Below are 57671 nucleotides of genomic sequence, written 5' to 3'. Positions count from 1 at the left end.
CTGGTCATCGATGACTCCTTGGCTGTTTTCACGTTGCCCAGGAGTCAGAGTGAAGAAACCCGCCTCCAGGGCGGGTTCGGTGCACGTACGCGCTAGCCCGCCAAGCTGATAATGGCGGTAATAATAATGGCGTTCATGTGCGGGAATGTATTCATGGGGTAGGAACTTAGCCTGCCACGCGGCCGCAAGTCAACACTTGGCCTGCTGCGCCGAAAGCGGCACATCGAACACCTTGTCGAAGCCCCACTGGAAGACGAAGGCGTAAACGAAGAAGAACACGAACAATGCCAGGTTGGTCAGCAGGGCAGCCCACAGGCTCACGTCCAGCCAGTACGCCACCAGCGGCAGCAGGATCACCACCAACCCGCCCTCGAAGCCCAGCGCATGCAGCAGGCGCCGCAGGAAGGTGCGCTCACGCTTGTGCTGGCGCGCTTCCCAACGCTCGAAAACCCAGTTGTAGCCCATGTTCCAGCTCATCGCGATGCCCGACATCAGCACCGACAGCACGGTCGACTGGGCCATCCCGGCACCGAACGCCAGCTCCAGCGCGGGCGCCACGCAGGCGACGGCAATGGCTTCATAAAGAATGGCCTGGACGATCTTGCGGGCCTTGCCTTGCATGTTCAACTCCCTGATTAAGCGACCTGTAAAGCTACAAGAAGTAGCCCGTAAGAAAAAGCCCGAAATTTGGACAACATCGCGTTCGGCTGCTTGTATCTATCCCGTACAAACAGTGACATCTCGTACAACTTCGTCGAAGGAACCGAGCGAGGATAATGACGATGGCCCCCTCTACCCTGCCGGTGCATGCCACATGAGCCTGGCATTCATCGATTTTCTAACCTATGTGTTGTTTGGCCTGAAGATTCTGGCGATCACCCTGGCCTCGTTGATGTTTCTGCTGGGTCTGGACGACCTGTTCATCGACCTGTGCTATTGGGGGCGCAAGCTGATACGGCGCTTTCGCATTTACGACAAGTTCGAAAAGGCCGATGAGAAGCGCTTGTACGAAGTCCCGGAAAAACCCCTGGCCATCATGGTCCCGGCCTGGAACGAAGTGGGCGTGGTCGGCGAAATGGCGCGCCTGGCGGCCTCGACCATCGACTACGAAAACTACCAGATCTTCGTCGGCACCTACCCCAACGACCCGCAAACCCAGGCCGACGTCGACGCGGTGTGCCTGCACTACCCCAACGTGCACAAGGTGGTCTGCGCCCGACCCGGCCCCACCAGCAAGGCCGATTGCCTGAACAACATCATCGACGCGCTGCTGCGCTTCCAGCAGGACGCGGGCATCGAGTTCGCCGGCTTCATCCTGCACGACGCCGAAGACGTGATCTCGCCCATGGAGTTGCGCCTGTTCAACTACCTGCTGCCGAGCAAGGACATGATCCAGATCCCGGTGTACCCCTACGCACCGGAGTGGAAAGGCTTTACCGCCGGCCACTATGTCGACGAGTTCGCCGAAAACCATGGCAAGGACGTAATCGTGCGCGAAGCACTGACCGGCCAGGTGCCCAGTGCCGGTGTCGGCACTTGCTTCAGCCGCCGAGCCATCAGCGCGCTGCTCGAAGACGGTGACGGCATCGCCTTCGACGTACAGAGCCTGACCGAAGACTACGACATCGGATTTCGCCTGAAACAAAAAGGCATGAAGTGCATTTTCGCCCGCTACTCCATCACCGACCCGGCGCTGACCCTGAAGCAACAATGGCGCCTGGGCATGAGCCGCGAATTCTCCCAGGTGATTTGCGTACGCGAGCACTTCCCGCGTGACTGGCAGCATGCCATTCGGCAGAAGTCGCGCTGGATCGTCGGCATCGTGTTCCAGGGCACCAGCAACCTCGGCTGGAGCCGCAAGGGCGCGCTCAACTACTTCCTCTGGCGTGACCGGCGCGGGCTGTTCGCCTACCTGCTGAGCTTCCTGGTCAACCTGTTGCTGCTGGTGTTGCTGGCCATGTGGCTGGTCACGGTGGTAGCGCCGAATTCGTGGCGCTTCATGTCGATCCTCAGCGACAGCTGGCTGCTATCGACCCTGCTGTGGCTGAACGGCCTGATGCTGTTCAATCGGTTGTTCCAGCGCGCCTGGTTCGTCACCCGCTTCTATGGCATTGGCGAGGGCCTGCTGTCGGCGCCGCGAATGATGTGGAGCAACTTCGTCAACTTCTTCGCCAACCTGCGCGCGCTGCGCCAGGTCATGGAAATGGGCGATTCGCGGCGTGTGGCCTGGGACAAGACCACCCACGAGTTCCCCGCCATCGCCGCACCTGCCCGAACGCCACTGGGCCAGCGCCTGGTGGCCAAGGGCCTGATCAGCGACGAACAGCTGCAACAAGCAATCACCAGCCCGGTTCGCCGGCGCCTGGGTCGCGAGCTGCTACTGCGCGGCTGGCTGAACAGCGAGCAACTGGTGGCCACCCTGGCCGAGCAACTGGACCTGCCTTGGTCACCCTTGAACCCGTTCAAGCTCGACCCGCAACTGATCGCCAAACTGCCTCGCAAACTGGCCACGCACTATGGCGTGCTACCGGTAGAGGAAGACGGCGACACGCTGATCCTGGCCAGTGAAAGCCCGGTCAGCCAAGTGTCGCTGGGGGTGATCAGCCGCCAACTGAAACGCCCGGTCAAGGCACGCCTGGCGCCACAGGGCCGGGTGACCCTGGGCCTGCGCTACCACTATCCGAGCCCCTGGCAGAAGCCAGAAACCCGCGACATGCTGGCCGTGCTCGAACGCCACCAGAACGACGAAGCGTTGCTGGAACGGGTCAGCCATCACCAGGTCATGCTTGGCGCACTGCTGCAGGTGCGCGGCATGGTCCCGGTCACCCTGTTCAACCAGGCGCTGATCGACTTCGACCCCGAACACCAGAGCCTGGGCGAACACCTGATCGCCCGCGGCATCATCACCGAGCAGGTGCTGGAACAGGCCCTGATCGAACAGGCCAGCGAACAGCAGGCCGCCTTTGACTTGACCCGGGAGGTGGCATGAAGCCGCGCTTTTCCCTCACTTTCACTGGACTGTTGCTGTTTTCCGCTGCCCTGCCCGCCGCTGCTTCGGCACCGATGACCGACTTTCAACGGTTCACCAGCTTTCCGTTCATGGACCGGGGCTACCGAGAGGCCAAGAAGGACAATTGGGCTGAAGTCGAGCGCCTGACCCGCCACGTACTGGGCCGGGTGCCCAATAACGACGAGGCTCGCGCCCTGCTGGTCGAAGCCCTGGCCCACCAACGCCGTTACAAGGAGGCCCAAGCACTCGCCGAGCAACTGGGCGATAGCCCGGAATATGCCGACGCCCTGCTGGAGCTGCGCCTGACCTGGATCGAGCAGGACCCACCGGCGGCCAGCCAGGTGGAACAATGGTTGGCCGCCAGCGACGGCAACCACCGCGTGCGCCTGTGGCAGGCCTACAGCCTGAGCCTGGCCAAGTTTGGCGGCGCGGCCAAGGCATTGGACTGGCTCAACCATCTACCCCCCGGGGACGACGGCCAGGTATTGCGCCTGGCCCGGGCCAACTTTGCCGAGCAACTGCGCAACTGGAAGGAAACCATCGAGCAACTGCAGCCGCTGGCCGACAAAGGCCAGTTGCCGGCCCAGGACTGGCAACGCCTGGCCAACGCCTATATCCAGAAAGTCGACGAAAAGGGCCTGAATGCGCTGTTACCCAGCGCGCCATCCGCCGCAGCGGCCAACCAGGCACGCCTGGCCATGGCCAACCGCGCCATTGCCGTCGGCCATCACCAGCAAGCCCAACGATGGCTGCAGTCGCTACCGCCCGATCAACTGCAACAACCCGAACAGCGCCAGCAACTTTGGCAATTGGCCCGTGAAGGCGACGACGCTGCATTGGTGCTGCGCCTGAGCAACGACTTGCAACGCCCCTGCCTGGAGACGGTCGATTGGCTGTCGCACAAGGACCCGGACCTGGCCCGCGAACAATTCAAAGGCTGCACTGCCAGCACCGACCCGCGAGCCTTTGCCGTGCTCAAGCAACGCCTGTACGGCGACCCGCCCCAACCCCCGCAACCGCGTACCGCCGCAGAATGGGAGAAGCGCTACCGGCAGACCGGCGACCTCGCCGCGCTGGAGCAAGCCACCTTCCTGCTGACCGAACAGGGCCACGCAGACCACGCCCGGCACCTGCTGGAGCAGGCCTACGACCGCCGCCAGGGCCGCCTCAGCCCATCGCTGCTGCAGCGCCTGGGCAACCTGTATGCCCGCAACGACGGCCCGCTGGACAACCGCCGCATGCTTGGCCTGATCCCCCGGGTCGACGCCAATACCCGCGCCCAGTTGCTTGGCCGGCTGGCCGAGGCTGGCCAGTGCGATGCCGTGCGCCAGGCAGTGCCAGCCACCCCGAGCGAGCCCGGCCAGTACCGCGCCCTGGGCCGCTGCGCCATGCCCGACCAAGCGGGCGAGGCGGTGGTCTACTACCAGGCCGCCGAGCGCCTGGGCGGCCCTGGCAACCGCCTGCCGCTGGCCTACGCACTCGAAGCAGCCGGCGACTCCGAAGCCGCCCTGCCCATCTGGCGCAGCCTGCCGGACAGCGCCTGGACCGACAACGCCCGCCTCACTGCCTCCCGTGGCGCGCTGAATGCAGGCGACGCTGATGCAGCGCGCCGCTACTGGGACGCCGCCGCTCACCGCAGCGCCGATGACTGGGCGCTCGGTGCCGCCATCGCCCAGCGCCAAGGCGACCCACAGACCGCGCTGGGCTTCCAGCGCCAGGCCCTGGCGCACAACCCGCGCGCCGATCACTACTACGCCGCGTCCGGCACCGCGCAACTGGCTGGCGACAGCGCGCAAAGTACCGCCTGGCTGGCCGAAGCCGTGCGCCTGGCCCCCGACCAGCCACGCTACCGTGCCGACTACGGCATGCGCCTGGCTGGCTCGGCAGACAAGGCCCAGCGCACTCAGTCGATCCCCTACCTTGAGCGCGCCACCCACGACTTCCCGGAAGACTACCGTCTGGGCGAAACACTCGCCTTACGCTACGACGAGCATGAGGACAGCGCTGCAGCACGTCGCGAGCTGCGGCGCATTCTCGACGTAGAGCAGAACCTGGTCGATGGCGATGACGAATACGGCAGCCTCGAAGCCCGTAAATACCGCCAACGCCGCGCCCATGAAAGCCTGTCTCGTCGCGACACCATTACCCTGGCCAGCACCTGGTCGCCCGCCGGCACCTCGACCAACGACAAGTTCCTCGACAATGGCCAGCGCAGCGGCAGCTCACGCCGGGCGCAATCGCAGAACGTGCAACTGGCCATGTGGGACCACGCCCTGGGCGAAGAGCCCAGCCGCAACGGCAGCACCCTGTCGGTGTATGGCCGAGTGCTGTTCGGCGGCCAGAGCCGCACCGACTACGCACAAAGCATGGGCACCGGCGTCGGCCTGCGCTACAAGCCGCTCGGTCAGGCCAACCTCAACCTGTATGCCGAGCTGTACCACCAGCGCCAGATCGACGAGGAGCATTACCGCGGCCTCAGCCTTGGCCAACTGCTGAGCCCGGCCAAAGTCGGCGGCAACTGGGGTGATTTGCGCCACCACGCCGAATCGAGCAACGACTTGCTGCTGCGCGCCACTGCCTCGTTCCTCGACCAGGGTGACTGGCGCAACGACTGGCGGGTCGATGAAGACGACTGGAACGAGCGTTTCCTCTACCTCGACGCCGCCTGGTGGACCCGGGCCGGCGACCACGCCTGGTTATCACGCTACCAACAGGGCCACGCCTGGAAACTGCCAGGCAGCTCGCCGCAAACCCTCATGCCCTACGGTTTTGTCGAATTTTCCAGCCAGGACCCGAGCAACGACTGGCGCCAGGATGCCCGTGCCGGGGTCGGCGTACGCTGGCAATGGTGGTTCGACGACGACCGCTACAACGCCTACCGCGGCTCGCTGAAAGTGCGTGCCGAATACCAGCAATCGCTGGGCGGCAACCTCTACGAGCGCGCCAACGGAGTGCTGGTCGGTGCGGAGATGACCTTCTGATGCGTACGATCATCACCTACTGCCTGCTGGTCCTTTGCCTACCGGCCACAGCCGACCAGCGCCTGTTCTACCAACCCCTGAACCGTGATGCCAGCGTCACCGCCGCCCAGTGGCAGCAACTGTGGCACGCCACCGCTGCCCAGGGTGGCAAGACCCTGATCGTGCAGTGGAGCGCCTATGGCGACAGCGATTTCGGCGGTGCCCAGGGCTGGCTGGCCAACAGCCTGCGCGCGGCCCGGGCCGAGGGCCTGCAACTGGTTCTGGGGCTGTACATGGACCCGGCCTACTACCAGCGCCTCGACCAGCTGGATGGCGAGGGCCTGAACAGCTACTGGAAGGCACAGCTGGGCCGCTCGCTCAGCCAGTACCAGCAATTGCGCCAGACCTGGCAGTTGCCGGTGGACGGCTGGTACCTGCCCATGGAACTGGACGACCAGCATTTTCGCGACGCCGAACGGCGCGATGCACTCTACAACCAACTGCAGGCCTTCAACCGCCAACTGGACAAGCCATTGCACATCAGCGCCTTCAGCGCCGGCAAGCTGTCGCCGCGAGTCCATGGCGCCTGGCTGGATCAACTGGCCGGGTTGGGCTTGACTGTGTGGTGGCAGGATGGCGCCGGCACCGGGCGTTTGCCGTCGTTGGTGCGCCAGGGCTACGAGCAGGCCTTGCCGTGCCGGGTCGGCGTGGTGCGCGAAGCGTTCCGCCAGGTGAGCGCGCCTGGGCAGGCGTTTCGAGCTGAGCCTGCCGAGCCGAAGCTGGGCAGCGGGTGCCATGCCGAGGCGGTGTTTGCCTTGCGCTACCGGCCTTGGGCCCGGGGTGTTTTGCCACAGCATTGAGTCGCCAGGGCTGGCCCCTTCGCAGCGCAAGGCTGCTCCTACAAGATACGTGCGGTCCCTGTAGGAGCAGCCTTGCGCTGCGAAGAGTCCGGCCCTGGCAAAGCAGTACTCCCAGGAGCCCACCGATGTTCAAGACCATCGAAGAACACGTACGCAAGCAGGTCGCCCCCGCCGCCTTGCGCGCCGAGTTCCGCCAGCACGAATTCGAGTCCATGCGCCCGTTCTGCCTGCTGGTGTTCTGTATCAGCATCCTGATCTGGCTGGTCTTCGACCTGATCGTCAGCTTTCTTGGCGGCCAAGGTTTCACCTGGCTGTCCTACCTGTTCATCGCCTCGCTCGGCAGCCTTTGCGTAGTGCTGCACTTCACCCGTCGCAGCCATCACTTCGATGTACTCAACCTGCTGTTCATCACCATCATCACATTGGGCATGCGCCTGCTGATCGAAGGTATCCCGGTGGCCCTGCGCCCGGTGTGGCTGGTGCTTGGGGTTTCCACCGTGCTGTACGCGGTGTCGGTGTTGCCAGTGCGGCGCTGGTCGTTCTTCTGCGCCATGGTCGTCACTTGGGTAATGCTCAACCCGTTCTACCACACCCGCATCGAGCCCGACGCGCTCGAAGGCGCCATGCTGGTCAGCTACGCGGTGTTTCTCAGCGGCCTGATCACTTACAGCTACCTGCAGACGCGCAAGGCCAAGCTGCACAATTTCTATTTGTCCAAGGTGCTGCTGGAGCAAGCCTACGTCGACGCCCTGACCGAAATTCCCAACCGCCGCTCGTTCATGGCAAAAACGGAGCAACAACTGAAACTGGCAACGCCTGGGCAATACCTGGCGATGGTGGACATAGACAACTTCAAGAAAGTCAATGACCGCTACGGCCACGACATTGGTGACGAAGTGCTCAAACGTGTGGCTTTGCATATCAAGGCCGCCATGGCCAAGTCTGAATTTGCGCGTTTGGGCGGCGAGGAGTTTGCCATTTTTCTTGAAGGGCTGGACCAGCACGGTGCTGAACAGCAGGTGGAGGCACTGGTACGCAGAGTGCGTGAAGACGCAAACCCACACCCGGTGACCATCAGTATCGGGCTGGCGCAAGTGAACGCGGGCGATACCTTGACCATGGCGTTGATCAAGGCCGACCAGGCGCTGTATGAAGCCAAGCACACCGGCAAGGACCGGTTCGTGCTGTGGACTACCCGGCTGGCAAGCGAATCCTGAACTGCGCCCCACCCAACGCCGACTGCGCCACGGTCAGGGTGCCCCCCTGCCCCTCGATCGCTCGGCGGCTGATCGCCAGCCCCAGGCCAAACCCACCCGTGTTGCGATCGCGACTACGGTCCAGGCGGTAGAACGGCTGGAATATGCGCTCGCGCTCCTCCACCGGAATGCCAATCCCGTCATCCTCCACCGTCAGCAGGCAGGCGCCATCCTCTTCCAGGCGCAAGCGCAGCAACAGGCTTTCATCGCAATAGCGCATGGCATTGCGCACCAGGTTCTGCACCGCGCGCGCGGTCAGCCGCGGGTCCAGCACAAAGCGCGGCAGCTCGCCCTCGGCCCGCACCTCCCAGTGGATACCACGGCCATCCAGTTCCTCGGCAAAACCGCCAAGCACACTGTCGACCAGCTCCAGCAACGACACTTCCACCCGCTCGCGGGCCTGGTCGGCGTTGTACAACCGGCTATAGGACAGCAGCTCCAGCACCAGCTCGTCCAGCTCGCGCACATGCCCGACCAGTTCCAGCAGGCGCTTGCGGCTGGCCGGCGGTACTTCGTCGAACAGCAGCACCAAACCGAAGTCCAGCCGGGTCAGTGGCGTACGCAACTCGTGCGACACCGCATTGAGCAGCTCGCGCTGCTGGTTGACGTGGCGCTCCAGGTCACTGGCCATGGTGTCGAACACCCCAGCCAGCTCACCGATGTTGGAATGTGGCGAAATGTGCGTACGCTCGGCCATCTGCCCCTGGCCCAAGCGCCGCGCCGTCTCCTTGAGGCGTTCCAGGTCACGCCAGTGCGGCCATACCCATAGCAGCAGGCAGCCGAGCATGGCCGCACCGATCAGTACGGTCACACCCCACGACAGCACATTGATGTCCAGCGGGTCTGGCGGTGAATGCAGGCGTACCAGCCATTGCTTGTCCAATGGCGCCAGCACCGTCTCGTAGTAGCCCCACTCGGCGATGCGCACCGCGTACAGGCCATGCTCCAGGCGCGCCTGTTCTTCATCGCTCAAGTCGGCCTGGTCCATACGCAACAGCTGCAGCTCCAGCGGTGCGAAGTCACTGGCCAGTTCCTGCTCCACCGCTGGCCACTGCTCGCGCGGAGCCTGGCGGAACTGGCGCACGATCAACGCCTGTACGCCCTTGGCCTGGTCCAGGTTGTAGGCCATGAAGCGGTCGCGGAACAGGCCGACGATGGTGTCGGGGATGAACAGCAACGCACCGGCGTAGGCGACGATAATCACCAGGTACAGCCGCACCAGGATCTTGAGCATGGCCGATCAGCACTCCCACTCGACGCGGCTGAACAGGTAGCCCTTGCCCCACACGGTCTTGATCTTGCGCGCCTCGCCGGCGTTGTCGTCGAACTTGCGCCGCAGCTTGGAGATGGCCACGTCCACCGAGCGGTCGGTACCATTGAACTCGATGCCACGCAGTTGCTGCAGGATACGGTCGCGGTTCATCACCTCCCCAGCATTGCGCGCCAGCACCACCAGCAGGTTGTACTCGCCGCTGGACAGCTCCACCTCTTCGCCGCGCCAGCTGACCGTGCGCTCGGCCAGGTCGATGCGCAGGCCGCCGATCAGGATCAGGTCGTTATCCAAACGTGGCTCGTTGACACTGCTGCGGCGCAGAAGCGTGCGCACACGGGCCAGCAACACGCGTGGTTCGCAGGGTTTGGTCACATAGTCGTCGGCCCCCATCTCCAGGCCCAGCACCTGGTCATGGCTGTCGTCGCGGGCAGTCAGCATCAGGATTGGCAAGCTCTGCGACTCCTGGCGCAGCAGGCGGCACAGCTGCAGGCCATCGATACCCGGCAGCATCAGGTCGAGGATGACCAGGTCGGGCTTTTGCCGGCGGTACTCGTCCAGCACATGATCGCCCCGGGCGATCACCTGGACATGGAAGTCGTTGCGTTGCAGGTAGCTGGCGATCAGCTCGGACAGCGCGCTGTCGTCTTCGACCAGGAAAATATTCGGCATAGGTGCTTGAAAGTCTGGGTTGAGGTATACCTGTGCCGGCCCTGTGGGAGTGGGTTTACCCGCGAAGAGGCCGGCATAGGTATACGCAGAATATAGAACCCTACCGGCCCGCAGGATTGTTCTTCACACTTTTTCACACTCGCCCTACAGGTATTAACAGCCGCTCAAGCAGCACCTGCCTTAGCATACACACGGTCATCATCGGAAGATCCGCATGCCTACTACCCTCCCCCCGCGCCTGCGCCCATTGGCGCTCCTGGCGCTCCTGAGCCTGTCCCTGGCCGGTTGCAGCGACAGCGCCGAGCAAGACGAAAAGGCCCCCACCGCGCAAGTGCGCGTGGAAACCTTGCAACTACAGCCACTGGCCATCAGCAGTGAACTCAGCGGCCGAATCCTCGCCCCGCGCACCGCCGAAGTGCGCGCGCGGGTGGCAGGCGTGGTGCTCAAGCGGGTGTACCGCGAAGGCAGCGACGTCAAACAGGGCGATGTACTGTTCCTGATCGACCCGGCGCCGTTCAAGGCCGACCACGACAGCGCCCGCGCCACCCTGGCCAAAGCCGAAGCCACCTTGTACCAGGCGCGCTTGCAAGAGCAGCGCTACCGCGAACTGGTCGACGACAAGGCCGTCAGCCGTCAGGAATACGACAACGCCAAGGCCAGCTTTCTGCAGGCCGACGCCGCGGTGGCCGAAGCCAAGGCAGCCCTGGAGCGTGCGCGCCTGAACCTCGGTTACGCCACCGTCACCGCGCCGATCTCCGGCCGCATCGGCCGCGCCCAGGTCACCGAAGGCGCGCTGGTCGGGCAGAACGAGACCACGCCGCTGGCGACTATCCAGCAGTTGGACCCGATCCATGCCGACGTCACCCAGTCGACCCGCGAGCTCAACGCCCTGCGCCGCGCCCTGCGTGCTGGCGAGCTGCAGCAGGTGGGCGAAGGCCAGGCCCGCGCCACTCTGATTCAGGATGACGGCAGCGCCTACCCGCTGCCGGGCAAGCTGCTGTTCTCCGACATCAGCGTCGACCCCAGCACCAACCAGATCACCCTGCGCAGCGAGTTCCCCAACCCCGACCTCGACCTGCTGCCCGGCAGCTACGTGCGCGTACGCCTGGAACAAGCGGTGCAACCCAAGGGCCTGAGCGTGCCGCAGCGCGCCATCCTGCGCGACAGCGCCGGCGTGCCCAAGGTGCTGGTGGTCGACCAGCAGGCCCGGGTCAGCGACCGCCCGGTAGTGCTGGGCAGCGCCCAGGGCGACCGCTGGATCGTCAGCGAGGGCCTGGCCGCCGGCGAGCGGGTGGTGGTCGAGGGCCTGCAACACGTCAAGGCCGGTGACCAGGTACAGGTCGACAACACACCTGGTGCGCCCCCCATCGCACAGCATACCGGCCAGTGAGGGCCTGATTCATGCCGCAATTCTTCATCGACCGCCCGGTATTCGCCTGGGTGGTCGCACTGTTCATCCTCCTGGCCGGCGCGCTGGCCATCCCGCAACTGCCGGTGGCCCAGTACCCCAACGTGGCGCCACCACAGGTGGAAATCTACGCCGTATACCCGGGCGCCTCGGCGGCGACCATGGACGAAAGCGTGGTCAGCCTGATCGAGCAGGAGCTCAACGGCGCCGACAACCTGCTGTACTTCGAGTCGCAGAGCAGCCTGGGCAGCGCCACCATCACCGCCACCTTCGCCCCGGGCACCAACCCGGACTTGGCCCAGGTCGATGTGCAGAACCGCCTGAAGGTGGTCGAGTCGCGCCTGCCACGCCCGGTCACCCAGCAGGGCCTGCAGGTAGAGAAGGTGTCCACCGGTTTCCTGCTGCTGGCCACCCTCACCTCCGAAGACGGCAAGCTCGACGAAACCGCGCTGTCGGACATCCTCGCCCGTAACGTGATGGACGAAATCCGTCGCCTCAAGGGCGTCGGCAAGGCTCAGTTGTACGGCTCCGAGCGCGCCATGCGCATCTGGATCGACCCGCGCAAGCTGATCGGTTTCAACCTCACGCCCAACGATGTGGCCGAAGCCGTCGCCGCGCAGAACGCCCAGGTCGCCCCTGGCAGCATCGGCGACCTGCCCAGCCGCGGCACCCAGGAAATCACCGCCAACGTGGTGGTCAAGGGCCAGCTCAGCACCCCCGAAGAGTTCGCTGCCATCGTCCTGCGGGCCAACCCGGACGGTTCCACGGTCACCATCGGGGATGTCGCCCGGGTCGAAATCGGCGCCCAGGAATACCAGTACGGCACGCGCCTGAACGGCAAGCCGGCCACCGCTTTCAGCGTGCAGCTGTCGCCGGGGGCCAACGCCATGGAAACTGCCACCCTGGTGCGGGCGAAGATGCAGGACCTGGCGCGCTATTTCCCGGAAGGCGTCAAGTACGACATCCCCTACGACACCTCACCGTTCGTCAAGGTGTCGATCGAGCAGGTCATCAACACCCTGTTCGAAGCCATGCTGCTGGTGTTTGCGGTGATGTTCCTGTTTTTGCAGAACCTGCGTTACACCTTGATCCCGACCCTGGTGGTGCCCGTGGCATTGATGGGCACCTTCGCCGTGATGCTGGCCATGGGCTTTTCGGTCAACGTGCTGACCCTCTTCGGCATGGTGCTGGCCATCGGCATTCTGGTCGACGATGCCATCGTGGTGGTGGAAAACGTCGAGCGCATCATGGCCGAAGAAGGCCTGCCGCCCAAGGAAGCCACACGCAAAGCCATGGGCCAGATCAGCGGTGCAATCGTCGGCATTACCCTGGTGCTGGTGGCGGTATTCCTGCCCATGGCCTTCATGCAAGGCTCGGTGGGGGTGATCTACCAGCAGTTCTCGCTGTCGATGGCGGTGTCGATCCTGTTCTCGGCGTTTCTCGCCCTCAGCCTCACCCCGGCGCTGTGCGCCACCTTGCTCAAGCCTGTGGCCAAGGGTGAGCAGCATGAGCGCAAAGGTTTCTTCGGCTGGTTCAACCGCCGCTTCGAAAGCATGAGCAACGGCTACCAGCGCTGGGTGGTGCTGGCGCTCAAGCGCAGCGGCCGCTACCTGCTGGTGTATGCGCTACTGCTGGCGGTGCTCGGCTATGGCTTCAGCCAGCTACCCACGGCGTTCCTGCCCACCGAAGACCAGGGCTACACCATTACCGACATCCAACTGCCGCCCGGGGCCAGCCGCATGCGCACCGAGCAAGTGGCCGCGCAGATCGAGGCACACAACGCAGAGGAAGCGGGCGTGGGCAACACCACGTTGATCCTCGGCTTCAGCTTTTCTGGTAGCGGGCAGAACGCGGCGCTGGCATTCACCACGCTCAAGGACTGGTCCGAGCGCGGCGCCGACGACAGTGCGCAGTCGATCGCCGACCGCGCGACCATGGCTTTCAGCCAGCTCAAGGACGCCATTGCCTACTCGGTACTGCCACCGCCTATCGACGGCCTGGGCGAATCGACCGGTTTCGAGTTCCGCCTGCAAGACCGCGGCGGCATGGGCCACGCCGAACTGATGGCAGCCCGTGACCAGTTGCTGCAAAGCGCTGGCAAAAGCAAGCTGCTGACCAACGTACGCGAAGCCTCGCTGGCAGAAAGCCCGCAGGTGCAGTTGGAAATCGACCGCCGCCAGGCCAACGCCCTGGGCGTGTCGTTTGCCGATATCGGCACGGTGCTGGACGTTGCCGTAGGCTCCAGCTATGTCAACGACTTCCCCAACCAAGGCCGCATGCAGCGGGTGGTGGTGCAGGCCGAAGGCGATCAGCGCAGCCAGGTCGAGGACTTGCTGAAAATCCACGTGCGCAACAACAGCGGCAAGATGGTGCCACTGGGCGCGTTCGTCCAGGCCAAATGGGTCAGCGGCCCGGTGCAACTGACCCGCTACAACGGCTACCCGGCGGTGTCGATTTCCGGCGAGCCGGCGGCCGGTTACAGCTCCGGCGAGGCCATGGCCGAAGTCGAGCGCCTGGTGGCGCAGCTACCCGCCGGCGCTGGCCTGGAATGGACCGGCCTGTCCCTGCAGGAACGCCTTTCCGGCAGCCAGGCACCGATGCTGATGGCACTGTCGTTGCTGGTGGTGTTCCTGTGCCTGGCGGCGCTGTACGAAAGCTGGTCGATCCCGACCGCGGTGCTGCTGGTGGTACCACTCGGGGTGCTGGGTGCGGTACTGGCCGTGACCCTGCGCGGCATGCCCAACGACGTGTTCTTCAAGGTGGGCCTGATCACCCTGATCGGCCTGTCGGCGAAGAATGCCATCCTGATCATCGAGTTCGCCAAGCACCTGGTCGACCAGGGCGTGGACGCCGTCGATGCCGCCGTGCAAGCCGCCCGTCTGCGCCTGCGGCCGATCGTGATGACCTCGCTGGCGTTCATCCTCGGCGTGGTGCCACTGGCCATCGCCAGCGGCGCAAGCTCCGCCAGCCAGCAGGCGATCGGCACCGGGGTGATCGGCGGCATGCTCAGCGCCACCCTGGCGGTGGTGTTCGTGCCAGTGTTCTTCGTGGTGGTCATGCGCCTTGCAGGGCGTAGTAAAACGGCCATTGGACATGAAGGTAAAGCAGGCGCCAGCCAGGCGGAACAGCCGCACGGGTAAAAGTCGGTATGTTAATATTGCTGGCATCGATGGAGGAGCTGAAATGACACAAGCCCGCGATGCCAGCATCAAATGCCAGGTACTGGAACTTGCCAAACAGCATGGCATTACCAGCGAAAAAGATCGTTTCAGTGACCTTGCAACAACGATTACCAGCCTGTCGGGTGATGTCGTTACCCTCGACGACGTCGAAAGAGTGCTGGTTTCTCTCAAGAAAAAAGGCGTTCTTACCAAGCGACAGATACTGGAGCTGGAAGCACGCTATCTCAATGAAGTGCCTGAATACGGCAATGGGCGAAAGATCAGCGCATGATGTTCGATCCGTTCGATGATTTTGAAACAGCAGGTTACCTGCGTAATGTCTTCAAACTGAAAGACCCTGCGCAAATCAAGAAAATGGAACATCTGGCGTTCGAGTCCAGCCTGGAAGACGCCATTTCCCTGCTGTCGAACAGTCAGAACATCACCTACCAAACGATGCTTGAGCTGCACCAACTGTTGTTTTTCGACTTTTATCCCTGGGCAGGCAAGGATCGCGCCGAGCTGGCACCCAGGCTGGCAGTTTTCAAGGGAACCGATAGCGACCCTCGGCATACAGCGTTCTGCCCGCCAGACCAGATCCGCCACTGGACATCCCATGCACTGAAGCTGGGGCAAGATCAGCAATGGCTCAAAGAGCACCCTGGTGAGGTACTGGGATTGCTGGCTGACGCCCATCCCTTTCTGGACGGTAACGGCCGAACGATACTCCTTGTGTTCATGGAGCTTTGCCATCGAGCCGGCTTTGCAATTGATTGGTCTCGGACTACGAAGGATGACTACCTCTCAGCCTTGAGCGCCGAAATCAATCAGCCCTCGAAAGGCCATCTTGATCATTATTTGAAACCTTTTCGGGTAGAAATTTCTGACAAAGCACAATGGCCAGAAGTTTTGGGCACGATCAAAGGGCTGGATGGACTGGATAAAGAGAACATCAGGTATGAAAGCTTGGACGACCCGCAATTGCGTGGGTTGTACCTTGGTTACCGCTCACTCCCACCCTGCTCCTTCCTTATCCTCGCCGGCGGCCGCGGTCAGCGCATGGGCGGCCGCGACAAGGGCTTGATCGACTGGCAAGGCGAGCCGCTCATTGCACATGTTCGTCGTGTAGTGCGGCCGCTTAGCGATGACCTGGTGATTTCATGCAACCGTAACCAGGCGGCTTACCAGGCGTATGCCGACCAGTTGGTGGGCGATGCCGAGGCAGACTTCCCAGGGCCTTTGGCGGGGGTGATTGCCGGGCTGAAGGTGGCTCGGCATGAATGGGTTGTGCTGCTGGCTTGCGATGCACCGTTGGTTGATCGGGTGTTGATCGAGGACCTGCTGCGGCTGGCGGTGGCCAATGACAGCGCGGCGATGGTGCGTCAGGGTGGGTATTGGCAACCGATGTTCAGCGTGCTGCCAAAGCGGGTGCTGCCGGTGCTGGAACAGGCCTGGGCGACGGGCGAGCGGAGTTTGCAGAAGGCCTTGCTGCGTGAGGCGGTGCAGGGGCTGGAATGCACCGACGATGATCGCCGCCTGAGTAACTTCAACAGCCCGGAGCTGTTGCAGGGCTGAGATCAACTGCTGTCTGTACCGGCCTCTTCGCGGGCTTGCCCGCTCCCACAGGAATATCACAGTACTCAAAAGCTGCACTGTCCTGTGGGAGCGGGCGAGCCCGCGAAGAGGCCGGCACAGCCCACGCATCAATTGGCAGTCAGTTCCTCGACGCTGATCTCGCGCATCCTGAACTTCTGCACCTTGCCGGTCACCGTCATCGGGAACTCGTCGACAAAACGGAAGTACCGGGGCACCTTGAAGTGCGCGATCCGCGCCCTCGCCCATTCACGCAGTTCATCCGCGCTAACGGTATACCCCGGGTGCAACCGCACCCAGGCGACGATCTCTTCGCCATACTTGCTGCACGGCACGCCAATCACCTGCACATCAGCCACCGCTGGGTGGGTGAAGAAGAACTCTTCCAACTCGCGCGGGTAGATGTTCTCACCACCGCGAATGATCATGTCCTTGCTGCGCCCGACAATCCGCACATAGCCCTGCTCGTCCATCACCGCCAGGTCGCCGGTGTGCATCCAGCCGTCTTCATCGATGCTCTCGGCCGTGGCCTTGGGGTTGTTCCAGTAACCCAGCATCACGCTGTAACCACGCGTGCACAGCTCGCCGATCTCGCAGCGCGGCACTGTATTGCCGTCGGCATCGATCACCTTGCTTTCCAGCCGTGGCTGTGTGCGCCCAACGCTGGTCACGCGGCGCTCCAGGTCGTCAGTGGCGCCGGTCTGCAGCGACACCGGGCTGGTCTCGGTCATGCCATAGGCGATCTGCACCTCGGCCATGTGCATCTCGTCGATCACCCGGCGCATCACCTCGATCGGGCAAGTGGCGCCGGCCATGATCCCGGTGCGCAGGCTCGACAGGTCGAACTCACCACGCTGTGGATGGTCCAGCTCGGCAATGAACATGGTCGGCACGCCGTACAACGCAGTGGCGTTCTCCTGCGCCACCGCCCTCAGCGTGGCCAACGGGTCGAAGGCATCGTTCGGGTAGATCAGGGTACTGCCGTGGGTCATGCAGCCGAGGTTGGCCATGACCATGCCGAAGCAGTGGTATAGCGGCACCGGTACCACCAGCCGGTCGTGTTCGGTCAGGCCCAGGCTTTCGCCGACCATGTAGCCGTTGTTGAGGATGTTGCTATGGCTAAGGGTGGCGCCCTTGGGGAAACCCGTGGTGCCCGAGGTGTACTGGATGTTGATCGGGTCGTCGCAGCGCAGTTGTGCCTGGCGCTCGGCCAAGGCTTCGCGGCTGATGGACTCGGCGCGGGACTGCAACGCATGCCAGGCCAGAAAGCCCGAGGGTGGTGCGACCGCCAGGCTGACCACGCCGCGCAACTCGGGGAAGCGCTCGCAGATCAGCGCGCCGGGTTGGCCGGTTGCCAGGCCCGGCACCAGGCCCAGGAGCATGGCATGGTAGTCGGAGGTCTTGAACGCGTCGGCACAGATCACCCAGCGGCAACCGGACTGGCCGAGGGCGTAGTCCAGCTCGCTGGAGCGATAGGCCGGGTTGATGTTGACCAGAATTGCGCCAACCTTGGCGCTGGCGAACTGGGTAATACACCACTCGGCGCAGTTGGGTGCCCAGATGCCAAGGCGGTCACCGGGCTGCACGCCCAGGGCCATCAGCGCACGGGCATGCTGGTCGACAGCCTCAGCCAGTTCCCGCCAGGTGTAGCGCAGGGCCTGGTGGAGCACCACCAACGCCTCGCGGTCGGGGAAGCGGGCAACAGTGGCGTCGAAGGCGTCGCCGATGCACTGGGTAAGCAGGGCTTTGTCCTGGTTGCCCTGGGAGTAGCTTGGCTGGGGCATGGGCGTTCTCTTGTTGTTCTTGTGTTATTTGAACCAGCCTCTTCGCAGCACAAGGCTGCTCCTACACTGGAGCGCGGTGGCCTGTAGGAGCAGCCTTGTGCTGCGAAGAGGCCGGTGAATCCACCCGATTTCTAGCGGATGAACACCTGCGGCGTAGTGGTCGACATATCACCACCCGGCAACTTGATGTTCTTCACCTTCTCCAGCGTATCCGGGTTGAACACCGCCAGGTCATTGAAGGTACCGCCCAGGTACAGCTTGTCGCCCTTCTTGTCGAAGGTGACACAGTAGTAAGTGTGCTCCAGATTGGCCGCCTTGATCAGCTTGCGCTGCTTGATGTCGTACTTGGCCAGGCGGTTGAGCACGCCGTAGATCTGGTTCGGGTCCTTGGGCGAGCGCAGGCCGGTGAAGTACAGCTCGGTCAGGTCGGCGAACTCCTGGGTGTGGGTCTTGCCAGTCTTCAGGTCGACGCTCAGGTAGCCATACAGCGGCTCGGCGGTGGCCGGGTCCTGTTTGTCGTCCTTGAACTTGGCAATGGTGTACAGCATGGTGAATTCGTGGCGCGGGCTCTGATGCGGCCAGAAGTACAGCACGTCCGGGGCGCTGTAGCCCTTGCGGTTCCAGTTGCGCAGCGGCAAGGCCACGGTGTACTTGCCAGTCTTCACGTCCATCTTGTAAATGTCCGGCCCTGCGACATACAGGCTGCCATCGTCGGCGGCGCGCATCAGGTACACCTGGCGCGGCATCGGGAAGGTACGTACCGGCTTGGCCTGCAGGCCATCGGCGGTGCTGAACACCTCCAGCCGCGGCGGCTTGACCACGTAGTGGTCGTTCAGCATCTGGGTCGGGTTGACCGTGGCGTACACTTCCTTGCCATCGGGGCTGATGGCGAACGAGTACATCGACCGGCCGACTTCACCCGCCACGCTGGACAGGTTGGCGTGGAAGGTGTTCTTGCAGGTGTCCAGGTCGATGCCGTAGATATCGCCATAATGGTTGTTGAGCACGTAGGCGGTGCGGTTGTCCGGCGCCATCATTGCGGTGCCAGGGCCGAACTTGTCGGGCATCTGGCAGCTTTTGTAGACCGTGTCACTGGCTACATCGACCACATGCAGGTTGTTCGGGTAGTTGGTCACGATCATGTATTCGTGGCCAGCCTTCAGTGCCGGCCCGGTGTCGTCGGCCTGTACCAGCCCGGCGCAGGCCGTGGCGGCGATGGTGAGCGCAAGTTGCGCGCAGCGTCCAGCTTTCATGCGGTTTCCCCTTGTCATTCTTGTTGGGCCGTCACTTGTCTTTCGGGAACACGGTGCCGAGGTTGCGCCAGTCGTCCGCCGAGTTGGTCGCCTGGGCGTTCCAGTCCTGGTAGGTGCTCATCATGTCCGGCACCTGGGCCGGCCACCAGCAAGGGTCGGAGCAGCCATACAGGTCGGCCTCCATCGGCTGGCACAACGAGCTGACGCCACCAAAGGCATCCACTTCCCAGCCCGGGTCGGTGGTGGCGGTGCAGCCTGCCACCGCACTCATGGCCATCACTTCTTCGACACGGTCTTCGGCGGCGGCCTGCTCCAGGATGCGCGCCTTGTTGTTCAGGGGCTTCAAGTGCTTCATGTCAGTGCGCCTTCCGCGGGGTGATGTAGCGATCGATGAAGGCCGGGTTGGCGGCCATGATGCGGCTGTAGACTTCGATGCCGAAGTCGACCCAGTCGCGCATCAGTTCGCAGTAGTGGTAGGTCGGGTGCTGCGGGTCGCCGTAGCGCGCATAACTTTCGTGGTAACAGCCGCCGGAGCACAGGTTGCGAATGCGGCAGCTTTCGCAGCCGGTGTTGCTGCGGTCCAGGCGCTGCGACAGGAAATCGTTGAGCTGCGCCTGCTTCACACCCTGATGCACATTGCCGAAGGTCGGCAGGCTGGAGCCGGTGAAACGGTGGCACAGGTTCAGCTCGCCTTCGTGGTCCACCGCCAGCATCTTCAAGCCGGCGCCGCACGGCAGTGCCTTCTTGTGGCCTTCGTGGATGTCGGTGATCAACTGGTGCAGGTTGGAGAACCCGATGTTGCGGTGCTCCAGCGCCGCTTCCAGGTAACGCCGGCCCAAGGCCTTCATATTAGCGAACACCTGCACCAGCTCTTCACCAGTGAGGTTGAAGTCGGCCATGTCGCCAGAGGTCACTGGGGCAAAGCCGACCTCGGCGAAGCCCATTTCGTTGAACAGGTGGTTCCAGATGGTTTCCACGTCGGTAATGCCGCGGGTCAGCGTGACCCGCGCGCCCACCGGGCGGCTGGTATAGCGCGACAGCAGCAGGTCGGCCTTGCGCCGCACCACGTCATAGGTGCCCTGCCCGCCCACGGTGATGCGGTTGCGGTCGTGCACGGTCTTGGGGCCGTCGATGCTGATCGACAGGCCGAAGCGGTGAGCGTTGAGCCAGTCGATGATTTCTTCGGTCAGCAACGTGGCGTTGGTGGTCATGATGAACTCCACCTGCTTGCCCGCCTCGGCAAAGCGCCGCTCGCAGTAAGCCACCATATGCTCGATCAACGGCCGGTTGGACAGCGGCTCGCCACCGAAGAACACCACGCTGTAGCGTTCCTCGTTGGGCGATTCCTTGAGCAGCATCTCCACCGAGGCTTCGGCGGTGGCAGTGCTCATTTTCTTGCCGGCGGAAGGCTTGTCCAAGTCTTCCTTGTAGCAGTAGGTGCAGCTGAGGTTGCAGCCCGTGTTGACGTTGAGTACCACAGTGTTCAACGCGGTACGCTCGACCTGCTTGAGGGCGATTTCCGGGGTCAGCGGCGAGCCGTCGCTGACCAGTTCCAGCGCGATCAGTTCGCGCAGGGTGTCCTGGATATCGTCGCCGGCAAACTGTTGGCCAAGGCGCTGCATCAGCTCCTCGGCCGAGCAGCCTTGCTGGCGCAAAGCATCGATGATGCTGCCGGTCACCGCATCGGTGGCAAACAGCGAGCTGCTGGGAATATGGAACAGCATGCGGTCGGCATCGACCTGCACTTCGTGCAGGTTGCGTTCGACCAGGTTCAGTAGTACGCCCATGGCGACCTCCCGATAATCGATCCGTTGGAAAACCGTTGCAGCCTGCCGTTACGGCAGCGGCGGGTTGTTCCAGCGCTGTACGGTGACGATCATGTGCCCTTCGCCAGTCTGGCCACCGTCGGCCAGCGTGGCGATGACCTTCAGGTTACCGGCGTTGTTGGTCATCATCTTGCGCTCAGGGTTGGGCCCGGCGCCGCCCGGCACGAATACGCCATCGGCCTGCATCTTGCCGGCGAACTTGACGTCTTCGTCCTCGACCGCACGCTCGTTGAACGGCTCGACCTTCCAGCTGGCGGGCAAGTAACCGATACGCAGCGGCTGGCCGTTGGCATCTTTACCCCAGGCTTCGGCCTCGAAGCGGCCCTGCACTTTCGGCACCGAAGCGCCGTTCTCGCCAATGCGGGCGATGGAGAACGCCGGCACTACCTTCACTTCGTCGACCTTGTCGTAGACCGTCAGGTTGACGCCTTTGAGCGCGCCCACCGCAACCTCGCGCTGGCCAGGCTTGGCGTCTGCCGCGGCGCGGGCCTTGACCCGTACCAGGGTCGGGGTTTGCTCCAGCACTTCGGTCACTTCCACCCCTGCACCCAAGTCTGGCTTGCCGTCCAGGCCACTACCCACCAGGGTGATCTCGCTTTCGCCGCCGGCCTTGATGAATGCCGGCTGTACCGCCAGCAGGCGCGCCTTGCCTTCCTTCGCAGCCGTGAAGTCCAGGCCACGCTCATCGTGTTCGGCTTCGAACATGCGGCCTTTCATTTCGCCATCCAGTGCGGCGAACACTTGACGCAGGTTGGTATCGCCCACCTTGACGTTGCCACGCCACTCATAGCCGTTGTAGAGGATCGCCGTACCGCTGCCGTTGAACGGCGTGCCGTCGGCGTAAGCGCCCTTGACCTCGACCTTGAAGGTATCGCCCTCAGCGGCCGTGACGCTCATCACCCCACGTACATCGCCCTTGGCCAGCATATGGCCGCTGAATGCCCACTGCCCCGGCAGTGCGTCAGCCTTGGGTTTGGCCTTCTGCCATTCGGCCCATGCCGCGCTCTCCATCGGGAAGCGCTTGGCCAGCTCCGGCACCACTTGTTGCAGGGCTATCGGCAGCCAGTCGCGGTCACGCGCCTGGGCCTGGTATTCAAGGGACGGCCATTGGCCGAGGTGGAAGTTGACCAGGTGTTCCCACTCCTTGGCCGGGCGCCGTTGCAAGGCGACGCGGGCACCGGAGTGGCAACGGCCACAGGTTTCGCTGAGCTGGGTGTCGAAGTGCTCCACGGTGTTGAGCCGGCGCTCCATGGCGTAGCGCACGCCATCGGTCTCGCTGGGCGCCAGTCCCTGCTTGTCGGCCAGGTACTTGACCAGCGTGCGACGGTCGTCGTCACTGATCTGCAGGCCGTGCATCACCTGCATGCGGGCAATGCTCATCAGCCAGCCTTCCGGCGTCTTGCGCTGGTGGCTGATGCGGCTATAGGTGTCGTTGCCTTCGGGGATATGGCACCCCATGCACTTGTTCTGCAACAGGCTCGGGCCCTGCTCGGCCGCCATGGCCTGGGTGCTCAGCAGCGCGGCGGCGACCAGCGCCAGTTTGCCCGCATGCCGCCGGAGTCGAGTCGTCTTCAAGGTCAGACCTCCACGGTTGTTGTTCTTATCGTTTTCGCACGCTTTGGTACAGCAGGTGTGCATGTGACGGTTGTGATACAGGAACTGTGCCAGGTGCTGTAAAAGTGTTGCCTTTCAGGCTTTTAGGCCGTTTTTCTGGTTTTATCGTCCGCAGGTATGGCCATTTGCAGCGTGCCATTTCGCGACAGGGTGTTTCATCCTGAGACAGGGCCTGCTGCGCAGGCCTTCGCGGGCCCGCCCGCTCCCACATGCCTGAGCCCGACGCTGTACCTGTGGAAGCGGCGAGCCCGCGAAGAGGCCGGTGCAGCCACTGTTTCACCACCGTCTCACACCGTCTCAATGTGCAACAGCGCACGCCTGCAATCGCCACCTTGCGCCTAGGCAAAACCCAACGCCTTCAACACCTTGCGGCCATTTGCCCACCTTGGCACGCCCATTGCGCCTGTGCCCCACACATCCAATGACAAGAGGCACCGCCCCATGCTTTCCGAACTGCCCATCCTGCCCGCCACCCGCGCCTTTCTCGAACGCAAGCTGAAGATGCGCATCGGCGCCGACTGGCAGGACGCCGCCAGCGGTCGCACCCTGTCGTTCCGCAACCCCGCCACCGGCGAGGTGTTGGGTGAAGTACCCGCCGCCGAGGCCGAAGATGTCGACCGCGCCGTGCGCGCCGCGCGCCAGGCCTTCGACGATTCGGCCTGGAGCCGCCTGCGCCCGCGCGAGCGGCAGAACCTGCTGTGGCGCCTGGCCGACCTGATGGAGCGCGACGCCCGCCAACTGGCCGAACTGGAATGCCTGAACAACGGCAAGAGCGCCGCAGTGGCCCAGGTGATGGACGTGCAACTGGCCATCGACTTCCTGCGCTACATGGCCGGCTGGGCCACCAAGATCGAGGGTAGCACCGTCGAAGCCTCCATGCCGTTGATGCCCAACGACCAGTTCCACGGTTTCGTGCGCCGCGAAGCGGTAGGCGTGGTCGGCGCCATCGTCGCCTGGAACTTCCCGCTGCTGCTGGCCTGCTGGAAGCTCGGCCCAGCCCTGGCCACCGGCTGCACCGTGGTGCTAAAACCCGCCGATGAAACCCCATTGAGCGTGCTCAAGCTGGCAGAGCTGGTAGACGAAGCCGGCTACCCGGCAGGCGTACTCAACGTCATCACCGGTACAGGCCTGAATGCGGGCGCCGCGCTCAGCCGCCACCCTGGCGTGGACAAGCTGACCTTCACCGGCTCCACCGAGGTCGGCAAGCTGATCGGCAAGGCGGCCATGGACAACATGACCCGCGTCACCCTGGAGCTGGGCGGCAAGTCGCCGACCATCGTCATGCCCGACGCCAACCTGCAGGAAGCCGCAGCCGGTGCGGCCACGGCGATTTTCTTCAACCAGGGCCAGGTGTGCTGCGCAGGCTCGCGGCTGTACGTACACCGTAAGCACTTCGACAACGTGGTGGCCGACATCGCCGGCATCGCCAATGGCATGAAACTGGGCAACGGGCTGGACCCGGCGGTACAGATGGGCCCGCTGATCTCGGCCAAGCAACAGGACCGCGTCACCGGCTACATCGAGCTTGGCCGCGAACTGGGGGCGACCATCGCCTGCGGCGGTGAAGGCTTCGGCCCAGGTTACTTCGTCAAGCCCACGGTGATCGTCGATGTCGACCAGCGTCACCGCCTGGTGCAGGAAGAAATTTTCGGCCCGGTACTGGTGGCGATGCCGTTCGATGACATCGACGAAGTGATCGGCATGGCCAACGACAACCCCTATGGCCTGGGCGCCAGCATCTGGTCCAACGACCTGGCGGCCGTGCACCGCATGATCCCACGCATCAAGTCGGGTTCGGTGTGGGTCAACTGCCACAGCGCACTGGACCCGGCACTGCCGTTCGGCGGTTACAAGATGTCTGGCGTTGGTCGTGAGATGGGCGCGGCGGCCATCGAACATTACACCGAGCTCAAGTCGGTGCTGATCAAGCTCTGATCTTTTCCTGTGTCGGCCTCTTCGCAGCCCAAGGCTGCGCCTACAAAAGCAACGCGGCCCCCGTAGAAGCAGCCTTGTGCTGCGAAGAGGCCGGCACAGGTACCCGAAAAACAACAACAAAAAACATGGAGCACACCATGAGGCACACTCTCGCCTGCACGTTGGCCCTGCTCGTGGCCGCACCCGCCAGCCAAGCCTACGAGCTGTACAACCAAAACGGCACCACCCTCAACGCCGACCTCGAAGCCCTGTTCGGCGTGTTCCACAGCGACGAAAGCTTCAACCAGGCCGGCAACCGCCAGCCCGGCAGCACCGCCTGGCAAGAGGGTTACATCAAATACGGCCTTAGCGGCAGCCAGGCCCTGGCCGACAGCGGCGCCCTCTACGGCGCCGTCAACCTGCTCAGCTCCGCCACCTGGGGCGATGGCGATGCCGCCGGCCTGACCCTGGGCGACGAACGCCGCACCGCCATCGAAGACCTGTACCTGGGCTGGCGTTCGGCCAACCTGTTCCCGGCCCTGGGCGAAGATGGCGTGGACATTTCCGGCGGCCGCCAGGTAGTGACATTGGGCGATGGTTTCCTGATCCAGGGCGACCCGGTAAACCTCGGCAAGGTCGACCTAGGTGCCAACTTCGACCGTGGCGGTGCCTATTACCTGGCCGCCCGCAAAGCCTTCGACCGCACCGCCGTGCTGCGCCTGGGCGGCAAGCAGGGCTGGCGCGGCGACCTGATGTGGCTGAAGTCCGACAACCACTACCAGGCCGACACCTCGCTGGCGGTAGCCAACCTGGAACACGTCGCCGACGCCGGCACCGTGGGCCTGAGCTGGATCCGCGGCCTCGACGTGGACCAGCGCTACGCACAGATCATGGGCCTGGAACACCGCGACGGCATGGACACTGCCAGCCTGCACGGGCGCGGCAACCTGGGCGTGAAGGACCTGGAACTGGCCGCCGAGTACGTGACCCAGGACAAGACCGGCGGGCGCGAAAATGCCTGGTACCTGGAAGGCAACTGGACCTTCTCCGAAATGCCCTGGTCACCGACTGCCACCTACCGCTACAGCCGCTTCTCCGAAGGCTTCGACCCGCTGTTCTATGGCTTGAGCCGTGGCTACGGCACCTGGTTCCAGGGTGAAGTGGCGGCCAACTATGCCGGGCCATTCAACAAGAACAGCCAGGTGCACCATGTGGCGTTGAAAGGTAAGCCACGGGACAACCTGACCGTCGGTGCGCTGTACTTCGACTTCGACACGCTGGACACCGACCAGGGCAACCTCGGCGGGCGTGAGCTGGACCTGTACGTGGAATGGATGGTCAACGACCACCTGCTGATCAGCCCGTTGGTGGGGTTCTATAAGCCAGAGCGCAGTGCGGACAACGGCGGCACGCAATTGGGTGGGCGGGATACGGGGGCCTACATGCAACTGATTGTCGGGACCTTTTTCTGATTCACCAGCCTGGGGCTGCTACGCAGCCCTTTCGCGGCACAAGGCCGCTCCTACACAGGTACAGCATTGCCTGTGATGCTTGCGCTGTACCTGTGTAGGAGCGACCTTGCGTCGCGATGGGCCGCAAAGCGGCCCCGGCAATTTCAAACCAGGCCCTGCTCCAGCAACCACCGCCGCACCATCACCTGCTGTTCACCCGGCAAGCCCGACACAACTGCCCCAACTGCCAGACCACCCTGCAACGCCCGTACCACAGGCGCCAACGCTACCCCCTGCAAATGCCACACCCCCAACGGCTGGTCCGCCGTCACCACCACCTCGGCCTCATCCACCAGCCCATCACGCAGCACCGGCCGCCGCTCGACCCGCACCGCTTGCCAGTCAGCCTCCTGATGCAGCGGCTGCGCATCCGGCCAGCCTTGGCGCCGAGCCCAGAACGGCTGCCCTACCCGCCCTTGCTCCTGCCCATAGAAATCCCGCCCGATACGGGCAAAGCGCAAGAACAGCTGCTCGACCCGCTGCTGGTGAAACTGCCGCGCCAACGCCGCCCGCTCGGGCCTGCGCAGCAAGGTGTTGATCACCACCGGCGCCTGCAATGCCGAAGACAACGACTGGAAAATCCCGTTACCCGACAGTGGGTCAACGGCCATCGCCGCATCGCCCACCCGGATCCAGTCCTGCCCGACGCATTCGCCGGCCAGAATGGCAGTGCTGCTGCGTGCATGCACCTGTGTCGGCAGCAACGCCTGATCGTCGAACAGCTCGGCCACCAACCTGCTGCCGGCCCGCAGCGCTGCGCAGTAATCTGCCAACCCGGCCTTCCCCGGCAGGCCTGCGGCGTCCTGGGTGACTTGCCAGTAACAGCGGCCATCTTCCAGCCGTGCCATCCACGCCCAGCCATCCTCCAGGCTTTCCACTGCCGATGCTGGCGCCCCGGGGCTACCCTGCCAGGCATTGAGCAGGCTGACCGTTTCCGGCCCGCGCAGGCGGTCCGTGGCCAGCGGTGCCTGGCGGCCTCGGGCTTCGACGAGAAAATCAGCAGTCAGCACTTGCCCATCGTCGAGACGTACATGATGACCACCCTCGTGCACGACCTCGCACACCCGCCCCTCGGCCACGCTTACGCCGGCACGCTGAAGATCTTCGCGCAACGCCCGGTCAAACCGTTGCCGATCCAGCAAGAATTCCTGGTTCATGTGCAGGTGCTGGCCGTTCCAGTGCACCTGCCGGGTAGCCGGCATGGCCGCCTGGCTCAAGGCCCCACCCAGGCCTGCGTGACGCAAGCCGTCGAGCACCCGCTGCGAAACCCCTTCAACGGCCGCGAAGCGGCGCCACTGCGACACCACCGTCACGGCATAGCCCAGCCGCCGCAGGCCAATGGCCGTGGCCGCACCTGCCGGCCCGGCACCCAACACCACAATGCGCGCTTCAAGCATGGCTGGCACCTCGCCGCTCCGGTCCGGTGAACGTCGCGTGGTGACGCAACCAATCATGGACTTGCTGGCGATCCATACTCGGCTCGCCCCGCAGCAAGGCGGCAATCCTCCCGCTCAACGCCGCGCAGCCCAGGCTCGCACCCGCTCTACCGCCCGCGCCTACATAACCACCAAAGTCCGCCTGCCGGCTGCCAAGCCACGACCACTGACCTGGCCCGCAACGCGCATCACCGGTAACCCGGATGACCCCGGGGTAGCTTGCCGGGTAAACCGGTCCTCCCTGTGCCGGGCTGGATGCACATAACAGCACACCGGCAGCCAGCGCTTCGGCACAGGCTTGGTGCAGCACAGGCCGGTCCTGCTGCAGGCCAAGGCTGAGATTGACCAGCGTAGCCCCCGCCTCCACCAACCACAGCAGAGCGGCCGCCACCTGCAAGGCACTGGTACTGGCCTGGCTGCTGAACACCTGGGCCACCAGCAACGGCACTGGCCCGGCCTCACGTTGCAAGCCAGCAAGCACCGCACTGCCATGCCCCAGCTGGTCGGGCAGCAGTTCACCTTCACGCAACTGGCCGTCTTCCAGCCAGAAACGCCGGGCATCCAGCAAACTGTTGGCCTGTTCCGGCGAGCAGCCACTGTCGATGACGCCAACGCGCACGTCAGTGCCCATGATTGACTGCCTCCTGCGGTAGCACCTGCAACTGGCCATCATGCAGCTGCAAATGCAGGTCGGCATCGGCCAGCGTCGAAGCACGGTGGCTGATCAGGATACGCGTGCGGCCGGCGAACAACTGGTCGATGGCCGCGATCACTTCGCGTTCGGTGGCTTCGTCCACCGCCGAGGTGGCCTCGTCCAGCACCAGGATCGCCGGGACTTGCAGCACGGCTCGAGCGATAGCGATACGTTGCTTCTGGCCGCCGGACAACTGCTGACCACGCTCGCCCAGCAAGCCGTCCAGGCCCAACGGCAGGCTCTCGACCAGGCTGTCCAGCCGCGCCAGGCGCACCACCCGCTCCAGCTCTGCGCGGCTGGCCTCGGGCACACCGTAGGCCAGGTTCTGCGCCAAGGTGCCACGGAACAGCACGATGTCCTGGCTGACGACGGCGATACGCCTACGCAACGCAGCCAAGTCCAGCTCGCGCAGGTCGGTGCCGTCCAGCAGGATGCGCCCGGCGTCCGGGTCGTAGAAGCGCTGCAACAGGTCGATCAGGGTCGATTTGCCAACCCCCGAGGCACCGCTGATGGCCACCTTCAGCCCGCCAGGCACACACACCTGTACGTTATTCAGCACCGCACCTTGGCGCCCTTCATGGGCAAAGCTCAGTGCTTCGAGGCGTAATTCGCCTGGCCCATCTGGGATGGGTTGCGGGTTGGCTGCCGGGCGCACGGCCACCGCCTCCTGTTTCAGCTCCATCACCCGCCCCAGGCTAACGGCCATGCGCTGCACCGCCACGTACAAGCCCAGCAGGCTCTGCACCGGCCCTACGGCCATGCCCATGTAGGTGGAAAAGGCGATTAACGCGCCTAGCTGCCAGGTCCCCTGAATCACCCACCAGCCGCCGACCAGGAACGCGCAAGCGCGGCACCATGAGGTGAGCGTGCCGGGAATGGCCTGGGTGAAGAATTCGGTCACCTGCACCTTCAGCAACTGGCGCATGTAGCCCTGGCCAAGCTGATCCAGCCGCCCTGCCTCGCGGCCTTGCTGGCCGGCCGCCTGGATGAACTTCATCGCCGGCAAGGTCTCGACCAGGAACGACGACACATCCGCCGATCGTTCCCGCAGGTTGCGCACTTCGCGCTCTACCTTACGGCGCATCCAGCGCAGCCACAGCACCTCGATCGGTACCAGCAGCGCCAGCAACAGCGACAACTGCCACGACAGCATCAGCATCAACGCCACCGCGCCCACCAAGCCGATCACCGCCGACACCGCCGAGAACAGCGAATCCACGGCAAAGCGCTGGATCTCCGCCACATCGCCGTCCAGCCGCGAAAGAATGTCACCCATGCGCCGCCGCCCGTAGAAGGTCGGCGACAACTGCTGCAGGTGGCGGTACAGGTCATCGCGCAGGGCGAACAGGATGCGCCCAGACAAGCGCGTGTGCAGGTAACGGTTGACGCCAGCCAGCACCGTGCCCAGCAGGCCTGCGCCGATCATGATCGCCGCCATGTGCCAGAGGGTCTGGTAGTCCTTGGCCAGCAGCCCTTCATCGATCAACGTCTTGACCAGCCACGGTTGTGCCAGGGCCAGCAACGAGGCGCCCAGCGACAAGCCCAGCAGCAGGCCGATGGCGCGCCGGTGCGGGCGCACGAAACCATACAGCCAGGCCAATGCCTGGCGCATGAGTACAGGGTCGCTGGACTCCACCAGCTTTGCGAACAATGGGCCCATGGTTCAGCCGCGCAACTGTTTGAGCTTGCGGTACAGCGTCGCCCGGCTGATGCCCAGTGCCTCGGCCGCAGCAGACACATTGCCGTGGTGCCGCGCCAAGGCGCCACGGATCAGCTCCAGCTCGTTGTCCTTGAGGCTGCCGGAGGGCGCCGAGCCGCTGGCCAGTTCGTCCAGCAGGCAATCGGTGAGGTGGTCCATAGTCAGCACCTGCTCGCCGTCCTCGCGCATGGCCAGCGCCGTGCGCACCACCATTTCCAGCTGGCGGATGTTACCCGGCCAGTCGAAGCCTTCGAGCAATGCCGCCAACGCCGGGTCCAGCGTGACGCCACGGGCATCGGACTTGTCCAGCAGGCCCTGAATGATCGCGGCAAGGTCGTCACGCTCGCGCAGTGCCGGCAGGCGCAGCGACACGCCGTTGACCCGGTAGTACAGGTCTTCGCGGAAGTGCTGCTCCTGCACCAAACGCTTGAGGTCGCGGTGGGTGGCGCAAATCAACGCCACGTCGATGTCCTGCTCGTCGCCGGCACCCAGCGGCGCTACACGGCGCTCTTGCAGTACCCGCAGCAGGCGCGCCTGCAAGGCCAGCGGCATGTCGCCGATTTCGTCGAGGAACAGCGTACCTCCGTGCGCCTGCATCAACCGCCCGACCATCCCGCCGCGGCGAGAACCTGTGAAGGCGCCCTCGCGGTAGCCGAACAGTTCCGACTCGATCAACCCTTCGGGGATGGCTGCGCAGTTGACGGCCACGAACGGTTTGTCGGCACGCGGGCTGGCCTGGTGCAAGGCCCGGGCGACCACTTCCTTGCCGGTACCGGTCTCGCCCAGCAGCAGCACCGGCAGGCCATTGCCCAAACCCTGACGGGCCATGCGCAGGTTGCGCGCCAGGCGTGGATCACCACCGGCCAGGGCGTCGAGCGCGGGCGACTGCTTGCTCAGCGCCGGCTTGCCGGCTGGCGTGCTGCCATTGACCCGGCCATGGCGTGGCAGTTGCAGGGCGCGGAAGTAGAACTCACCCTTGGCCGTCTGCACACTGCTCACCCCGCCCTGCCACAGGCGAGCGATAAACGCAGGTGAACGCTCGCCGAGCAGGTCAGTGCTGCGCCGGCCAATCAGCTCATGGCGCGGCACCTGCAATAACTGGCAAGCACTGTCGTTGGCGGCCAGCACTTCACCGTCCAGGCTCAGCGCCAGCAGGCCGTGCCAGGCACTGTTGAGGTACTGCGGGCGGCTGTGGAAGGCCAGCACCAGTTGCTCTGGGTGGCACAGGCCGAACAGGCGGCTTTCGATGTTGCCGGCCGCCAGCATCAGCGTCGACAGGCTGTCTTGCGGCTGTGCCATTACGCCTTCGCGGGTGATGTCGAGCACCCCGATCACCTCGCCACGCGGGTCGCGCAGCGGTACGGAGGTGCAGGAGAACGGGCTGAGGCGGTCGAGGTAATGTTCACCGCAGTTGATCAGCGTCGGCCGGCCTTCGACCACGGCGGTGCCGATGGCATTGGTGCCGCGCAGCGACTCGCTCCAGCAGCTGCCGGGATGCAGGTCGCGCAGGCCCTCGCGGCTGAGCACGTGCGTCTGGCCTTCGATGGCCAGGACGTTGGCCTGGGCGTCGCCGAGAATGACGATACCGGCCTTGCCCTGGCGTGCGACCAGGTAGTCAAGTTCGGGGGTGACGGCGTCGACCAGCAGGCGGTTGCGCTCCAGCAGCATGCGCAGGTCATGGCCTTGTTCCAGGCCCAGGCCGACCTGTTCGCCCTGCAGGCAATCCAGGCCATGGCCAAGGCTGCGCCGCCAGGAAGCGTCGATTTCGTCGCGCAGCATGCCCAGCGGCAGCTCGCCTTCGCTGGCCAGTTTCAGGCGGGCCTGGCGGGATTCGTGCAGCGGGTCTTGGGCGTTTGTTATTAGTTGTCGCGCCATTTTCTACTCCGGCTGTGCCCTGCAAGGTGGCGGGGTACGGGCTTGGGAATTTTCCGCAGTGTGCGGGAGAAATGGCTGGGCGTCATCTGGTTGATGGGTTGGGGGATGGCTGGGGGTGTATGGCTTGGGTTTTCGGCTGGGGCGGATATCGAGCGCCGCCCGCGCGGCGCATCGCGAGCGAAGCTCGCTCCTACATTTGTTTCGGGCCAGTAACGCCTGTGGCATACGCGCGCGACCGCCTTGTTTGCACGACGCGACATCGAGCCATGCGCCAAGGCGTTCGCGCGCAAATCCCACAGGAATAATTGGCCCGAAACAAACGTAGGAGCGAGCTTCGCTCGCGATGCGCCGCGCGGGCGGCGCTCGATCTCACAGGCGCCAAACCTTCATCGGCGTGCACTTGGAGGCCCAAACACAACCCCCGAGCCAGCCCTCAAACACCCCGCACCAGCTCCGCCTTCCCGCGCTCGTCCAGTTGCTGCCTCTCAACCCCATCCAGCAAAGCACTGGAGCCGCCACAGATCGCTACCAAACGAAGTGGTGACGGCTGTACGCGGGTTGGTCAACCGGGAATCAAGGAAACCGGCGCGCACGGAGGCGCCCTACGCACAGCCGCCATAAAACGAAACAGCCGGGCACAAAAAAGCGCCAACTGTATCGCAGAGCGGGCGCTTGTGCGCCTTGATAATTGCGGGTGACCAAACCCGACTGCTGGATTGACAGCAGCGGGCAAAGACTGCCGCTGTCGGGTAAGCGTTTCAAGCGAAGGATAAGCACTGTAACACTTCTCCCAAATGATCGTCTCACCTGCTCCGGCTTCTACTCGGGCAAATAGGATCACCGCACCGCAGCGCCTACAGAGGCTCACACCGAGCCAGATGCCAGTGAAGCCCCGGTCAAGCCAGACTCACCCACTGTTGGAAGAGGTCTGATTTTCAGACCAACGTAACAGACTGGCTAAGCTCGCGTTGCTGTCGGAGGCTTCCATTGCTGGAAAATTGGAGCGCACCACTCTATTGATTTGAATCCCGAGATTAACTAGTGCGCTGTTAAAATTTGAAAACCCTAGAAGGTGTAGTGAAGCGCGCTCGCTCCAATCCTTTAAGCTACTGCTACCAATTTCAATCTTGTGCTTGATCGCACTAATCAGCAGTTGGTCTGTAAACTTACTGCTATTGACCACTCCGTTGCCTCGCGCCACGTTAACCAGTGTGTTCGCGTACGCCCCGGGATCCGTTCCTGTGTTTTTTATGTTTGCCCAGAATTTCTTTGGCACGGCCTGCCGCGATGAATCAAAGGGCTTCAACTGCTGCAGCGATACCCCCTCTGGAGGTACTCGCGAGGAAAGCGGACGATTGTCATTTACTGGCATCTTCTGCATAGCGGTTGGCGGCGATGGCTGTGATACACGCTGAATAGCGCGCGACCGCTGGCTTATACCGTAAGGTTGTTCATATGCCCAAGGGGAAGATACTTTCATCCGCCCGTCAGTGTCCAGATAATTGATAGGATCTCCTTCGCAATATACGTACGCATTGATCCCACCCACGCCAAATGGGCTTATCACATCAGGTGAACAGAATCGCATCAGTACCGGGCTATAGGCACGTACCCCATTGCCAAGCAAATCGCATCCAGACGTGACATCCCGATGTTCACCCTTGTAACCAAGGAGAGACTCTGCCGATGCAGCCTGATCAAAGCCATAAGGGCTATAGCTTCGACTGTGCTGCACCTTGAATATTGAATTTCGTCGATCTACAGCCAGCAGCCATCGCGTTTGTTCAGAAATTTCACCTAACACAACGTCAGCGCCAGCAAACACACTGCAAGCGTTATCCGCACTCACCTTGGTAGCTAATCGCCGCCCGCTATAAAAATATCGAGACATCGCCTGCTCCGCTTCAACCAACCTTTACGAAACAATTGCTTAGTTTCAATACAAGCGCAACTATCAAAAATATCAGTTCGCAATGGCCTAGTGCCGTGTAAGGTGGCGGGGTAAGAGCTTGAGAGTTTTCCGCAGTGTGCGGGAGAAATGGCTGAGAGTGACTGGGGGTGTATGGCTTGGGTTTTCGGCTGGGGCGGATATCGAGCGCCGCCCGCGCGGCGCATTGCGAGCGAAGCTCGCTCCTACATTTGTTTCGGGCCAGTAACGCCTGTGGCATACGCGCGCGACCGCCTTGTTTGCACGACGCGACATCGAGCCATGCGCCAAGGCGTTCGCGCGCAAATCCCACAGGAATAATTGGCCCGAAACAAATGTAGGAGCGAGCTTCGCTCGCGATGCGCCGCGCGGGCGGCGCTCGATCTCACAGGCGCCAAACCTTCATCGGCGGGCACTTAGCGGCCCAAACACAACCCCCGAGCCAGCCCTCAAACACCCTGCACCAGCTCCACCTTCCCCCGCTCGTCCAACTGCTGCCTTTCAACCCCATCCAGCAACGCCTCCACCACCGCCTTTGCCGAATCCAGCCCATGGTCATTGCTCAACAGCAGATCCCGGCAGGTCCCCTTGGCCAACTCCAACGCCTTGAGGTTGGTCGCAAACGCCCCCTTGAGCAGCGTGGACAGATGCACCAGCGCATCTTCGTAATCCACCCCCGCACGCACGGCAAACAACGGCGGATGGCTGCATTCACAGGTCGAAAAACTGGAGGACGCCGTGGTGGCGCGTACGGGAGGATCAGGTAAGCCTTTTGTCATTGTGTCGCTCCTTGATTCACTGGAGCCGCCACAGATCGCTACCAAACGAAATGGTGACGGCTGTACGCAGGTTGGTAGACCGGGAATCAAGGAAACCGGCGCGCACGGAGGCGCCCCACGCACAGCCGCCATAAAACGAAACAGCCGGGCACAAAAAAGCGCCAACTATATCGCAGAGCGGGCGCTTGTGCGCCTTGATTGATTGCGGGCTACCAAACCCGGCTGCTGGATTGACAGCAGCGGGCAAAGACTACCGGGGTGAGGGAAGGGTTTCAAGCTGAGGGCATTTGTCGTAACACTTCTGTCAACTGCACCGGCCTCTTCGCGGGCAAGCCCGCTCCCACAGGGACCGCGTGATCTCAAAGGCTACGCAGTACCTGTGGGAGCGGGCTTGCCCGCGAAGAGGCCCTCAAGATCGATCACGGCTGCTGATTCTGGCTCAAATACTTGTCCACCGTGGCCTTGCCATCCCCCGCATCTCCGGCCACCTGCCACAACCGCCGCTCGATCCCCTGCGCCAGCAAATGCCCCACCGCCGCTTCGATCGCCGACAGCACGCACAGCTGCGCCGGTTCGTTGGTGGTGTAGCCCACCTCGGCTTCCAGCAGCTTCTTGAACTCGATGAACTTGAACACCCCGGCGCTGCGGCCAACCGAGTAGATGGTCTTGCTGGTCATCACGTTGGCCAACACCTGCCCGGTGCGCACGTCCACCGCACGCAGGTTCACGGTCACCTGGTCCACCCGATACTCGCGGGAGATGTCTATCCCCAGGTAACGAGCCCCCTCCCCGCCGCTGCGTACGTTGGTGTCGTAGGCGATGATGCCGCCTTCGAGCATCAGGTTAGCGGCCTGCAGCGGTGGCAACTCGCCCATGATGTTTTCCGCCACATCAGGCTTTTTCTGCGAAGCCCGGATGATCTTGCGTTCGGTCAGCAGGTTCTGCAGGCCTTCACGCTCCAGCACCACGAACCAGCCGCTGGCGCTCAGGGCGTCCATCAGCATGCTGGCCGCGCCCTGGGTGACACTGGTGGAGAACGAGCTGGCCGGGGTTGGCTTGTACTGCCCGGTCTGGTCGCGGAAGCCATAAACCACGGCCATCAGCCGGCCTTTGGGGCGTGGCATGTTGATCAGGTCGTAGTAGGTCGAGGCCCGTGGGGTCAGGGTCGGGGTTTCCGAGTCCTGTTCGGCCGACATGGGTTCGCGCAGGCTGCAACCTGTTTGCAGGCCCAGGGCGGTGAGGATCAGCAGCGTGCTCAGCAGACGTTTCATGGTGTTCTCTCCCCAACATAAAAGCCCTTCCCTCTCAGGGGTTCAGGCCGCTGACCTCAATGATCGAAATTTCTCCTGTGGCGCGATCGGTGACCTTGATGCTCAAGGCCCCGGAATCGTCGATGACGTCGATGAGAAACGCATCGGTCGCCATGCTGCCGGTGCTGCCGTTACTGATGTTGTCCAGCAACTGCGACAACATCCGCGACTCCAGCTGGTTGCTGAAGCGCTCCAGGGCCGTGGTGCCGGTAAAGGCCGAGGCACGGTCCTTGAGGTCGGGGTCGTCGTAGTCGTTCTGCGCCTGGGCGTTGTTCAACAGCCAGGTGCCGTTCAGTGGGTTGCCGCCAAACGCCGGGTTGACTGGGGTGTACACCAGCTCGGTGGCCTGGGCAGCAAAGGCGCTGGCCAACAGGCAGGCGGCGATGCAACGTGGAATGCGGTGGTTCATAGCTCGTCCCTCTCCAAGTCGGTGGTGTCCTGCAGCAGGCGTTGCAGCTTGCGTTGAATGATTTGCTGCTTGACCAGGTCGGCAGCGGCAACGGCCTCGTCTTTGAGCTCGGTGGTGTTCGGCGGCAGGAAGCGGCGGTACATCACTTCACGCTCGAACTCCACGGTGACCAGGCTGCCCCAGCGGGCATCCGGGCGTTCGCGTACCACCAGGTTGAAGTCCAGGCGGCTGGTGGCGCGCAGGCGGTCGGCGAAGTAGTAGTAAAAGTCGTGGCCGATGTGCGAGATGGTGTTGTCGACGATAAAGCCTTGCATCTCGTCTTCATTACCGGCCTTGGCCGAGGTGGTCAGCACACCCAGCAACAGCAGGCTCAGGCACAGCGCGGCCAGACGGTTCATGGTGTGTCTCCCGGGCCTGCATGGGTCTGCACACCGCCGGCGCTTTCGCTGAAGGCCTGCTCGGCGACGAACTGCCAGTCGCTGTAATGCTCCAAACCCTCGAAACCTGTCCATTCGGCGCTGAAGCCACTGCGCTTGAACGGGGTGGCGTCCGAGCGGCTGTGCACGCCGGTGATGCGACCGTCGATCGAGCGCAGCAGGCCCCACTCGTCGCTGTTGCTGATCGGGTCGGGGTAAAGCCTGCGTATGTGCCGTTTGGCCTGGGGGAAACGGTTGTCCTGCAGCAGGTCGGCCAGCTCTTGCGGGTACTGGGCCAACCCCGGCGAGGCGCGGTAGTAGCTGCGAAGGGCCTGGGCATACTGGCTGCCGACCCACAGCAGTTGGCGTTCGCGGTCGCGCTGGGCGGCGCTGGCCCAGATCGTGCCGGTGGCGGCCAGGGCCACGCTGCTGACCGCAATCAGCAGCAGCACGCCCAGGTAGGTGAAGCCGCTTTCGGCCTTACCATTCAGCGAAGAGGCTGCCATCACGCGCCCTCCCTGTGGCACCGCTTTTGATATCGGCCACGCCGCCGGCCACGCCTTCGGGCGGTGGCACCAGCTGCCAGGCATCGCTGCGCTCGGTGATCGGGTCGACCGGGGTGTTGCGCAGGTAGCGTTGCTCCACCAACTGTTCCAGCGAGTCCGGGTAGTGGCCGGTGTCGCCGTAGTAGTGGTCCAGCGCCTCGCGCAGCACTGCCAGGCTCTGGCGCAGGGTGGCCTCGCGGGAGCTCTCCAGGCTGTTGAAGTAGCGCGGCATTGCGATGGTCATCAGCGTGGCGATGATTGCCATCACCACCAGCAGTTCGATCAGGGTGAAGCCTTTGCTGCGTTTCATGGCTGTCACCATTGCCCGTAAGGGATGTTGTTGAGGCCTTTGCCACGGGCCCTGGAGTACACATCGAACACGTCTTCGCCTTCGCGTGGGTTGTCGGGGCTGCTGTCGTAGGCGCGCAGGCCCCAGCCGCCTTCATCCTTGTCCTTGGCCGCCATCAGCGGGTCGTGCGGGATGCGCCGCAGGAAGTAGAACTTGGCGCCCTTGGCACTGCGTACATCGCGCACCCCTTCCACCAGAACCTGCAGGTTCGGCGGGTAGCCGCTGGCATCCAGGCGCTTTTCGATGTAGCCCGCGTCGAAGGCGCGCTTGTAGGCGTCGATGGCTTCGCGGATCTGGTACAGCGCCTCGCGCAGCTGCTGCTCCTTGCCACGGCGCACCACGGTTTCGGTCAGCGGCGCGGCCATGCTGGCGAGCAGCCCGAGCAGGGCCAGGGTCAGCACCACCTCGATCAGGCTGAAACCATGCATGCGGCGCCGGGTGTTCATGGCCGTGGGCTCCCGTTGACCGGGGCGACCGCCATCTGGCTGTCCACGACCGGTGCGTCGGTGGTCGGTGCATTACCAGGCACGTCCATCGGTGGCAGCGGGGCCATCTGGCGCACTTGCATGGCCGACTCGGTGCCGGTGGAAAACTCCATGTCCGACGGGCTCTGGTACGGCAGGTTGCGCACGATGCGCGGGGTAATCGCCAGCACCAGCTCGCTCTTGCTCATGTCGTCCTTGTTGCTGCCGAACAGCCGGCCCAGGCCGGGGATGTCGCCCAGGCCGGGGATTTTGTTGCCGCTGGCGTTGTGGTCATTGCGCACCAGGCCGGCCAGCACCTGGGTTTCGCCATCGTGCAGGCGCAGGCTGGTCTGTGCGTTGCGGGTGTCGACCTGGACCGGAATGGTGCCTTGGCGGGTGGCTTCCAGCGGCGTGGCGTTGCTCACTTCCAACGCCACCTTGATCGCCACTTCGTTGTTCAGGTGCACGGTAGGCTGCACTTCAAGCTTCAGACCGACGTCCAGGTAGGTGACGCTTTCGGTGATCACCGGGCCCTGGGTAGACGGCACCGAGGTGGCGCTGATGATCGGCACCCGCTGGCCGATGTGGATGCGCGCCTGCTCGCGGTTGCTGACGCGGATCACCGGGCTGGCCAGGGTGTTGATGTCCTTGTCCGCTGCGTTGATCTTGGCCTGCGGCGCCGGCGCAATGCTGATGCGGCTGGAGTCGATGCCCTTGAGCTGGTCGAGCACGCTGACCGGTTTGCCGTCGTTGCTCAGCACGCCAAAGGTGTTGGGCCATTGCAGGCCGAGGTCGAGGATGCGCGAGGTGGCCACTTCCATCACCTCCACTTCCAGCACCACCTCGGGGTTGGACTGGTCCTGCGATTGCAGCAGCTTCTCGGCCATGCGCACGGCGTCCGGGGTGTCGCGCATGGTCAGGGTGTTGAGGCGCTCGTCGACGAACACATCGCGGGTCTTGAGCATGGTCTTGACCATGTTCAGCGCCGTGTTGGCGTCGATGCTGGTCAGGTAGAAGGTGCGCATGACCAGTTCCTGATAGTCCTTGGTCTTCTGCGGCGAGTCGGGGTAGACCATCACGGTGTTGTCGTTGACGATCTTCTGGCGCAGCTGGTTCTGCTCCAGCAGCAGGGCCACGGCGTCCTCGATGCGCACTTCACGCACGAAGATGGTGGCTTTCATGTCCGGGCGCAGGTCCTTGTCGAAGATGAAGTTGATGCCGGCGACCTGCGACAGCACTTCGAAGATGGTCTTCAGGTTGGCATCGCGAAACTCCAGGGTCACCGGCCGCTCCAGCTTGCTGCGCAACTGCGGGTACGGCTGAGCGGTGCGCGCCTGGACGTTCTCGATGTCGCTGCGCAGGGTCATGCCCTTCTGGTTCTGCGGGTCCAGGCGCAGCACTTCGCGCATGTAGCGCTCGGCGCCGAACAGGTCGCCCTGGCGCAGTGCGGCCTGGCCCAGTGCTACACGCTCGTCCAGGGTGCGGATCAGTTCCAGTTGACGGATGCCTTCCTGGGCGCGGCGGTTGTTCGGCTCCAGGGTCAACACCCGGCCATAGCCCATGCGGGCATTGGCAAAGTCATGGCGGATGCGGTCGGCGTCGGCCTGGGTGATCAACGCCTCGACGGCCGCCTGGCGGCTGTGGGCCAGGGCGATGTTCAGCTCGGTGTCGCGTGGGTCATCGCGCAGGGCTTCTTCCAGGCGGGCAATGCCGGCCTCGTACTGGCCCTCCTTCATCAACTGGTCGCTGTCCTTGCGTACCGCGCTGGAACCGCAGCCGGCAATGGCCACGCACAGCGCCACGAGCAGGAACGGAGCAGGCTTGCACAGCTTCGACGACTTCATGGTGCGCTCCCTACAGACAAGGTCTGCGACTGGTGCAAAGGCAGGTAGACCAGGCTCAGCTCGCTGGCCGAGACGCGGTCGAGGCGATAGGTGTCTTCGATCACGTCGCCCTGGCGCACGACGTAGAGCTTTTCGCCGCTCTGCAGGAAGATCTGCAGGTCGTCGCGGTCGCCCATGCGGCCGATGAATTCGAATGGCAGTGCCGGCGCCGTAGGCTCTGGTGCTACGACGGGCGCGGCGACCACGGGTTGTTCGGTGACGGTGGCCAGGGCTTTTGGCTTGGTCCACTGCTGGGTGGGGAACAGGTCTCTGGAGGCCTGTTCCGGCCCTTTCGCGGCTAAAGCCGCTCCTACAGGATCGGCGCTGCCCGCAGTCCCTGTGGGCGCTGGCTTGCCGGCGATCGGGGCCAGCGCTTCTTCTTGGTCAAACCAGTGCCCGGGTGCCCAGGCCAGCGCTGCGCTCACGCCGAGGAAACCGGCCCAGATGACTGCACGTTGAGTGTTCATCACGACCTCGACAGGTAAAGGGTCATGCGCAGGCGGGCATTGAGCTCGCTGTCGCCGATGCGTTTGCGTTGCAGCTCAAGGTCTTCCAGCACCAGGGTCGGCAGTTGCTTGAGCAGGCCTTTGAGAAAACCGCGAATCTGCGGATAGCTGCCACGCACCGGCAGCACGATCTGGTAGCGCGCCAGCTGGGTCTTGGGGTCGATGCCCAGGGCGTACTCACCACGCGCCAGGCTGATGTGTTCGGCGCTGGCCAGGTGGTACAGGCGCTCGATCAGTTCGCTGGCCTGGGGCTGCCCCGGCAGTTGCTGGCGCAGGCTGTCGAGGGCTTGTTGCTCGGGTTTCACGGCAATCTTCAGTTCACCCCGCTTGACCCGCCCTACCTGCACGCTGGCGTCCGCTTCGGTGGCGCGCAGTTCGCGCACGTTCTGCCATTGCGGCAGCACCCCGGCGCACGCCACGCCAAAGGCCAGCAGGCCTACGGCTACGGCAGCCAGGCCGACTGGGCCGACACTGCGCAGGCGCTCCTGGAGGATCAGGCTGTTCAGCGATTCAAGGGCGCGCATGGCCGGTCTCCCAGGTGGCGGTGAGGGTGAAGCGCACCGGGTGCTCGGGCTGTGCGGCCAGCACCTCGTGGTTGAGCAGCGACACATCGCTGAGCTCGTCACTGGCTTCCAGGCGCTGGTGGTACTGCAGCATCGCTTCGAGGTTGCGCGCCTCGGCGGCAATGCGCACCTGGCCCTTGCGTGCATCCGGGGTCAGGCCGAGCAACGCGACGTCGTCCTGGGGCATGGCTTCGAGCATGGCGAACAGCTGTTGCCAAGGGCGTTGCAGTTGCTGCGACACACTGCGCATCTGCGCCAGGCGCTCGGCTTGCTCGCGGCTGGCGGCACTGTTCTGTGGCGCTGCGGTGGCCGGACGGCGGCCCAGTTGCAGCTCAAGGCTATGCACACTGGCCTCCAGGTCGACCTGCTCGGCCTGCAAGTTCTGTTGCAGCAGCACCAGGCCTACGACCACGGCGCTGCCAAGGGCGAGCAGCGACCAGGCCAAGGGGCTGGTGCGCCGGGGCTGGAATTCCAGGTCGAGGCGGCGCATGTCAGGCCACCGCCCGCCACATGGCGCACAGTGGGTCGGCTTCGCTGGCCGGCTGGCACAGCTGCACCGCCGCCAGTTGCGGCACGTCGCCCCGGCCGGGGGCATGCAGGTACACCCGTGGCAAGTGCTCGCCGTACAGCTCGCAGGTGCGCTCGATCAGCGCTTGCAGGGCCTGGTCGCTGTCGGCGCAACCTTGCGCCAGCACTTGCTGCCAGGCCCCTCCGGCGGCCAGCAGCAGCACGCTGCGGCGGGGTTCGGCCAGCACGAACAGGAAGTCGCCCTGCTCCAGCTGTGGCGAGCAACGGTTGTAGGCGGCCATCAGGTACGGCTGTACCGAGCGCAGGTTCAGGCGGCTTTCCCGGCCCAGCGCTTGCAGGCGTTGCAACAGGGCTTCGGGCAGCGCCGTGGCAATGCGGGCGGCACCGGCAGGCTCTGGTGACAGCACGATGCGCCAGTCGTCCAACGGCTGCCCGTAGAGGTTTTCGAAGCAGGCCCGGGCATAGGCGTCCAGTTCGCGCGGGTGGCCAATGGCGTCGCTCCAGGGTACCAGGCAGAAGCGGCTGTAGCGGGCCGACAGCAGTACCCGCAACTGGGCGCCACGCAGCGCATGCTCGGCCAGCAGCGCGGCCAGCGCATCGGCGGCGGCTTCCCAGGCCGGTTGGGCGGCATCGCAGCTGAACTCTCGGCTGCCCAGCCATTGGTGGTGGTTATTGTGCCAGCGACCCAGGCCGACACCCTCGGCGCCCAATACCGCGCAGAAACGATCAGATGAATGTGACACGGTTGATCTCCTCGAGGGTGGTACGGCCATCGCGGACCAGGTCCAGGGCCGAGGCCCGCAGCAGGCGCAGGCCACGCTGGCAGGCAAGTGTCTTGATTTGCGAAAGGGGGCGGCGCTCCACGATCATTTGCCGCAGGTCGTCGTCCAGGTGCAGCAGTTCGGCGATGGCACTGCGGCCACGGTAGCCACTGCCGCGGCACTGGCCGCAGCCCTGGGCGCGGACGAAGGTCCAGCCGGCCACACCCTCGCGGGTCAGGCCCGAGCCATACAGGGTGTCGTCATCGTGTTCGCAGGGTATGGCGCAGTGCGGGCAGGCCAGGCGAATGAGGCGCTGGGCCAGCACCGCGTTGAGCGCGGAAACGAAGCTGTAGGGGTCGACCTGCATCTGGCTGAAGCGGCCGATCACATCGAACACGTTGTTGGCGTGGATGGTGGTGAACACCAGGTGGCCGGTGAGCGCCGACTGCACGGCGATCTGGGCGGTGTCGGGGTCGCGGATTTCGCCGACCAGGATCTTGTCCGGGTCGTGGCGCAGGATCGAGCGCAGGCCGCGGGCGAAGGTCAGGCCCTTCTTCTCGTTGACCGGGATCTGCAGCACACCGGGCAACTGGTACTCGACCGGGTCTTCGATGGTGATGATCTTGTCCACGCCGTGGTTGATCTCGCTGATCATGGCGTACAGGGTGGTGGTCTTGCCGCTGCCGGTGGGGCCGGTCACCAGGATCATGCCGTAGGGTTCGGCAGCCAGCCGGCGCAGGGCGCGCAGGGTTTCGTCGGCAAAGCCCAGGGCTTGCAACTGCACGCCGCTGACCCGGTCGGACAGGTCCTGCTTGTCGAGCACCCGCAGCACGGCGTCTTCACCGAAGATGCTGGGCATGATCGACACCCGGAAGTCGATTTGCCGGTCGCCCACCGCCACCTTGAAGCGGCCGTCCTGGGGCACGCGCTTTTCGCCGATGTCCAGCTCGGCCATGACCTTGATGCGTGAGATCACCTGGTCGGCGAAGGCGCTGCCGCTGGCCTTGCCGGCACCGTTGAGCACGCCATCGATACGGTACTTGATGGTCAGGCCCTGGCCGGTCATGCCCAGGTGGATGTCGCTGGCATGCAGCTTGAGGGCGTCGTACAGGGTGGAGTTGACCAGTTTGACCACGCGGCTTTGGTCTTCGCTGATGCTGGCCAGCGACAGGCGTTGCAGTGGGTCGCTTTCGCTGCTGGCCTCGGTGTCATGGTCCAGGGCATCGACGGCGTGGAAGCTTTCTTCGTGGCGGGCCAGAAAGGTGGCCAGTTCAGCGGCGTGGGCCAAGTACAACGGCGCGCCTTGCAGTACATCGTCGATCCAGGCCAGGCGGGCGTGGTCGAAGGGGTCGGCGAACACGCCCAGCAACTGGCCGTTTTGCTCGATCAGCACGAATTCGCGCTTCAGGCACTGGGCCAGGGTCACTTTGTCGAAACGTGGGCTGCTGGCCAGCAGGGTGTGGCTGTCCAGTACCGGGTAGTGCAGGGTCAGGCCCAGGCGACGGGTGAAGGTATCGGGGGTGTCGCAGGCCAGGCGTTCCAGGCAGTTGAGCAGGCGCTCGTCACTGGCTTGCAGCCGGGCTTGGGCCAGCAGATCGCGGGGGTAGGCTGATAAGGGTGTGGGATGCTTCGCGGGCATGCCCGCCCCCACAGGTTCACTGCAAACCTGAAGATCACGCGAATCTTGTGGGAGCGGGCAAGCCCGCGAAGAGGCCGGTGCAGGCTGCAGCAAATCCTGGGTTGCATCGAATGCTTCTGGCATGGCCTGCGACTCCGCTCAGGGGCGCGTCGCAGGCTGGCTCGGCCAGGGGTGCGGGCGCCGCTATTCCCCTGTGAGCAGTTGTTCGTCGTCGGGCCCTGGAGGCTTGGCGCCGTTACGCCGGCGGTCGGCCAATACCCAGCTTCCATCGTACAACTGCAGGGGGAACGATTCGTTCCTGTTCTGGCGTCGTTCGACGAACCCTTCAGCCGGGTTGTCCGTGGCCCTGCGCCGGCGCTCGATGCCCATCAGGTCGAAGATTGCACGGGCCAGCTCCACCAGTGGGAACGGCTTGAACAGGACATGACTCACACCCAGTTCGGCGGCCCGCTCACGCACCTCGACGGTGGGGTGGGCGGTAATCAGCACGAAGTGGCATTGCCTGTTCTTGCGTACAGCCTCCAGAACCTGAAAACCCTCCATGTCGGGCAAGCGGTAATCCAGCACAACTACTTGCGGTGCCAGGCGTTCTGCCTGTTCGATACCACTGGCACCGTCGTGGGCAACATGAACTTCCAGGCCTTGCGCCTGCAGGTACGCTTGCAGGTTCTGCGCAAGAGTCTGTTCGTCATCGACTACCAATACTCTGTTCACCAAGGTCGACTCCCAAAAACTGCCCGGTTACCCGGTCTGCGAAGTGCGCCCTTGTACAGGCTTGAGCAGGCTTCGTGCCAGGCGTGAATAGTCATGTTGCACCACTGTAAACCACTGATTTGCCTAGGGTGCCGGCCAGCACCCAAGCAACGCTGAGCAGGCACACCCAGCCGGTTCCCCACAAGCGGGGAAACTGATGGCACATTGCCAAACCTTAATTCCCCAGCATTGGGGAAAACACCATCAGGGGCCTCAGTCGGCGATCTCCACTTTAGCGGACTCGCGCAAACGTTGGCGCACGGATTGCCGCGCTTGCGCCTCGCGTTGACCGATGAGCGTGGCCCTGGCCAACACCAGGCCCTGTTCGCGTATGACCGAAGGATTATCACTTTGGTTCTGCGCTCCTTGCAGTCTTTGCTGGTTGGCGGCGTAAAACGCCTCTATTTCGGCCTGGCTCGGCGCGTCGACTGCACTGAGCTGGGCGTACAGCTGCTGGGCCGCCATGTCTTGCCGCGTGTACTCAGTGTACTGTGCCCTATCGAAACCCGCCTCCGCCAGCCGCCGTTCGAAAACGGCCGGGCTGCCAAAGGCTGCTTCCACCTCACCGACGTGCGCCGACACCTGTTCATCACTGATAGCAATGCCTTGGCGTTGCGCTTCCTGCCATAGCAGTTCCTTGTCGATCAGCTCGTCCAGCGCCTGGTCGCGCAGGCGTTTGTACAGGCCCGGGTTACGGATGCTGGTCACCGCGCGGCCCTGGGCGCTCAGGTACTCGCTGAAGTAGCGTTCCAGGCGCATCAGGTCGATCTCCACACCATTGACCCGCGCCGCCGGCACATCAGCCCAGCTCGCCCTGGTCAGCACCAGCAACAGGCACAACAACAGGATACGCATGGCAACCTCCGCTCAAAGGCTGTCCGGCACTGGCCGGTACGGGGTGACCGCGGTAAACCGTGGCCCGGGCAGGGCCACCGCCACCACATGGGCGCCGGCCATGCCCTGGCGACGGCCGGGGCCGAAGCCCAGCGCCGGGGTCAGGCCGGTAGATACATCGTGCAGGCCTTCCAGCGCCGCGATCAGCTGTTCGCGGCTGGCGTCTCGGCCGATCTGCTTCAGCGCTTCACTCATCAGCTGCAGCGCGCACAAGGTGTTGACCTGCAGCGACGCCTGGCGTGGGTCCAGGCCCTTGCGCTGCTGCAGCCCGGCGAGGGTTGCCAGGCCTTGCTCGGTCCAGTCCTCAGGCACATAGGGATAGGCCAGAAACAGCCGTTGCGACCACTGCTCGGGCAAGCGCGCCACAGCGCCGGCTACCTGGCTGGATGCGGCGAACAGATAAGGCTGACGGCCCGCCGCCTGCAAGGCCGCCGCCAACTCGGCAAAGGCCTGGGCGCGGCCAAGAAAGACGATGCCCTGCCCGTCCACAGGCTGGCCGTCGAACGCCTGAATAGGGGGTGGCGCCCAGCCTTGGCGCAGCAGGCGCTCGCGCAGCTGCTCGGCCAACGCTGCCTGTTCGTTGCCGGCATACACCACGCGCAGCGCGTCCGGTGCCAACCCAAGTGCCGTATGGGCATGATCTGCCAGGCTAAGCAGTTGCTCAGGCAGGCCGGGTAGCGGGTCGAAGATCTGTGCGCTGCCGCCGCTGCGTGGGGTGCTGCCGATCAGCGGCACGTTCTGTGGCGCCAGCAAGGTCGCCAGGCGCTGGTCGAGCATCGGCGCCAACGGCGTAATCAGGGCGAACACCCGCTCTTGCTCCAGCAACTGTTGCAAGGCGCGCTCGGCGCTGGCGGGGTCGGAACCTGGGTCGAGCACTAGCAGTTCCAAGCGCCGGCCATGGATGCCGCCTTGCTGATTGAGTTGCGCCACGCCATCTTCCAGCACGGCCTGTATCACTTGCCCGGCTTCGGCCAGCGGGCCGCTCGCGGGCAGCAAGGTGCCCAAGCGCAGCACGCCCTCCTCCACACCTGGGTCGCGTTCCTGGGCTAGCCGCTTTAGATAGGCGGTGAGGTTGCGCTGGTCGGCCAATGTCAGTTCGAAGCGTGGCATGGCCGGGTCCAGGCGGTTGCCCGCCGGGTCGACGCCATGCTGGATGGCACGAGCCAGACTGCTGTCGGTGTAAGCCGGGTAGCTGCGGCCGTTGGCCTCGCGCGAGCCCTGGCCGAGTGCCAGGCGTTGCCAGTCGAGGCTGGGTGGGCGCACGCCGCCTTCGGCGCGGCCACGGCCGTCGTTGCCGTGGCAGCTGGCGCAGGGCAGCACGCTGGCGGGGACGGCCATGTCGCTGGCACCGACCCGCGCTTGCAACTGGGCGTCGCTGCTGGAGACGCCCTCGCGGTAGAGGCGCTTGCCGGCTTGTTCGTGATCGGTGAGATCAAGGGCCAGGGCTGAACCGCTGAGGCTCATGCTGATGAGCAATGCCAAGAGTTTTGCAGTGTTCATGCCGGCCTCTTCGCGGGGCAAGCCCGCTCCCACAGGTTTTCCATTTCCCTCAGGCCTGAATTTGTCCTGTGGGAGCGGGCTTGTCCCGCGAAGAGGCCGGCACAGCTAGCCCAGGTGTTCATGCTGCTCACCGGCCTGCCAGCGGCTGGGTCAGCAGCTGCATGCGCTGGGCAATCGCCGCAGGTGGCGCATCCGGGCGGATCTTGCTCCAGCGCTTGCCGGCCACGTCACCGGCAATCAGTTGCGTCGAGTGCTGCTCCGGGCTGGGCAGGAACTGGCCGATACGGCCAAGCACCAGGTCGACATTGGCCTTGTCGCCGGTCAGGAACAGCCAGTTCGGCCCGTCCACCCCTTGCTTCTCGGCAAACGCCTTGAGCGCCTGCGGGGTATCGTTGAGCGGGTCGCTGCTGATCGACACGAAGATCACTTGGCTGGCCAGCTGCGGCCCCATGGCCTCGCGCACGTCACGCAACTTGCGGGTGATCAGCGGGCAGGCGTCGGTGCAGTGGGTGAAGATCACGTTGAGCATCACCACCTTGTCCTTGAGCACATCGCTGTAGAAGCGCAGCTCGCGGCCGTTCTGGTCTTTCAGCACGGTGTCGGTGAACCAGGTCTGCGCGTCGCGGGTGCCGCCGCCACTGGTCATGGCCTGCGGCGCTGGCTGCGGCTCGGGCGCCTGCGGCGCATGGCCTTCGTGGGCCAACGCCACCGAGGCGAGAATCCACAGGCAGCCACCCAGCACCAACCAATCAAAACCGCGCATGCCCGCGCGACGGGAGCTTGCAATACTCATGGTTGCACCTCGTGATGGTCGGCAATGGCAGTGCTCTTGGCATGTACCCGACGGGCGCTGAGGCGGTTGATCTCTTCGATCAGCACGGCCGGGTCGGTGAAGCCGTAGTAACGCGTCCAGTGCCCGCTACGCCCGTCACCCACCAGGATCAGCGGCGGGTGCTGGCTGAGGTCGGCGCTGAAGCTGCCCAGGCCCTTGAGGGTTTCGGTGATGGCGTACGGGGTGCCGGTAAGCCAGCTCCAGCCCGGCCCTTTCTGGAAGGCCTTGGCATAGTTTTGCAGGCGCTTGGCGTCGTCACGCTGCGGGTCGACGCTGATCGACACCAGGTGGATTTCCTCGCCTACCCGGCCACCCAGCTGCTGCTGGACCTTGCCCATGATCGACGACACCACTGGGCACACCGTGGTGCAGCTGGTGTAGATGAAGCCCATGACCACCAGATGGTCACCCACCAGGTCTTTCTCCAGGCGTACCGGCATGCCGTCCTGGTTCAACAGCGCGACATCGGCAAAGCGCACGCTGGTCTTTTCCTGATGCGCCGCTGGCGGTTGCCCGGCGTGGCCGTCATGGTCGTGGCCGGCGTGGGCCAGGGCCAGGTTGCTGGCAAACGTCAGGCTCAGGACCAACAGTGTGAAAGCATGCTTGGCGTTCATCGCACATTCCTCACGTCAGTCTGGGAAGCGTTGGTCGCTGCAGCCGGCAGGACGCGCAGGCTGGTGTAGTTTTCTTCGGCAAACTTGCGCCCCAGCGAGGGCGACTGCACATGCAGGTACCAGGCACCGGCTTCAGGCAGGTTCAGCGCCGCCTGATAGATACCCTCGCCCACCTCTTGCAGCTGCAGGTTGCGCGGCATCGACGATGGCGCCAGGAAGTAGCGCAGGCTCAAGTCGTTCAAACCCAGGCGTGGCTGGCCGTCGTCGCCGACGATCCGCACCCGCGCGGTAAAGTCGCTGTGCTGCGGCAACGGCTGGTCAAGGCCGATGAACTCGGCACGCGCGCCCTTGCGTTTGCTGGCGTTGGGCGCTGCGGCCACGTCGGTGCTGAAGCAGTGGATGATCTGCGGCTGGTTGAGCAGGAAGGCCACGTCGAACTTGCCGGCGGCGGGCAGCTTCACGGTCGAGCCATACACCCCAGGTGCCACTTCACGCAGGCTGCGGTCGACGACGATGGCCGCGCGGGCCTGGTGGCCGCGGTTGTTGTAGCCGGACATCGGCGCGTTCATGCCTTCGGCGTAGAAGTAGGTGGTGTTGTCCACCGGGTTGACCACGAACACCGAGTTGTCATCGCGTGACACCGACAACCCCTGGGCCAGCGGCAGGTCACCGGCCTGGCGCGGCGCGGCCGGGCCGGCCTCGAAGCCTTGCACGATTGGCGAACGCCCCTCGCCCAAACTGGACAGGTTGATCATGGTGACCTTGGGCGAAGCCAGGCCGCGCACGTAGGCATAGCCCTTGGTGAAGGTCAGTTGGTAGGGTTCGGCCGCCACCGGAATGTGGTGGATCAGCTTGTCGGTACTGGCATCGATCACCAAGGCCTGGTTCTCCAAGGTGTTGAGCACGATGCCGTAGCGGCCATCGTTGCTGAAGCGCATCGGCCCCAGGCCCTGCTCGGCCTTGACCGTGTGGCGCAACTGGTGGTTGCGGGCATCGAACACCCGCACGCTGCCCTCCTCGCCATCGACCACGTAGACGGCCTGGGACAGCGCCGAATAACTGACCGACAGCGGGTGCGGGCCAACTTTGATGGTCTTGACCAGGCGCATGTCCGGGATGTCGATGACGCTGAGGGTGCCGCTATCACGGTTGCTGACATAGGCGTAGCGCGAGTCGGCGCTGAAGGCGATTTCGTGGTGCCCGCTGCCGGTGTTGAAGCTTTTCAGGGTGTTGCGGCCCGGCACGTCGATCACCGTTACCCCGCCTTTGGCCGGGTCGCTGCTGTTGTTACCCACCCACAGCCGATGCTGGTCCGGCTGCAGGGCCACGCGCAGCGGCTGGTCGCCGGCGTCCAGGTCCGCCACGCGGGTGAAGGTTTCGGTGTCGATCACTGCCACCTTGCCGCGCTCGGGAATCGACACGAACACCTGTTTGTCATCGCTGGTAGCCACCCAGTCCATGGGCCGCCCGGGCAGGTCGATGCGGGCCATGGTGCTGGTCACGCCGCCCACCGACACGGTCGGGTCAATCACCGTCAGGCTGGCATCGTTATTCAGCATCAGCAGGAAGTAGCTGTTCAGGTCGAGCAGCGGCCGGGCACCGATGCTGCTCTTGAGGAACAGCGCGACCCGCGCCTTGCAACTTTGCTCGCGGTCCCCCACCGGGGCCGACTGCGCCGGGTCGATCCACGCCCCCGGCGCCATGCCCGACAGCGGCTGGCCACTGGTCTGGTCGCTGAGCTTGAAGCGGATATTGGCGAAACCGCCTTCCTTCAGCTCGCCGCCAGCCAACGGCCGCGCCTCGAACTCCACGCTCACGCCGTCCCGATTGAGCCGGTGCGGGGCGAGCGGCTCGGCCGCTTCCTGCAACAGCTCGCGCGGGTCGCACCAGAGCTTTTCATACGCCACGCCCAGGCCGATCAGCGCTATGCCCAACATAACCCCCAAGTAAGCAGGGCGAGTCTTCTTGTTCATGCTCGCGCTCCCCTTCCGTCACTGCGCCGGGGCCGTTGCCGGCGGCGCTTCGTTGGTCACCCGCAGGATCCCCCACAGCCCCGAGAGGTTGCCGTAGGCGGCGTAGTCGCGGAACAGGTAGTCACCCGCCACCGCGTTGGCACCACCGGCACTGGGCAGCATGAAGCTGAAATGCGCCGCTGGCAGTACGCTTTCCTGAGCACCGATGTACATGGCCATCGGGTTGTAGCCGAAGCGCACCGAACCGATGCCAGGCAGGCTCAGCGGGTAGCCGTCCACGTCACTCTTCTCCGCCTGGTAGTTGTGCAGTGGCCACAGGTGGCCGTCCAACTGGTAGGTGATGCCGCGGCTGCCACCGCTGGGCATCAGCACATGGCTGCGCACAGGCTGGCCGGGCTTGGCATACAGCACTGGGGTTTGCGGGTCACCGCCAACCAGGGCGTTGCTGTAGGCCATGTGCGCGTTGGGCACATCGGCGAAGCCGGAGCCATCGGCATGGCCGAACGGTGCGTCCGGTGCCAGGCCAAAGCGCAGCCACAGCGGTTCGGTCTTGTAGTTCATGGCCATGTTGCCGTTGTCTTTCGGGTCACCCGGCACGCCATTGCCTTCGGTGGCGATGCCTTCGACCGGGCGGCCGTCGGCCCAACGCATGTTCATCGAGCGCTGCCACACCGTTACCAGGTCACGGTAGTCCGGTTGGCCGGTGACCTTGACCGTGGCCTGGGCCCGGCTGGCCGCGTCCTCGGTCCAGGTCGCGGTCTGCGGCAGGATGCTCATGCCACCCACCAAGCCTTTTTGGGGCTGCTTGATGAAGTCCGACGGCATCAGGTTCAGCCCACCGAACTCGATCGCGGTGGTGTTGATGTTGTCCACCGTGCGGCCCAACTGCAGCACCGGCTTGCCCTCGCGCTCCAAGTGGCCGGCGTAGTACTGGTACACCCGGCTTGGGTAGGCACCGCTGTTGCCCACCCGTGGCGGCACGGTCTGGACCGGGTTGGCACCCACGTTGGCACCGTCGGACTTGGTGATGTCGTAGGCCAGCAACTGGGCATGCAGGCCGACATGGCTGGATGGCCGCATCAGGTTGTTGTTGAAGGCCGTGGAACCTTCGCTGTCGAAGCGGTCACGCTTGACCACGTTCTGCATCACGGCCGTGCTTGGCAGGTCCGGCATGACCTGTGGCAGGCGGTTCTCCAGGGTGATGCTGATGCAGTCCCCGGCATTGGCGCGCAGCACCAGCGGCTCCACCGGTACCCCAGCCTTGAGCTTGCCTGTGGTGGTGTCCAGGTCGGCCTTGCGCACGTACAGCACGGCAGTCGGGTCATGCAGTGGCGCGCTGTGCCCGCCCACGGTGAAGGTGGTGCCGTCCTCTTCATCGACAACCGTGACCTGCGGGATGCTGGTCGTGCGGTTATTGAACACCAGGGTACCGCCACTGGCCTTGAGTGGGCCGCCGACATGCTGGCCCGCACCGGCCGGGTCGTTGATGCTCACACCGTTGCGGTTCTCGAGGATGTCGTTGGCCAGCGCCGCGACAATTTCGTAGCTGCGCTTGACCGTGGTACGGGTGCCGATACCGTTGGGGTTGGCCGTGGTTTTCGGGCAGATACCGTCGAAGTTCACGGTATTGCGCATGGCCACGGGTTGCGTGTTGTTCGGCAGCGGGAACAGGTCGGCACGCTGTGCGGTGTAGTTGCGCATCACCCCCCAGATACCGTTCCAGTAGCCTTCCAGGGCGGCGTCCATGGAATACAGGTAATCGCCATTGGTGGCAGCGGAACTGGAAATCATCGAAACCGGGGCCATGAAGCCCATCTGCTCGGAGATCCCGATCATCTGCGACGACTTCCAGCCGGAGTTGGAGCTGTTGCCGAAGCCCGAGCCGTTCTGCAGCCACTTGACGCCGTGCAGGGTCACGTTGTGCTCCTCCTCGTGGCCACCGGCATGCAGGCGCAGGCGTACGTTGTCCCCGGAGTAGGTGCGCAGCATGGGGGTGAACGGGTCACCCGGCTCGCTGCCGGCCTTGTTGATGTGCGGTGGGAACAGTGTGGTGCCGCCGGTGGGGCCGACCGCCGAGGTGATCGCCGACGGGGCCATGTTCATGGCCGGGATCGCACGGTCGGTGCGGCTTTGCAAGGCATAGCTCAGGTCACCGGCGAGGCCGTCTGCCTGCATGCCGCGCTTGCCATCGGGGCCGACCTTGTTCGGGTCGAACACCCGCAGGGCCAGTGGCTCGTTGCGGTAGTTGACGACGAACATGCCAGGGTCATCGACCGAAATCGCCTGTGGGCAAGGCCGGCTTGGGCAGCCGGGGGCCAAGCCGCCGCGCGACTCGACCACCGATTCCAGCAGGTTGGAGGCCTTCTGCCGTACCGGTGGGTTGATGGCGTAGCGGAAGCTGTCGGCGGTGGCCGGGTAGGACTGGCCATTGGGCACACCGTCCGGGCCTGCACCCACGTACACACCCGCTTCATAGGCATGCTGGAAGTCGCTGTACTCGAGGAAGAACTCACGGTAGCTGTCGTTCTTGCCATCGCCATCGTGGTCGCCGGTCTTGATCACCGCTTGCCACGAGGTCGGGCCGCCGTCCTGGCGTGTGGCCGGGTTGTACAGTTGCTCGCCGGTTTCGGCGTGGTACCAGGTAGAGCCGGCAGGCTCGGCCAGCACGGTGGCATACAGCCCGAGCTGCTGGTGGGTCGATGGGCCGAGGTGGTCATGGGTGAAGATGGTGCCCAGGCCACGGTCGACGTTGTTCACGTTCACCAGCGGGTCGGCGAACCAGCGTTGCATGGCCGTGCGCGCGCCCAGCCAGTCGGCCCGGCCGAAGCGGCCGAAGTACGGGTGCTGCTTGGCTTTCGGGCAGGCGGCGGTGCCGTCGCGGCTATCGCCTTCGGTGCAACCGTTGTAGGCGCGGATGGCGTGCACACGCTCGACCACGCTGCCGGGTGAGAGCACCCCATCTTCATAGTTCCAGCCGTTGGCCGAGCCGTCGGCGGCAGTCAGGTCCCACTTGGGCAGGTGAATGTGCTGGCCGATCACGTCGGTCGGGGTGCGCACCTGGTAGTCGTCCATTTCATAGTACGACGGGATCAGGTTGGTGTGGGTGTACATGGTGCAGTCGAAGGTGTTCATGCGCATCACCAGCGGCTCTGGCGGGCGCTGCTTGGTGATGACCGGCCAGGCGTCCTCCCACAGCGCCAGAATGCGCGCCTGCGGGAAGTGATAGCCGACTTTGTTGTACACCGCGTCGAACTGGATGTTGGCACCTTTGTAGATACGCGGGCGGTCGGCAGTGAAGGCGGACGAACCGCGGAAACTCATGCCTGTCAGGCTCTCGCCGCTTACAAACTCACCTACCCCCGAGGTTTGCGTCAGGCGCTTGCCGCGATCATCCATGCACGGTTCATAGAACGGCGCACCGGCGGTGGGCAAGGCGCCGTTGGTGCGGAACGCCTTGGCCACCGGCTGGCTGCCGGGGACAAGGGCGAAACTGGGGTGCTCGGCCTTGGCGTGGAATTGCATGGCGGCCTGCTCGACATCGGTCCCCTCTTCAGGCAGGTAGATGGGCTTGGCCTTGTGCACCACCTTGGAGAAGTCCAGCTTGGTGGTGGTGGTCACCGCCTCGCCGCCTGCAGACACACCGTCCAGCGCATGCCGGCCCAGGCCGCCATCCCAGCCATCGACCTGGTTGGGGTCGAGGTTGGCCCACAGGGCCTTGCCGCTGTTTTTCAACTGCTGGGCCAAGGCGGGGTCGAGCATGTCCAGTGGCGGGGTCGGTGGGCGGTTGCCAACGCTGCTTTCCATGCCACCGATCCAGAACGGATAGCCAGGGTTCTTCAGCGTGCCATCGGCATTGCGGTTGGCATCGGTACGGTCGACCAGCGCCAGCGAGCCGACAGCCTTGCGGATTGGCGATTCATTAGCGTGATCGTCGTCGCCCTCATCCTCTTCATCGTCATCGCCATGGGCGGCGACCAACGCTTCGGACAGTTTGGGCACCACCACCACCTTGCCGGGCATAGGCGCCATGGCCTTGCCAGGCAGCGGCACGATGGCCGGGATCGGTGTACCGGCAACAATTTCACCATCAGGCAAAGCCCGGGCGCCAACGGCCGGCTTGCCGCTGCGCAGAGCGAACGGCGTGGCGTGGAAGCCATTCTCGCCCTGCCCGCTCACTTCCAGCCGGGTACCCTCTTCGAAGACGTCATGCACCCGCCACATGGCCCACATACCCTGGGCGAAGTGCGGGTAGAAGTGGCAGTGGTAGATGGCATCGCCCGCTACACGGTTACGGTTGCCGGAGCCGCCGTTGGCGATCTCATAGGTGTAGCCGATTCCCGGGCCGATACCCTGGGCGTCGATATAGTCGGAGTTATCGTCATTGGGGTTGAACAGCCACTGATGGCCATGCAAGTGGAAGATATGCTGCTCATGGCCGTTGTGGGTGTTGCGGAACTTGGTGAAATCGCCGATGTAGCTGTGGTGCACGTTGGCCGGTTCGGCCGGGTACAGCGCCATATTGGCCTTGACCCCCACGGCACTGGCGGGCGGCGTTTCGCCTGGGCGAATGTTCTCCAGGCCGACGTTGGCCGGTACGTCCACCAGGGTGCCTATATCGCCGACCGTGTGCGCGCTGAGGAAAAATTCTTCGTAGGCGCACGACAGGCAGTCATGCATCGGCCCTACGCCAAGGCGGTTGGCCACCACCTCGGCACCCATGCCGCCAGAGCCGTAGTTGATCATGAACGAGTCGCGTGTCGGTTCCAGCACATGGCCCATCACCGGGTCCGCCCAGTAGCCCGGGAAGGCTTGGGTAGCGGCCACTTCATCGGCGAACTGCGAGGCGAAGTCGCGGAAGGCTTCCAGGCGATTGGGCAGCGCCGGGTTGCGCTTGTTGACACTTTCCAGCGGATAGGTCGAGCGCGGGAAGCTGCCATCCGGGTTAGGGCCCATGACGATGGCGTCGGTTTCGCTGTTGAGGATTTCATTGCCGTCGACCATGGCAATGATCGGTTTGCCTGCCTTGCCCTCGGTGATCCACGGCTCGGCTTGCGGGTAGCGGGCCTGGTAGTCGATCACCGGTTGGCCAGTGGCGGTGCGGCCGGTGGTAGCCAGGCGCATTTCTTCTTCGGTCAGGGTGTTGCGGTAGGTTCGCCCACCTTTGGGCACCACCACCACCTGGCCGAACAGGCCATTGGCAACGTTACCCGCCCCACCCTGGCCGCCAAAGGTTGCGCCCTGGCTGGTGGCGGCGAAGGCCCCCTCGCGCTCGGCGTACAAGGTGTAGCTGCGGGTGTTGCCGGGCGACACCAGGAAGTTGCCATTGCGGCCGGTATTGGCGGCGATGTCGCCAATGCTGCTGACCGCCTGCATGCCGTTCACCTGGAAGCCGACATGCCGGTCATTCACCTGCTCGTCGGCGACAAAATGCTCGCCACCTTCGTTCTCGACCTCGTTCTCCGGGCCTTCTTCTTCGCCTTCGGCCTCGTTTTCTTCAGGGTCGATGCCGTGCTTGTTGGGGTTAGCCTGGTAGGCCAGCAGGTTGGTCAGGTTGACCGTGAGGCAGTCGCCGGCAGCCACGCGCAGCACGATGGGCCGTGGGCGCTTGTCCGGGCGCAGGGTGACCTTGCCCGGTACCGCGGCCCCGCCTTTGCTCAGCGGGACTTGCTTGTCGTCCACCACATCCTCGCGGAGTGCGAACATCATGCCGTTGGCGTTTTGCGCGCCGAGGCGGTTGAACATCAACGGTTGGTCCAGTGCCACCACGTTGGCGACCAAGGTGCGCTGGCACTGCACGGCCGCCTCGCTGGTCGATTCCCAGCCGAGCAGGGCCAGAACGAGTGATGACAGAATGGGGCCTTTGCGTGGCGTAGACATGCTGCACCTCCGGGACACAGGAACTCTGCGGGAGCTGCAGCAAGGTCTATGCCAGAGGCAAATACCATTATTTATCAATAAGTTATGAGATCAATCAAAACAAATTGGGGAGGATCCCCCGGCGACTTTCCCCGAAGTGGGGGGCACTGCGTCGTAAACCGTGAAGGCAACGCGGTCTGTAGGAGCAGCCTTGTGCTGCGAAGAGGCCGACAAATCTGGAAAATATCTTCGGCTGAAAGGGCCTCTTCGCAGCGCAAGGCTGCTCCTACAAGGCTTGTGTTTGCCTTGAGATCGACGTGGGGTTTGCTGTCAGCCAACCAGGCCGCGTACGCAGAAGTACAGGATCGATGGGCCCATCAGGCAGCCCAGGCCGGTATGGAAGGTGGCCGTCAGCGCCCCATATGGCACCAACCGCCGATCCGTCGCGGCCAGCCCGGCGGTCACCCCCGACACCGTCCCCGCCAACCCGCCGAACACCATTGCCGAGCGCGGGTTGTCCAGCGCCAGCAGGCGCGCCGACACCGGGGTGAACACCATCACCAGAATCGCCTTGATCAGCCCGGTGGCAATCGACAGCGCCATCACGTCCGAGCTTGCACCCAGCGCCGCGCCGGTCACCGGCCCGACGATATAGGTCACTGCGCCTGCACCGATGGTGGTCATGCTCACCGCATCGCGGTAACCGAAGGCGTAAGCCACCGCCGCGCCGACAATGAACGGCAGCACGGTGCCCAGCAACAGCGCCACCGCACCGATCATGCCGGCTTTGCGCGCCTCCGTGGCCTGCACCTCGAACGCCGTGGCGACGATGGCGAAGTCGCGCAGCATCGCCCCGCCCATCAGGCCGATACCGGAGAACAGCGCCATGTCAGCCAGGCCTTTCTGCCCACCCGTCACGGTGCCGCCGACCCAGGCCAGCACCAGGCCGATGACGATGGCGATGGCCGAGCCGTGCACGCGGCCGAAGGTGAGGTACTTCGACAGCACGACCGACAGCCACATGATGGCGCCCACCGCTGCAAAGGCAGTGATCAGGCCGTTGTGCTCCAGGGCATTTTCAATGATTGGCCACATGTTCAACGCCCTCCTGCAGGGGCGACCTGCGCACTGGCTTCTGGGGTGGGATCAAGCGCAGGTAAAGGCTCACCGCGATGGCTGCGGCTGATCAGGGCGATGGTCACACCGCACACCAGAACCGCGCCCACCGCTGCCAGCAGCGCCACCGGCCCGCCGTGCAGGGCGGTGACCACGTTCTGCTGGGCGGCCATGGCCACCACCACCGGGATGTACATGGCGCCCCAGAAGCCCACGCCAAACTCGCATTCCTTGCTCATGCCGCCATTGCGCTGCATG

Annotated in this window: 46 protein-coding genes and 1 pseudogene (2 of these 47 running past the window's edge); 11 read left to right on the top strand and 36 right to left on the bottom strand. The window is 64.2% G+C overall.

What is annotated here, in order from left to right; translation table 11 throughout:
* Together ilvA and ACNFBR_RS14190 are read right to left on the bottom strand one after the other, a co-directional pair.
* Positions 1–8: the beginning of a threonine ammonia-lyase, biosynthetic gene (gene ilvA / locus ACNFBR_RS14195; RefSeq protein ID WP_416735479.1), read on the bottom strand. The gene continues 1552 nt to the left of window position 1, outside the view; the window shows 8 of its 1560 coding nt (coding positions 1–8); its start codon is at positions 6–8; its stop codon lies beyond the left edge, outside the window.
* A 181-nt stretch (positions 9–189) separates the two neighbouring features.
* Positions 190–621, bottom strand: coding sequence for a PACE efflux transporter (locus ACNFBR_RS14190; protein WP_003253887.1), 432 nt, complete (start codon positions 619–621; stop codon positions 190–192).
* 193 nt (positions 622–814) lie between these two features.
* Between ACNFBR_RS14190 and nrfB the strand changes: the two genes are divergently transcribed.
* The 4 genes from nrfB to ACNFBR_RS14170 all read left to right on the top strand — a co-directional run bounded on the left by nrfB (position 815) and on the right by ACNFBR_RS14170 (position 8047).
* Positions 815–2989, top strand: coding sequence for a cyclic di-3',5'-guanylate-activated glycosyltransferase NrfB (gene nrfB / locus ACNFBR_RS14185; RefSeq protein WP_416735478.1), 2175 nt, complete (start codon positions 815–817; stop codon positions 2987–2989).
* Positions 2986–5991, top strand: a complete 3006-nt coding sequence (locus ACNFBR_RS14180) for a phage receptor (RefSeq protein WP_416735477.1) — start codon at positions 2986–2988, stop codon at positions 5989–5991. The genes nrfB and ACNFBR_RS14180 overlap by 4 nt, the downstream gene beginning before the upstream one ends.
* A complete protein-coding gene (locus ACNFBR_RS14175; protein WP_416735476.1) occupies positions 5991–6830 on the top strand; it encodes a DUF4434 family protein in 840 nt (279 codons plus the stop codon). The genes ACNFBR_RS14180 and ACNFBR_RS14175 overlap by 1 nt, the downstream gene beginning before the upstream one ends.
* 125 nt (positions 6831–6955) lie before the next feature.
* The gene (locus ACNFBR_RS14170; protein WP_416735475.1) at positions 6956–8047 is read left to right on the top strand and encodes a diguanylate cyclase domain-containing protein; all 1092 of its coding nucleotides are present in this window, start codon (positions 6956–6958) and stop codon (positions 8045–8047) included.
* Here the strand turns inward: ACNFBR_RS14170 and ACNFBR_RS14165 are convergent.
* Both ACNFBR_RS14165 and ACNFBR_RS14160 read right to left on the bottom strand, forming a co-directional pair.
* On the bottom strand, positions 8022–9320 hold the full coding sequence (locus ACNFBR_RS14165) for an ATP-binding protein (RefSeq protein WP_416735474.1): 1299 nt from the start codon (positions 9318–9320) through the stop codon (positions 8022–8024). The genes ACNFBR_RS14170 and ACNFBR_RS14165 overlap by 26 nt on opposite strands.
* A 6-nt stretch (positions 9321–9326) precedes the next feature.
* A complete protein-coding gene (locus tag ACNFBR_RS14160) occupies positions 9327–10028 on the bottom strand; it encodes a response regulator (protein ID WP_416735473.1) in 702 nt (233 codons plus the stop codon).
* 214 nt (positions 10029–10242) lie between these two features.
* On the opposite strand from ACNFBR_RS14160, the gene ACNFBR_RS14155 reads away from it, so the two are divergent.
* The 5 genes and pseudogenes from ACNFBR_RS14155 to mobA all read left to right on the top strand — a co-directional run bounded on the left by ACNFBR_RS14155 (position 10243) and on the right by mobA (position 16172).
* A complete protein-coding gene (locus tag ACNFBR_RS14155) occupies positions 10243–11418 on the top strand; it encodes an efflux RND transporter periplasmic adaptor subunit (RefSeq protein WP_416735472.1) in 1176 nt (391 codons plus the stop codon).
* A gap of 11 nt (positions 11419–11429) precedes the next feature.
* A complete protein-coding gene (locus ACNFBR_RS14150) occupies positions 11430–14576 on the top strand; it encodes a multidrug efflux RND transporter permease subunit (RefSeq protein ID WP_416735471.1) in 3147 nt (1048 codons plus the stop codon).
* 43 nt (positions 14577–14619) lie between these two features.
* Complete coding sequence (locus tag ACNFBR_RS14145) at positions 14620–14889, top strand: hypothetical protein (RefSeq protein ID WP_416735470.1); 270 nt, start codon at positions 14620–14622, stop codon at positions 14887–14889.
* Positions 14886–15326: pseudogene (locus ACNFBR_RS14140) on the top strand (Fic family protein); the annotation flags it as partial. The gene ACNFBR_RS14145 and the pseudogene ACNFBR_RS14140, both read left to right, overlap by 4 nt.
* A gap of 261 nt (positions 15327–15587) precedes the next feature.
* Positions 15588–16172: a molybdenum cofactor guanylyltransferase MobA gene (gene mobA, locus ACNFBR_RS14135; protein WP_416735560.1), complete on the top strand. Its 585-nt coding sequence runs from the start codon at positions 15588–15590 to the stop codon at positions 16170–16172.
* 128 nt (positions 16173–16300) lie between these two features.
* Here mobA and ACNFBR_RS14130 read toward each other — a convergent pair whose 3' ends face one another.
* From ACNFBR_RS14130 to peaA, 5 genes are all read right to left on the bottom strand, one after another.
* Positions 16301–17974, bottom strand: a complete 1674-nt coding sequence (locus ACNFBR_RS14130; RefSeq protein ID WP_416735469.1) for a fatty acid CoA ligase family protein — start codon at positions 17972–17974, stop codon at positions 16301–16303.
* Positions 17975–18105: 131 nt separating this feature from the next.
* On the bottom strand, positions 18106–19227 hold the full coding sequence (gene peaD / locus ACNFBR_RS14125; protein WP_416735468.1) for a quinohemoprotein amine dehydrogenase subunit beta: 1122 nt from the start codon (positions 19225–19227) through the stop codon (positions 18106–18108).
* Positions 19228–19258: 31 nt separating this feature from the next.
* Positions 19259–19582: a quinohemoprotein amine dehydrogenase subunit gamma gene (gene qhpC, locus ACNFBR_RS14120; RefSeq protein WP_012272119.1), complete on the bottom strand. Its 324-nt coding sequence runs from the start codon at positions 19580–19582 to the stop codon at positions 19259–19261.
* Position 19583: 1 nt separating this feature from the next.
* Complete coding sequence (peaB, locus tag ACNFBR_RS14115) at positions 19584–21014, bottom strand: quinohemoprotein amine dehydrogenase maturation protein (protein ID WP_416735467.1); 1431 nt, start codon at positions 21012–21014, stop codon at positions 19584–19586.
* A 48-nt stretch (positions 21015–21062) separates the two neighbouring features.
* The gene (gene peaA / locus ACNFBR_RS14110; RefSeq protein ID WP_416735466.1) at positions 21063–22628 is read right to left on the bottom strand and encodes a quinohemoprotein amine dehydrogenase subunit alpha; all 1566 of its coding nucleotides are present in this window, start codon (positions 22626–22628) and stop codon (positions 21063–21065) included.
* 480 nt (positions 22629–23108) lie between these two features.
* Between peaA and ACNFBR_RS14105 the strand changes: the two genes are divergently transcribed.
* Together ACNFBR_RS14105 and ACNFBR_RS14100 are read left to right on the top strand one after the other, a co-directional pair.
* On the top strand, positions 23109–24602 hold the full coding sequence (locus ACNFBR_RS14105; protein ID WP_416735465.1) for an aldehyde dehydrogenase family protein: 1494 nt from the start codon (positions 23109–23111) through the stop codon (positions 24600–24602).
* Between the two features lie 137 nt (positions 24603–24739).
* On the top strand, positions 24740–26053 hold the full coding sequence (locus tag ACNFBR_RS14100; protein WP_416735464.1) for a hypothetical protein: 1314 nt from the start codon (positions 24740–24742) through the stop codon (positions 26051–26053).
* A 143-nt stretch (positions 26054–26196) separates the two neighbouring features.
* On the opposite strand, the gene ACNFBR_RS14095 is transcribed toward ACNFBR_RS14100, so the two are convergent.
* The 27 genes from ACNFBR_RS14095 to madL all read right to left on the bottom strand — a co-directional run.
* Complete coding sequence (locus ACNFBR_RS14095; protein WP_416735463.1) at positions 26197–27489, bottom strand: NAD(P)/FAD-dependent oxidoreductase; 1293 nt, start codon at positions 27487–27489, stop codon at positions 26197–26199.
* Positions 27482–28159, bottom strand: a complete 678-nt coding sequence (locus ACNFBR_RS14090) for a S8 family serine peptidase (RefSeq protein WP_416735462.1) — start codon at positions 28157–28159, stop codon at positions 27482–27484. The genes ACNFBR_RS14095 and ACNFBR_RS14090 overlap by 8 nt, the downstream gene beginning before the upstream one ends.
* Positions 28149–29882, bottom strand: coding sequence for an ABC transporter ATP-binding protein (locus ACNFBR_RS14085; protein ID WP_416735461.1), 1734 nt, complete (start codon positions 29880–29882; stop codon positions 28149–28151). Before ACNFBR_RS14085 ends, ACNFBR_RS14090 begins: the two co-directional genes overlap by 11 nt.
* 3 nt (positions 29883–29885) lie before the next feature.
* Positions 29886–31796, bottom strand: a complete 1911-nt coding sequence (locus ACNFBR_RS14080) for a sigma-54-dependent Fis family transcriptional regulator (protein ID WP_416735460.1) — start codon at positions 31794–31796, stop codon at positions 29886–29888.
* Between the two features lie 907 nt (positions 31797–32703).
* Positions 32704–33687: an RHS repeat-associated core domain-containing protein gene (locus ACNFBR_RS14075; RefSeq protein WP_416735459.1), complete on the bottom strand. Its 984-nt coding sequence runs from the start codon at positions 33685–33687 to the stop codon at positions 32704–32706.
* A 485-nt stretch (positions 33688–34172) separates the two neighbouring features.
* Positions 34173–34418, bottom strand: coding sequence for a hypothetical protein (locus tag ACNFBR_RS14070; RefSeq protein WP_416735559.1), 246 nt, complete (start codon positions 34416–34418; stop codon positions 34173–34175).
* A 503-nt stretch (positions 34419–34921) separates the two neighbouring features.
* Positions 34922–35773 carry a CsgG/HfaB family protein gene (locus tag ACNFBR_RS14065; RefSeq protein ID WP_060494021.1) on the bottom strand — a complete coding sequence of 284 codons (852 nt, stop codon included), beginning with the start codon at positions 35771–35773 and terminating at the stop codon, positions 34922–34924.
* Positions 35774–35807: 34 nt separating this feature from the next.
* The gene (locus tag ACNFBR_RS14060) at positions 35808–36221 is read right to left on the bottom strand and encodes a curli assembly protein CsgF (RefSeq protein WP_012272106.1); all 414 of its coding nucleotides are present in this window, start codon (positions 36219–36221) and stop codon (positions 35808–35810) included.
* Positions 36218–36619, bottom strand: coding sequence for a curli production assembly/transport protein CsgE (gene csgE / locus ACNFBR_RS14055; RefSeq protein WP_416735458.1), 402 nt, complete (start codon positions 36617–36619; stop codon positions 36218–36220). Before csgE ends, ACNFBR_RS14060 begins: the two co-directional genes overlap by 4 nt.
* Positions 36616–37143: a type II secretion system protein gene (locus ACNFBR_RS14050; RefSeq protein ID WP_416735457.1), complete on the bottom strand. Its 528-nt coding sequence runs from the start codon at positions 37141–37143 to the stop codon at positions 36616–36618. Before ACNFBR_RS14050 ends, csgE begins: the two co-directional genes overlap by 4 nt.
* A complete protein-coding gene (locus ACNFBR_RS14045) occupies positions 37118–37492 on the bottom strand; it encodes a type II secretion system protein (protein ID WP_003247965.1) in 375 nt (124 codons plus the stop codon). Before ACNFBR_RS14045 ends, ACNFBR_RS14050 begins: the two co-directional genes overlap by 26 nt.
* A gap of 5 nt (positions 37493–37497) precedes the next feature.
* Positions 37498–37977 carry a type II secretion system protein gene (locus ACNFBR_RS14040; protein ID WP_416735456.1) on the bottom strand — a complete coding sequence of 160 codons (480 nt, stop codon included), beginning with the start codon at positions 37975–37977 and terminating at the stop codon, positions 37498–37500.
* Positions 37974–39839, bottom strand: a complete 1866-nt coding sequence (locus ACNFBR_RS14035) for a secretin N-terminal domain-containing protein (RefSeq protein ID WP_416735455.1) — start codon at positions 39837–39839, stop codon at positions 37974–37976. Before ACNFBR_RS14035 ends, ACNFBR_RS14040 begins: the two co-directional genes overlap by 4 nt.
* Positions 39836–40345 (bottom strand): hypothetical protein, encoded by a 510-nt coding sequence (locus ACNFBR_RS14030; protein ID WP_416735454.1) that lies wholly within the window; start codon positions 40343–40345, stop codon positions 39836–39838. The genes ACNFBR_RS14035 and ACNFBR_RS14030 overlap by 4 nt, the downstream gene beginning before the upstream one ends.
* Positions 40345–40908, bottom strand: coding sequence for a type 4a pilus biogenesis protein PilO (pilO, locus tag ACNFBR_RS14025; RefSeq protein ID WP_416735453.1), 564 nt, complete (start codon positions 40906–40908; stop codon positions 40345–40347). Before pilO ends, ACNFBR_RS14030 begins: the two co-directional genes overlap by 1 nt.
* Entirely contained in the window at positions 40895–41437 is a 543-nt protein-coding gene (locus ACNFBR_RS14020) for a pilus assembly protein (protein ID WP_416735452.1), read from the bottom strand. The genes pilO and ACNFBR_RS14020 overlap by 14 nt, the downstream gene beginning before the upstream one ends.
* A gap of 1 nt (position 41438) precedes the next feature.
* Positions 41439–42218: a hypothetical protein gene (locus ACNFBR_RS14015; protein ID WP_416735451.1), complete on the bottom strand. Its 780-nt coding sequence runs from the start codon at positions 42216–42218 to the stop codon at positions 41439–41441.
* Positions 42202–43875: a GspE/PulE family protein gene (locus ACNFBR_RS14010; protein WP_416735450.1), complete on the bottom strand. Its 1674-nt coding sequence runs from the start codon at positions 43873–43875 to the stop codon at positions 42202–42204. The genes ACNFBR_RS14015 and ACNFBR_RS14010 overlap by 17 nt, the downstream gene beginning before the upstream one ends.
* Positions 43876–44058: 183 nt before the next feature.
* A complete protein-coding gene (locus tag ACNFBR_RS14005) occupies positions 44059–44592 on the bottom strand; it encodes a response regulator (protein ID WP_416735449.1) in 534 nt (177 codons plus the stop codon).
* Between the two features lie 249 nt (positions 44593–44841).
* A complete protein-coding gene (locus ACNFBR_RS14000; RefSeq protein WP_416735448.1) occupies positions 44842–45483 on the bottom strand; it encodes a SurA N-terminal domain-containing protein in 642 nt (213 codons plus the stop codon).
* Positions 45484–45495: 12 nt separating this feature from the next.
* Positions 45496–46986 (bottom strand): ABC transporter substrate-binding protein, encoded by a 1491-nt coding sequence (locus ACNFBR_RS13995; protein ID WP_416735558.1) that lies wholly within the window; start codon positions 46984–46986, stop codon positions 45496–45498.
* Positions 46987–47149: 163 nt separating this feature from the next.
* The gene (locus tag ACNFBR_RS13990) at positions 47150–47815 is read right to left on the bottom strand and encodes an SCO family protein (protein WP_416735447.1); all 666 of its coding nucleotides are present in this window, start codon (positions 47813–47815) and stop codon (positions 47150–47152) included.
* On the bottom strand, positions 47812–48468 hold the full coding sequence (locus ACNFBR_RS13985; RefSeq protein ID WP_416735446.1) for an SCO family protein: 657 nt from the start codon (positions 48466–48468) through the stop codon (positions 47812–47814). Before ACNFBR_RS13985 ends, ACNFBR_RS13990 begins: the two co-directional genes overlap by 4 nt.
* Entirely contained in the window at positions 48465–50441 is a 1977-nt protein-coding gene (locus tag ACNFBR_RS13980) for a cytochrome D1 domain-containing protein (protein WP_416735445.1), read from the bottom strand. Before ACNFBR_RS13980 ends, ACNFBR_RS13985 begins: the two co-directional genes overlap by 4 nt.
* Positions 50442–50459: 18 nt before the next feature.
* Positions 50460–56318, bottom strand: a complete 5859-nt coding sequence (gene mnxG / locus ACNFBR_RS13975) for a manganese-oxidizing multicopper oxidase MnxG (protein ID WP_416735444.1) — start codon at positions 56316–56318, stop codon at positions 50460–50462.
* A gap of 309 nt (positions 56319–56627) precedes the next feature.
* Positions 56628–57392 (bottom strand): malonate transporter subunit MadM, encoded by a 765-nt coding sequence (madM, locus tag ACNFBR_RS13970; RefSeq protein WP_110742368.1) that lies wholly within the window; start codon positions 57390–57392, stop codon positions 56628–56630.
* A gap of 2 nt (positions 57393–57394) precedes the next feature.
* A protein-coding gene (madL, locus tag ACNFBR_RS13965; protein ID WP_416735443.1) for a malonate transporter subunit MadL crosses the window boundary here: on the bottom strand, positions 57395–57671 show its 3' portion. 146 nt of this gene lie beyond the right edge of the window; 277 of the gene's 423 nt are visible here — the last part of the coding sequence; the start codon falls outside the window, past its right edge — the gene reads right to left on this strand; the stop codon is at positions 57395–57397.

Origin of the sequence: Pseudomonas sp. NY11955 (assembly GCF_048068035.1) — a bacterium.
Classification (GTDB): domain Bacteria; phylum Pseudomonadota; class Gammaproteobacteria; order Pseudomonadales; family Pseudomonadaceae; genus Aquipseudomonas.
Note: the sequence above shows the minus strand (reverse complement) of the source record. Positions and strands in the feature narration are given on the sequence as shown.

What these genes read in the sequence shown, in the direction of transcription:
- ACNFBR_RS14190 (WP_003253887.1), bottom strand. Translation starts at nt 621, where the DNA reads ATGCAAGGCAAGGCCCGCAAGATCGTCCAGGCCATTCTTTATGAAGCC.
- nrfB (WP_416735478.1), top strand. Translation starts at nt 815, where the DNA reads ATGAGCCTGGCATTCATCGATTTTCTAACCTATGTGTTGTTTGGCCTG.
- ACNFBR_RS14180 (WP_416735477.1), top strand. Translation starts at nt 2,986, where the DNA reads ATGAAGCCGCGCTTTTCCCTCACTTTCACTGGACTGTTGCTGTTTTCC.
- ACNFBR_RS14175 (WP_416735476.1), top strand. Translation starts at nt 5,991, where the DNA reads ATGCGTACGATCATCACCTACTGCCTGCTGGTCCTTTGCCTACCGGCC.
- ACNFBR_RS14170 (WP_416735475.1), top strand. Translation starts at nt 6,956, where the DNA reads ATGTTCAAGACCATCGAAGAACACGTACGCAAGCAGGTCGCCCCCGCC.
- ACNFBR_RS14165 (WP_416735474.1), bottom strand. Translation starts at nt 9,320, where the DNA reads ATGCTCAAGATCCTGGTGCGGCTGTACCTGGTGATTATCGTCGCCTAC.
- ACNFBR_RS14160 (WP_416735473.1), bottom strand. Translation starts at nt 10,028, where the DNA reads ATGCCGAATATTTTCCTGGTCGAAGACGACAGCGCGCTGTCCGAGCTG.
- ACNFBR_RS14155 (WP_416735472.1), top strand. Translation starts at nt 10,243, where the DNA reads ATGCCTACTACCCTCCCCCCGCGCCTGCGCCCATTGGCGCTCCTGGCG.
- ACNFBR_RS14150 (WP_416735471.1), top strand. Translation starts at nt 11,430, where the DNA reads ATGCCGCAATTCTTCATCGACCGCCCGGTATTCGCCTGGGTGGTCGCA.
- ACNFBR_RS14145 (WP_416735470.1), top strand. Translation starts at nt 14,620, where the DNA reads ATGACACAAGCCCGCGATGCCAGCATCAAATGCCAGGTACTGGAACTT.
- ACNFBR_RS14130 (WP_416735469.1), bottom strand. Translation starts at nt 17,974, where the DNA reads ATGCCCCAGCCAAGCTACTCCCAGGGCAACCAGGACAAAGCCCTGCTT.
- peaD (WP_416735468.1), bottom strand. Translation starts at nt 19,227, where the DNA reads ATGAAAGCTGGACGCTGCGCGCAACTTGCGCTCACCATCGCCGCCACG.
- qhpC (WP_012272119.1), bottom strand. Translation starts at nt 19,582, where the DNA reads ATGAAGCACTTGAAGCCCCTGAACAACAAGGCGCGCATCCTGGAGCAG.
- peaB (WP_416735467.1), bottom strand. Translation starts at nt 21,014, where the DNA reads ATGGGCGTACTACTGAACCTGGTCGAACGCAACCTGCACGAAGTGCAG.
- ACNFBR_RS14105 (WP_416735465.1), top strand. Translation starts at nt 23,109, where the DNA reads ATGCTTTCCGAACTGCCCATCCTGCCCGCCACCCGCGCCTTTCTCGAA.
- ACNFBR_RS14100 (WP_416735464.1), top strand. Translation starts at nt 24,740, where the DNA reads ATGAGGCACACTCTCGCCTGCACGTTGGCCCTGCTCGTGGCCGCACCC.
- ACNFBR_RS14095 (WP_416735463.1), bottom strand. Translation starts at nt 27,489, where the DNA reads ATGCTTGAAGCGCGCATTGTGGTGTTGGGTGCCGGGCCGGCAGGTGCG.
- ACNFBR_RS14090 (WP_416735462.1), bottom strand. Translation starts at nt 28,159, where the DNA reads ATGGGCACTGACGTGCGCGTTGGCGTCATCGACAGTGGCTGCTCGCCG.
- ACNFBR_RS14085 (WP_416735461.1), bottom strand. Translation starts at nt 29,882, where the DNA reads ATGGGCCCATTGTTCGCAAAGCTGGTGGAGTCCAGCGACCCTGTACTC.
- ACNFBR_RS14080 (WP_416735460.1), bottom strand. Translation starts at nt 31,796, where the DNA reads ATGGCGCGACAACTAATAACAAACGCCCAAGACCCGCTGCACGAATCC.
- ACNFBR_RS14075 (WP_416735459.1), bottom strand. Translation starts at nt 33,687, where the DNA reads ATGTCTCGATATTTTTATAGCGGGCGGCGATTAGCTACCAAGGTGAGT.
- ACNFBR_RS14065 (WP_060494021.1), bottom strand. Translation starts at nt 35,773, where the DNA reads ATGAAACGTCTGCTGAGCACGCTGCTGATCCTCACCGCCCTGGGCCTG.
- ACNFBR_RS14060 (WP_012272106.1), bottom strand. Translation starts at nt 36,221, where the DNA reads ATGAACCACCGCATTCCACGTTGCATCGCCGCCTGCCTGTTGGCCAGC.
- csgE (WP_416735458.1), bottom strand. Translation starts at nt 36,619, where the DNA reads ATGAACCGTCTGGCCGCGCTGTGCCTGAGCCTGCTGTTGCTGGGTGTG.
- ACNFBR_RS14050 (WP_416735457.1), bottom strand. Translation starts at nt 37,143, where the DNA reads ATGGCAGCCTCTTCGCTGAATGGTAAGGCCGAAAGCGGCTTCACCTAC.
- ACNFBR_RS14045 (WP_003247965.1), bottom strand. Translation starts at nt 37,492, where the DNA reads ATGAAACGCAGCAAAGGCTTCACCCTGATCGAACTGCTGGTGGTGATG.
- ACNFBR_RS14040 (WP_416735456.1), bottom strand. Translation starts at nt 37,977, where the DNA reads ATGAACACCCGGCGCCGCATGCATGGTTTCAGCCTGATCGAGGTGGTG.
- ACNFBR_RS14035 (WP_416735455.1), bottom strand. Translation starts at nt 39,839, where the DNA reads ATGAAGTCGTCGAAGCTGTGCAAGCCTGCTCCGTTCCTGCTCGTGGCG.
- ACNFBR_RS14030 (WP_416735454.1), bottom strand. Translation starts at nt 40,345, where the DNA reads ATGAACACTCAACGTGCAGTCATCTGGGCCGGTTTCCTCGGCGTGAGC.
- pilO (WP_416735453.1), bottom strand. Translation starts at nt 40,908, where the DNA reads ATGCGCGCCCTTGAATCGCTGAACAGCCTGATCCTCCAGGAGCGCCTG.
- ACNFBR_RS14020 (WP_416735452.1), bottom strand. Translation starts at nt 41,437, where the DNA reads ATGCGCCGCCTCGACCTGGAATTCCAGCCCCGGCGCACCAGCCCCTTG.
- ACNFBR_RS14010 (WP_416735450.1), bottom strand. Translation starts at nt 43,875, where the DNA reads ATGCCCGCGAAGCATCCCACACCCTTATCAGCCTACCCCCGCGATCTG.
- ACNFBR_RS14000 (WP_416735448.1), bottom strand. Translation starts at nt 45,483, where the DNA reads ATGCGTATCCTGTTGTTGTGCCTGTTGCTGGTGCTGACCAGGGCGAGC.
- ACNFBR_RS13995 (WP_416735558.1), bottom strand. Translation starts at nt 46,986, where the DNA reads ATGAGCCTCAGCGGTTCAGCCCTGGCCCTTGATCTCACCGATCACGAA.
- ACNFBR_RS13990 (WP_416735447.1), bottom strand. Translation starts at nt 47,815, where the DNA reads ATGAGTATTGCAAGCTCCCGTCGCGCGGGCATGCGCGGTTTTGATTGG.
- ACNFBR_RS13985 (WP_416735446.1), bottom strand. Translation starts at nt 48,468, where the DNA reads ATGAACGCCAAGCATGCTTTCACACTGTTGGTCCTGAGCCTGACGTTT.
- ACNFBR_RS13980 (WP_416735445.1), bottom strand. Translation starts at nt 50,441, where the DNA reads ATGAACAAGAAGACTCGCCCTGCTTACTTGGGGGTTATGTTGGGCATA.
- mnxG (WP_416735444.1), bottom strand. Translation starts at nt 56,318, where the DNA reads ATGTCTACGCCACGCAAAGGCCCCATTCTGTCATCACTCGTTCTGGCC.
- madM (WP_110742368.1), bottom strand. Translation starts at nt 57,392, where the DNA reads ATGTGGCCAATCATTGAAAATGCCCTGGAGCACAACGGCCTGATCACT.